Genomic DNA, 57,112 nt, shown 5'->3' with positions numbered 1-57,112 from the left:
CGAAAAGAAAAATCTAAGTGGCAGCCCGTAGGGGAATCGAACCCCTCTTTCCAGGTTGAAAACCTGGCGTCCTAACCGATAGACGAACGGGCCAGACTGCCTTCTGCGGCTCTATAGCGGCCCGCGCGGCGGGGTGCAATGCTTGGGGCGGAATTTTCTTTAGCCCGCTGGCACGCGGCCATCGCATCGCCCCACACCATGCCGTCAGGGCACTCGCAGGGTCCGGCTCGGTCATATCAGGGGAAAATGGCAGCCCGTAGGGGAATCGAACCCCTCTTTCCAGGTTGAAAACCTGGCGTCCTAACCGATAGACGAACGGGCCAGCCTGTCGGTGAGCGGGTTCTAGGCAACTGGAGCCTGGCTGACAAGCGCAATCTTGCACGGCCGGGCCAAAAAACGATACGCCCCCCGATCAGGCCGGCGCGGCGTCCTCAAGCATCAGCTGCGGCCGCGCGCGTCCGCCCCAGTGATTGATCTCGAGCCGCCCGGCCAGGTGGAAGCGCCGCCCGCCATGGCCCTCGAGCGCCGGCCCCAGCGGCCCATCGAAGGCGCCGAAGGCGATCGCGTCGAGACGCGGCCCCATACCGTCGGAGAAACTGACCTTGAGATGCGTTGCCCCGACCCGCCGCGCGGAATGCACGGCGCAGTCGGGAAAGGCGAAACGGGGGGCCTGCGCGCCCATCCCGAACGGGCCCGCTTCCTCGATCCGCTCGATCAGCTCGGGGGTTGCCGCCCCCGGCATCATGGCGGCATCGAGCGACAGGTCCGCCGGCCCGCCCTGCCCCGCGCCTTGCCGGGCAAGCAGCGCGCCGAGCCGCTCCATCGCCGGGGCGAGCTGCGCGCGTGTCAGGCTGAGCCCAGCCGCCATCTTGTGCCCGCCACCCTTGCCGATCAGTCCCTCGGCGGCCAGACGCTGCACCGCCGCACCGAGATCGATGCTGCCGACCGAACGCCCCGACCCCTTGCCGTCGTCACCATCGAAGCCGATGACCACCGCCGGGCGCCCCGTCGCCTCCTTGAGCCGGGCCGCCACGATCCCCACCACGCCGGGATGCCAGCCCTCGCCCGCCGCCCAAGCGAGCGGTCCGTCCACGCCCCGCTCCTGTGCCTGCTCGAGGGCCGCCGCACGAACCTGCCCCTCGAGCTCGCGACGCTCGGTGTTGAGCGCGTCGAGACGCTCGGCAATGGATGCCGCCTCCGCCGGATCGGTGCAGCACAGGAGCCGCGCGCCCAGATCGGCCTTGCCGATCCGCCCGCCCGCATTCACCCGCGGCCCGAGCAGGAACCCCAGGTGATGCGCCGTGGGCGCCGCCTCCATGCGCGCCACGTCTCCGAGGGCAACCAGGCCGGGACGCGCGCGGCGCGCCATGACCTTGAGGCCCTGACGCACGAGAGCCCTGTTGACGCCGATGAGCGGCGCGACATCCGCCACCGTCGCCAGTGCCACCAGGTCGAGCATCGCCATCAGGTCCGGCCCTCTGACACCATCGAGTCTCAGCCGGCGGTTGACCTCGACCAGCAGCAGGAACACGACCCCCGCAGCGCAGAGATGGGCAAGCGTGCCGTCCTCATCCTGGCGGTTGGGATTGACCACGGCGACGCAAGCCGGAAGCGTCTCGCCGCCAAGGTGATGGTCCAGGATGATGACATCGGCCCCCTCTGCCGCGGCGACCGGCGCATGGGACAGGGTGCCGCAATCGACGCAGATGATCAGGTCATGCCTGCGCGCAAGTTCCTCCATCGCCGGCACGTTCGGGCCGTAACCCTCGTCGATCCTGTCGGGAATGTAGAGCGTCGCATCATGGCCCATCGCCCTCAGCCAGCAGATCACCAGCGCGCTCGAGGCGCCGCCATCCACGTCGTAATCGCCGAAGACGGCGATCCTCTCGCGGTGCTTCAGGGCCGCGAGGAAGCGCTCCGCCGCCGGCCCCATGTCACGCAGGCTCATCGGATCGGGAAGAAGGTCGCGCAGCGCCGGGGCGAGGAAGGCATCGGCCTCGTCAGGGGCGACGCCGCGGCGCGCGAGCACCTGCGCCAGCGGGCGCGGCAGGCCGGTCCGCTGGGCCAGGGCCTCGGCCCGCCGGTCGACCTCCAGTCCCGGACCGACCCAGCGCCGGCCGCTCAGGGACGCCTCGACCCCCAGGAAGGCGGCAGGCTGCGTATCGCGGGGGGCATCTGGGGGCGTGTCGCGGGGCATGGAATCTCCGGGCGGCTGGGCTGCGCCGCCTGCTTATACCCCGCGATGCCCCGCGGCAAACCCGATGCGCTCAGCGCACGGGGTTGCGATAGGTCATCTTGCGCACGGACCCGGTCTTGGAGCGCATCAGGATCGTCTCCGCCGTGAGCGCCCCCGGCTCGCGCTTGATCCCCGCCAGGATCGAGCCGTCCGTCACCCCGGTCGCGGCGAAGATCACATCGGCGGTCACCATGTCGTCCAACGTGTAGACCCGCTCGAAATTGGTGATCCCCGCCTTGCGCGCGCGTCCCTTCTCGTCCTCGTCGCGGAACAGCAGCTTGCCGTAGATCTGCCCGCCCATGCATTTGAGTGCCGCAGCCGCGAGCACGCCCTCCGGCGCGCCGCCCGAACCCATGTACATGTCGATGCCGGTCCGCTCCGCCTCGGCGGTGTGGATGATGCCCGCCACATCGCCATCGGTGATCAGCCGGATCGCAGCACCGGTGGTGCGCAGCTCCTCGATCATCTCCTGGTGGCGCGGCCGCTCGAGCACGCAGACGGTGATGTCCTCGGTGCTCACCCCCTTCGCCGAGGCCAGCGCGCTGACCCGCTCGGCGGGGCTCATGTCGAGCGTGACGACGCCGCGGCGGAAGCCCGGCCCGATCGCCAGCTTTTCCATGTAGACGTCCGGCGCATGGAGCATGGAGCCGCGCGGCCCCATCGCGATGACGGTCAGGGCGTTCGGCATGTCCTTCGCCGTCAGCGTGGTGCCCTCGAGGGGATCAAGCGCGATATCCACCGCCGGCCCGTTGCCGGTGCCGACCTCCTCGCCGATGAAGAGCATCGGCGCCTCGTCGCGCTCGCCCTCGCCGATCACGACCACCCCGGCGATGTCGAGCATGTTGAGCTGTTCGCGCATCGCGTTGACCGCGGCCTGGTCGGCGGCCTTCTCGTCACCGCGACCGATCATCCGCGCGGAGGCGAGCGCCGCGGCCTCGGAGACACGGGCGAGCCCCAGAGACAACATGCGATCATGGAATTCGGCGACTTCGGACATGGAAGATTTCCTTGCGATGCTTTGGCTTTACGGCTGTTCAATGCGGTCTACCCCGACCGATCGCGCCAGCCAACCCTGTTACCGCCCACAAAGATCCGATGCCGTCACCCCGGAACGACGAAAGCCGCCCAGCGGGCGGCTCATCGAGGCTCTCGTCAGAGCCAGTTGGTGCGGTCGAGAAGACTCGAACTTCCACGGGTGTTACCCCACAGCGACCTCAACGCTGCGCGTCTACCAATTCCGCCACGACCGCACTGTCCTGACTTGGTGCGGGGCTTCTATCGTGGGGCGCGGGGGTTGTGAAGCGGTTTTTCCGCCCCGCGAGAGGTTTTTTCGCCCGCCCCCGCGGATGGCGGGTCCGCGGCATCGGAAGCCCCGCCGATTTTCGCGTTCCGTGTCCGGCGGCGCGCGGATATGCAGGGATCTTGCGGCAAGGCGGAGGACGGCACATGGTTGAATGGATCACGGCGGACGGTCTCGTGCCCTATGAGGAGGCGCTCGACTTCATGGAGCGGCGCGCCGGCGACATCCGCGAGGGGCGCGCACCCGAGACGATCTGGCTCCTCGAACATCCGCCGCTCTACACCGCGGGCACGAGCGCCGATCCCGCCGACCTGACCGACCCGGACCGCTTCCCCGTCCACGAGGTGCGCCGCGGCGGGCAATACACCTATCACGGCCCCGGACAGCGCGTCATCTACGTCATGCTCGATGTCGGCGCGCGGGGCCGCGACGTGCGCCGTTTCGTGCAGCAGCTGGAGAACTGGGTGATCCTGGCCCTGGCCGAGTTCAACCTGACCGGTCATATTCGCGAAGGCCGCGTGGGCGTGTGGATCGAGCGGCCGGACAAGCCTTCCCTGCCGGACGGACGGATGCGGGAGGACAAGATCGCCGCGATCGGGGTTCGCCTGCGCCGCTGGGTCTCGTTCCACGGGATCTCGATCAATGTAGAGCCCGACCTGTCGCATTTCAGCGGCATCGTGCCTTGCGGCATCCGCGGCCACGGGGTGACCTCGCTCGTCGACATGGGACTGCCGGTGACGATGTCCGATCTCGACACCGCGCTGCGCCGCAGCTTCGAGAAGGCCTTCGCCGGCGGCTGATGCGGGCCGCGCGGATGCCCCGCGGCGGCCGCACCCCGCCGCCATTCCGTCCCCGCCCCACCCGCGCGATGACCCGAGACGCAACTTCGGCACGGCGCGACATTTTTTCCCCCGCTGCGGCGCCTTGTGTCATTGCGGCAGGCCAAGGCGCGCTTTAAACCCTTGTGCAATCGTCCGGGCCCAAAGCTCGGGCCGGGATCGCAACGGGAACCAGGAGGCACAAGATGGCTGACGCAGCCGTTCACGGCCATGACGGACACGACGAGCGGGGCTTCTTCACCCGCTGGTTCATGTCCACGAACCATAAAGACATTGGTATTCTATACCTCTTCACCGCCGGCCTCGTCGGTTTCATCTCTGTGGCGTTCACCGTCTACATGCGCATGGAACTCATGAACCCCGGCGTTCAGTACATGTGCCTCGAAGGCGCCAGCCTGCTGCCCCAGGCGGCCGCGGACTGCACGCCCAACGGGCATCTGTGGAACGTGCTGATCACCGGCCACGGCATCCTGATGATGTTCTTCGTCGTGATCCCGGCGCTCTTCGGCGGCTTCGGCAACTACTTCATGCCGCTGCAGATCGGAGCGCCCGACATGGCGTTCCCGCGGATGAACAACCTCAGCTACTGGATGTTCGTCGCCGGCGTCTCGCTCGCGGTCCTGTCGGTCTTCAGCCCGGGCGGAAACGGCCAGAACGGCTCCGGCATCGGCTGGGTGCTCTATCCGCCGCTCTCCACCACGGAAGCCGGCTACTCCACCGACCTGGCGATCTTCGCCGTCCACCTGTCTGGCGCCAGCTCGATCCTGGGCGCGATCAACATGATCACCACCTTCCTCAACATGCGTGCCCCCGGCATGACCATGTTCAAGGTGCCGCTCTTCTCCTGGTCGATCTTCGTCACCGCATGGCTGATCCTTCTGTCGCTGCCCGTCCTGGCGGGCGCCATCACCATGCTGCTCACCGACCGCAACTTCGGGACCACCTTCTTCGATCCCGCCGGCGGCGGCGATCCGGTGCTCTACCAGCATATCCTGTGGTTCTTCGGCCATCCCGAAGTCTACATCGTGATCCTGCCCGGCTTCGGCATCATCAGCCACGTCATCGCCACCTTCAGCCGCAAGCCCATCTTCGGCTACCTGCCGATGGTCTGGGCGCTGATCGCGATCGGCGTGCTGGGCTTCGTCGTCTGGGCGCACCACATGTACACGGTCGGGATGTCCCTGACGCAGCAGTCCTACTTCATGCTGGCGACCATGGTGATCGCGGTGCCCACGGGCATCAAGATCTTCTCCTGGATCGCGACCATGTGGGGCGGCTCGGTGGAGATGAAGACCCCGATGCTCTGGGCCTTCGGCTTCCTGATCCTCTTCACCATGGGCGGCGTGACCGGCATCGTGCTGAGCCAGGCGGCGGTGGACCGCGCCTATCACGACACCTACTACGTCGTGGCGCATTTCCATTACGTGATGAGCCTTGGCGCCGTCTTCGCGATCTTCGCGGGCATCTATTTCTACTTCCCCAAGATGTCCGGCAAGATGTATCCCGAATGGGCCGGCAAGCTGCATTTCTGGGCGATGTTCATCGGTGCCAACCTGACCTTCTTCCCCCAGCACTTCCTGGGCCGTCAGGGCATGCCCCGCCGCTACATCGACTATCCCGACGCCTTCGCGCTGTGGAACCAGGTCTCGAGCTGGGGCGCCTTCCTGTCCTTTGCCTCCTTCCTGTTCTTCATCGGGATGACCTTCTGGGTGTTGGTCAAGGGCAAGAGCGTGAACCTCGCCAACCCCTGGAATGAGCATGCCGACACGCTCGAGTGGACCCTTCCCTCGCCGCCGCCCGAGCACACGTTCGAGATCCTGCCCAAGCAGTCCGAGTGGGACAAGGGCCCGGCACATTGACGCCATGCCCGTCGAATGGATGACATCACCGCAGAAGGCCCCGGCACCCGCCGGGGCCTTCTTGCCAAGCGGCGACACCCCGCCGCTGGCCGTGGCCCATCTGTGGCCCAACCGCTCCCTGCCCCGACGCGGTTTCGCCTGGGTGATCGGCTTCATGTTCACGATGATCCTGATCCCCGTCATCCCGCTGCTGGGAACGCCCGTGCTCTGGGGTCTCCTGCCTTTCGTCATGGGCGCGCTCTGGCTGCTCTGGGGGGCGATCATGCGCAACTACCGCGACGGCGAGGTGCGCGAAGTGCTCAGCCTCTGGCCGGATCGCCTCCTGCTCTCGCGGCGCGAGCCGCGCCGCGCCGAACCGCTCGAATGGGAGGCCAACCCCCATTGGGTCAAGGTCGTGATGCATGAGAAGGGCGGACCGGTCTCCCATTACGTCACCCTGCGCGGCAGCGGGCGCGAGGTGGAGATCGGTGCATTCCTCAGCCCCGACGAGCGCAAGGCGCTTTATGCGGAACTGACCTCCAGGCTTGGCGGCTGAAGGGCGATTGCAGCCCCGCCGGCGCCCCGGTAAGACTTGTTGACCAGCCCGAGGAGACGTCATGCCAGTGATCACCGAAATCGAGGACCTCAAGCGCATCTACAAGCGGCGCGTGCCCAAGATGTTCTACGATTATTGCGAGAGCGGAAGCTGGACCGAACAGACCTTCCGGGACAACTGCACCGATTTCGACCTGATCCGACTGCGCCAGAGGGTCGCCGTCGACATGCAGGGCCGCTCCACCGCCAGCACGATGATCGGCGAGGATGTTTCGATGCCCGTCGCCCTCGCCCCCGTCGGCATGACGGGAATGCAGCGCGCCGATGGCGAGATCCATGCCGCCCGCGCGGCCGAGAAATTCGGCGTCCCCTTCACCCTCTCGACCATGTCGATCTGCTCCATCGAGGATGTCGCCGCCCATACGAGCAAGCCCTTCTGGTTCCAGCTCTACGTCATGCGGGACGAAGATTTCGTGGACCGCATGCTCCAACGCGCCAAGGATGCGGGCTGCTCGGCGCTGGTGCTTACGCTCGATCTGCAGATCCTGGGCCAGCGTCACAAGGATCTCAAGAACGGCCTGTCGGCCCCCCCCAAGCTGACGCCCAGCGTGATGGCCGATCTTGCGACCAAGTGGGGCTGGGGCATGGACATGCTGCGCACCAAGCGACGCGATTTCGGCAATATCGTCGGCCATGCCAAGGGGGTGAGCAACGTCAACTCGCTGATGGCCTGGACCGCGCAGCAGTTCGACCCGCAGCTCGACTGGGAAAAGGTGCGGCGCATCAAGGAAAAATGGGGCGGCAAGCTGATCCTGAAGGGCATACTCGACGCCGAGGATGCGCGCATGGCGCTCGATGTCGGTGCCGATGCGATCATCGTGTCGAACCATGGCGGGCGGCAGCTCGACGGCGCGCTCAGCTCGATCAGGATGCTGCCGCAGATCGTCTCGGCCGTCGGCGACGATGTCGAGATCCATGTCGATGGCGGCATCCGCTCGGGCCAGGACGTGCTGAAAGCGCTCGCGATGGGGGCGCAAGGAACCTATATCGGCCGCGCTTTCATCTACGGTCTCGGCGCGATGGGCGAGGCGGGCGTGACCCGCGCACTCGAGGTGATCCACCGCGAGCTCGACCTGTCGATGGCACTGTGCGGGCGCAAGTCGGTCGAAGGGCTCGACCGCGACGTGCTGCTGGTCGACGAGGCCTTCCACCGCTGGGCCTCGCGCGCCTGACCGAAGGCCGCGGGCGCCGGCCTTCCGGCCGCGGCGGCCATGGATCGGGGGGCGGCCGCGACATGGTATGGGCGCTCGCGGGCCTTCGCGATTCGCCTTTGCAAACCCGCGATTTTGCCCTATACGCACGCGCTCATGGACGGACACCCTTGGAGGCCGTCCTTTATCGCAGTTTTCAGGAGAATAACCATGGCTGGCCAAACACCAGACATCGAGGCGCTGGCACGGACGGGGACAGGCAAGGGGGCCGCCCGTCAAGCTCGCCGCGACGGGCTCGTGCCCGGCGTCGTCTACGGAGGCGGCGAAGAGCCCGTCTCGATCAACCTGCCCTATAACGAGCTGGTCAAGAAACTGAAGGCCGGGCGCTTCCTCAGCACCCTCTTCAACCTCAAGGTCGAAGGCCAGGAAGACGTCCGCGTCATCTGCCGCAGCGTCCAGCGCGATGTGGTCAAGGACTTGCCGACCCATGTCGACTTCATGCGCCTGCGCCGCACCAGCCGCGTCAGCCTCTTCATCCCCGTCGAGATCGAGGGCGAGGAAGAAGCCCCCGGCATCAAGAAGGGCGGCGTTCTGACCATGGTGCGTCCCGAGGTCGAGCTGCGCTGCACCGCCGGCGACATCCCCGAGAAGATCACCGCCTCGGTGGCCGATCTCGAGATCGGCGACACGCTGACGATCTCCATGGTGGACCTGCCCAAGGGCACCCGCGCCACGATCGACCGCGACTTCGTGATCGCGAACATCTCCGCGCCCTCCGGTCTGGTTGCCGCCGCCGATGAGGACGAAGTCGATGCCGACGAGGTTCCGGCGATCGAGGTCGACGGCGACGACGCCTGATCGGCGCGCCGTTCCGCAATCCGCGGAACGGACGTCACGCTTCGAGACGGCGCGCCGCTTTGGCTGGCGCGCCGTTTGCATGTCCGGCGATGGGGCCGCGCCGCGGACTTGGACACGGCACTTTCGGGGGCTATACTTCGCCGGGTCGACACTCCCCGCTCCCCCCCTTAAGGGCCGATCCGCGCATCCGAAGGGCCGCGCAGCCCGCCGCCCAAATCCGGTGATCTCCTGGGCCTTGCGCGCCCTCCCCGATTCCGGCCGTCAACAGAAGAGAGTTCCGCCATGCGCCTATTCGTCGGACTGGGAAACCCGGGTGCGAAATATGCCGGCAACCGGCACAATATCGGCTTCATGGCGGTCGAACGGATCGCCGAGGATCACGGGTTCTCCGCCTGGCGTTCCAAGTTCCAGGGGCTGATCAGCGAAGGACAGCTCGGCGGCGAGAAGGTGCTTCTGCTCAAGCCGGGCAGCTTCATGAACCTGTCTGGGCAACCTGCGGGCGAGGCCGCCCGTTTTCACAAGCTCACTGCCGCCGACATAAGTGTCTTCCACGACGAGCTGGACCTCGCACCGGGCAAGCTCAAGCTCAAGGCGGGTGGAGGCCATGCCGGGCACAATGGTCTGCGCTCGCTGCACCAGCATATCGGTCCGGACTACCAACGTATCAGGATGGGCATCGGCCATCCGGGTCACAAGGACGCGGTTTCGGGCTACGTGCTGCGCGATTTCGCGAAAGCCGAGCAGGACTGGCTCGAGCGGATGCTCGCGGGCCTCTCCGACGGTGCGCCCGTCCTTGCCGCCGGCGACGGTCCCGGCTTCCTGAATGCCGTCGCGAAGCACCTCTCGCCCCCGCGCTCGGGCGGCGGGACCTTGGGGCCGAAGGGCAGCAAGACCGCGCGTCCCGCGGCCGCGGCGCCCGCCACCGCCCCGCCCCCGCGCGATGAGCATCCCCCCGCCGATGACACGCGGAGCCCTATGCAAAAGCTCGTCGATCGGTTCAAGTAACCGCGAAACATGAACGAAGGGGACGCATCCGATGAAACGCGATGATCCGGTCAACGTTCTCGGGGGACCGCTCGCGCCCTGTTCGCATGAGCCATTGACCGGCTTCTTCCGAGACGGCTCGTGCAATACCTGCGCAGAGGATGCGGGAAGCCATACCGTCTGTGCCGTGATGACCGACGAGTTTCTCGCCTACTCGAAATATCTGGGCAACGACCTGAGCACGCCGCGACCGGAATTCGGCTTCTCGGGGCTGAAGGCGGGTGATCGCTGGTGCCTGTGCGCGGCGCGGTTCATGCAAGCGCATGACGAGGGCGTATCGCCCCGGATCATGCTCGAGGCCTGCCATGTCAATGCCCTGCGCGTCGTCCCCCTTGCCCTGCTCAAGGCGCGTTCCGTGCCGAAGGGCGGCTGCTGATCGCGGATCGGGATCGCCGTGCAGTCACCCTTTGCCGCAATGTAGAAAAGGGTGCCCGGCCAAGCCGGACACCCCCCCCTTTGGGCCCGCCCCTAACGGGGGCGGGACGCTCGATCGCGCTTACTTGTTGGTGAAGCTCAGAACGACCGGCTGACCGTCGGCCATGGCCGGGACGTCGACATCGGTCATGCCTTCGCCGAACTCATACATGTCGTTGCCATTCGTTTCGGTATGCAGCATCGCGACGTAGCTCGTGCCCTTCTCGAAGGGTGCATCGATCGTCACGGTGACATCTTCGGAGATGCCGGCATCGACCGAGGTATGGCCAAGCGCACCGGGGACCACGGGCTCACCGTTCTCGACGGCATGCACCACGAGATAGCCGTTCTGGCTGGCATGGACCTGCGAGAAGGTCGCCTTGTTGCCGGAGATGCGGATCTGCTCGGACGTGACCGAGGGCATCATCATCGAGTGATCGACGCCATCGGCATCGACGGACATGTTGGTGTCCATGTCCATGTCGCCGTCCTTGGACATACCGTCATGGTCCTTCATCTGCCCGTCGTCGGAGGATTCGTTCTCGGACATGCCGTTGTCGAGACCCTGGGCAACGTCATCGGCATCGCGGTCCGCTTCGTTGTTGTTCTGATCGGCAGCGGAGCCCGAAAGCATGGCCTTGCTGACGATGAACTCTCGCGTGACGGCGTTGTCGCCCGACATGGTCGGGGTATCGACATCGGTGGAGCCTTCGCCGAAGTCATAGCTGTCATTGCCGTTGGTTTCGTCGTGCATCATGGCGACATAGGTCGTGTCGGCTTCGAATTCCTCGCCGATGTCGATCCGGACCTCGTCATTCGTTCCGGCTTCGAGCATCGCATGGCCCAGCGAGCCCGGAACAACGGCTTCGCCGTTTTCGGTCGCATGGATCACCAGGTAGCCCTTGTTCGGGGCTTCGATGTTCTGGAACCGGACGGTGGAACCCTTGAAGCTTGCACCATCGGTGTTGATCATCGTCTGCGCCGAGGCGGCGCTGGCGGTCAGGGCGGCAAGGATTGCGGTCGCGGTTGTGAAACGGGTCATTATATGAACCTCCAAGTGTCAGTTGACACCACAACACGGATCGCGCCGTCCGGTTGCATGCAGCAGATCATGCTTGCGTGATATTGCCGATACCCGTGCCATCGGAACCGGCGCGGGCATCGGTATGGGCGGACCTACGCCACCAGACTACATCTCGCCCGCCTCCCCGCCTTAGGCGCCCTCGTCGGGCGCCCTCGTCGGGCGCCTGCCCCTCGATACACAGGCTTTCGGCGGTCAGCCGTTCATGTCGATTCCAAGCGCCTTCGCAACCGTGAAGATGTCCTTGTCCCCGCGCCCGCACATGTTCATGCAAATGATGTGATCGCGCGGCAGCTCGGGGGCGATCTTGGTCACATGGGCAAGTGCGTGGCTGGGCTCGAGCGCCGGGATGATCCCCTCCATGGCGCAGCATAGCTGGAACGCCTCGAGTGCCTCGGCATCGGTGATCGCCACGTATTCGGCCCGGCCGATATCGTGGAGCCACGAATGCTCCGGTCCGATCCCCGGATAGTCGAGCCCCGCCGAGATCGAGAAGCCCTCGAGGATCTGCCCGTCATCGTCCTGCAGCAGGTAGGTCCTGTTGCCATGCAGCACGCCGGGCCGCCCGCCGGTCAGCGAGGCGCAATGCTGCATCTCGACATCGACCCCCTTGCCGCCCGCCTCGACGCCGATGATCTGCACATCCTTGTCATCGAGGAAGGGATAGAAGAGCCCCATCGCGTTCGAGCCGCCACCGATGGCCGCCACCAGCGTATCGGGCAGGCGCCCCTCGGCGGCCTGCATCTGCTCCTTGGCCTCCTTGCCGATGATCGCCTGGAAGTCGCGGACCATCGCAGGATAGGGATGCGGCCCGGCCACCGTGCCGATGCAGTAGAACGTGTCGCGCACATTCGTCACCCAGTCGCGCAGCGCGTCGTTCATCGCGTCCTTGAGCGTGCCGCGCCCCGAGGTCACCGGGACCACCTCGGCCCCCAGAAGGCGCATGCGGAAGACGTTGGGTGCCTGCCGTTCGACATCGTGTGCGCCCATGTAGACGACGCATTGCAGGCCGAACTTGGCGCAGACCGTCGCCGTCGCCACGCCGTGCTGCCCTGCTCCCGTCTCGGCGATAATGCGCTTCTTGCCCATCCGCCGCGCGAGGATGATCTGTCCCAGCACGTTGTTGATCTTGTGCGCGCCGGTATGGTTCAGCTCATCGCGCTTGAGATAGACCTTCGCGCCGCCCAGATGCTCCGTGAGGCGCTCGGCAAAATAGAGCGGGCTGGGCCGGCCGACGTAATGGGTCCACAGATCCTGCATCTCGTCCCAGAAGGACTGGTCGGTCTTGGCATGCTCGTATTGCCGCTCCAGCTCGAGGATCAGCGGCATCAGGGTCTCGCTGACGAAGCGCCCCCCGAAATCGCCGAACCGTCCGTTCTCGTCCGGACCGGTCATGAAGCTGTTGAACAATTCATCCGGCATGGGGCCTGTCTCCTCGGGATGCGGGCATCTGGGGTCGCCTTGCTGATCTATCCTCAGCGGCAGGTCCGGTAAAGGGCCGCTCAGCCCTCAAGGGTCCTGCTGGCCGCGCTTGGCTCGCCACCAGCGCAGCAGAGCCCGCTGCCGCCGCCGACCATAAATCAGCGATGCGTTTACCGCGGGACGCAGCGCCGGCAGGTCGATCGCCAGCAGGAGGAAGCCGAGTGGGAACATCCACAGCCCGAAGACCGGAAGGATCGCCGCGAAGCTGCCCAGGACCAGAAGGCCGGCCAGCGGAATGCGCAGCCAACGCGCCCGGTCACGCAGGACCGGCTCGATGATCCGGCGCAGGCGCGGATCGCTGGAGCTGAACGCGTCGATCTGCCGGCGCAGGCGGGCCTTCTCGCGGTCCGCGGGAGAGCGCCGCGCGAAGCGTCCGCCGATGCCGCGCCCGCCCGGTCCCTGCCCCGGCGCGGCCTTCGGCGGGTGATCGGCGGTCACGACCGTGCCGCCGTGCAGAAGGCCGCCATTTTCGACGCATCCTTAAGGCCGGGCGAGGCTTCGACACCCGAGGAGACATCCACCTGCGCCGCGCCGGTCAGGCGAATTGCCTGGGCGACATTTTGCGCCGTGAGCCCACCGGCCAGCATCCACGGTACCGGCCAGCGGCGGCCGGCGATCAGGCGCCAGTCGAAAGCCAGCCCGTTGCCGCCGGGAAGCGCGGAGGAGACCGGGGGTTTCGCATCGATCAGAAGCTGGTCGGCCACGCGGCCGTAATCGGCGATCGCGAGCAGATCCGCCTCATCCGCGATACCCACGGCCTTCATCATCGGCAAGCCGACCCTGTCGCGGATCTCGGCGACACGCTCCGGGCTTTCCTTGCCGTGAAGTTGCAGCATGTCGAGCGGGACATCCGCCATGATCGCATCGAGTGCCGCGTCATCCGGATCGACCACGAGGCCGACCTTGCACACCCCCGGCGGCACGGAGGCGGCGAGGAAGGCGGCATCCCCGATCGCGAGGTTGCGCGGCGAGCGCTCGAAGAACACGAAACCGAGATAGCCCGCCCCCGCCAGAAGCGCGGCGGGGATGTCGGCACTTTCGGTCAGGCCACAGATCTTGATACGGATGTCATTCATCCCGCCGATCTAATGCGGGGTGCGGCCATCCTCAAGGAGCGCCAGCACATCATCGCCGCCATTATGGCGCCTGGGCGTTCCGCGGGCAACATTGCGCTCCAGCTCGCGGCGCTTCTTGGCCTCGTGGCGGGCGGTGCTGCGATGTTTGTGCTCACGCAGCCACTCCCAGACGAACCCGATCAGCAGGCCCAGCGTGAGACCGGCGAGGATCACCATGAAGAGCGGAAGGGTGATCTGCCAGGACCAGCCGAGGAAGCCGGCCATGCTTTCGGGCAGCACCCGCAGCGTCACCGGGGAGCGGTTGGCGAAAGCCACCGTGACAAGAAGGATGGCGAGGATCGCCACGACGGCAAGACGGAGATAGCGCATGTTCGGTTTATTCCTCGTTCAGGCGGTCGCGCAGAAGCTTGCCGGTCTTGAAGAACGGCACGTGCTTTTCCTCGACCTGAACCGATTCGCCGGTCCTTGGGTTCCGGCCCACACGTGCATCACGCTTCTTGACCGAGAATGCCCCGAACCCGCGCAACTCGACCCGGTCACCCCGGGCCATTGTATTGATGATTTCCTCGAAGATGGTGTTCACGATCCGCTCGACATCCCGCTGGTAGAGATGCGGATTCTCATCCGCGATTTTCTGGATCAGTTCGGACCGGATCATCAGCCAGCTCCCCTTGATCTGTGTTATTTTTACGACGACTTCGCGTTTCGTTTGGCTTGAGCAAACTATAGGGCGAAATTGCGCGATGGGAAACAGAAGCCGCAGCACTTCATGCGAAATCCTCCTCCTAATGTTCTGAAATAAGGCAAGGTTTCGCGCGGTTGCCGCGAGGGCGGCAACAGCCCCTGCCCTTCGCGGGCGACATTGGCCGCGCCGCGTGCGGCCCGTCCCGGCGCCCGGGCCACCTTCCGCGCCGCGCAAGCCGTCCGGCCTCATCGCGGACAGCCCGCGCGCGAACGAAAGCGCCCCGCATCCTTCGATGCGGGGCGCTGTCTTGCCGTCATCCTTGCTGGTGCCGACCGCGCCGCGCGGACGGCACCGTTGCAAGGGTATCAGTCGTCGCCCTTGAGCGCGGCGCCGAGGATGTCGCCAAGCGACGCACCCGAATCGGAGGAGCCATACTGCTCGACCGCTTCCTTCTCTTCGGCGATCTCGCGTGCCTTGATCGACAGGCCGAGACGACGGGACTTCTGATCGACATTGGTGACCCGCACGTCGATCTTGTCGCCGACCGTGAAGCGCTCGGGGCGCTGCTCGGAGCGGTCACGGCTGAGGTCGGAGCGGCGGATGAAGGACTTGGCGCCCTCGTATTCCACCTCGATCCCGCCATCCTCGATCGCCGTCACCTCGACGGTGATGATCGAGCCGCGCTTCACGCCCTCGGTTGCACCGGTGAAGCTGTCGTCGAGCGCCTTGATGCTCAGCGAGATACGCTCCTTGTCGACATCGGTCTCGGTGACCACGGCCTGGACGGTATCGCCCTTCTGATAGGACTGGATCGCCTCTTCGCCGCGCTGGTCCCAGCTGAGATCGGAGAGGTGGACCATGCCGTCGATATCGCCCTCGAGGCCGACGAACAGACCGAATTCGGTGATGTTCTTGACCTCGCCCTCGACCTGCGTGCCCTCGGGATGGGTCTCGGCGAAGACTTCCCACGGGTTGCGCATGGTCTGCTTGAGGCCAAGCGAGACGCGGCGCTTCTGGGTGTCGATCTCCAGCACCATGACCTCGACCTCCTGGGAGGTGGAGACGATCTTGCCGGGATGGACGTTCTTCTTGGTCCAGGACATCTCGGAGACGTGCACGAGGCCCTCGACGCCGGGCTCCAGCTCGACGAACGCACCGTAATCGGTGATGTTCGTGACACGGCCCTTGTGGACCGAATCCAGCGGGAACTTCGACTCGACCGTATCCCACGGATCGTCCTGCAGCTGCTTCATGCCGAGGCTGATACGGTGGGTGTCCTTGTTGATCTTGATGACCTGCACCTTCACCGTCTCGCCGATCGCGAGGATCTCGGAGGGGTGGTTGACGCGGCGCCATGCCATGTCGGTCACGTGCAGCAGACCATCGACACCGCCCAGATCGACGAAGGCGCCGTATTCGGTGATGTTCTTGACCACGCCGTCGACGGCCATGCCCTCATGCAGCTTGCCGATGACCTCGGCGCGCTGCTCGGCGCGGCTTTCCTCGAGGATCGCGCGGCGCGAGACGACGATGTTGCCGCGGCGGCGGTCCATCTTGAGGATCTGGAACGGCTGCTTGAGGCCCATGAGCGGGCCGGCATCGCGCACCGGGCGCACATCGACCTGGGAGCCGGGCAGGAAGGCCACGGCGCCGCCGAGATCGACGGTGAAGCCGCCCTTGACGCGGCCGAAGATCGCGCCTTCGACGCGGTTCTCGTCGGCATAGGCCTTCTCGAGGCGGTCCCAGGCCGCTTCGCGGCGGGCCATCTCGCGGGAGATCACGGCTTCGCCGCGGGCGTTCTCGACCTGGCGGAGATAGACTTCGACCTCGTCGCCGACCTCGATCTCGGGAGCTTCGCCCGGATTGGCGAATTCCTTCAGGTCGACACGGCCTTCCATCTTGTAGCCCACGTCGATGATGGCCTGGCCGGCCTCGACCGCGATGACGCGGCCCTTGACGACGGAGCCCTCGTCGGGCGTATCGATTTCGAAGCTTTCGTTCAGGAGGGCTTCGAATTCCTCCATGGATGTATTAGCGCTCATAAGCGTAGGATTTCCTTCGGTTTTCGCTTTTCACTGGCCAAGCGGTTGTCTCCGCCGGTCTTGGGTTTGGTCAGTGGCGGATGACGGGCAAATGGCACAAGGCAAAAGGGCCGGATCGCGTCCAGCCCTGCCCCGCACCTCTGCCGCGCCGCTTTGTCCCGCCGCGTCGACAGCGTCCGTATAGGCCGCACAAGTGCATATGGCAAGGTGCGCCCGGTGCACGCGGCGCACCGAAACGGCGCCTCTTTCGCGAGGCGCGCGGCGGCGCACGCGCCGAATCGCGGCAATCGTGCTAGGCTCGAACACGCAGCCGGCCCGCGATGTCCCCCGGGCCCTGCCCGTTCAAGGAACCTGACGCGGGGACGATGCCCGCATCGCGGCGGCGCCCAGCGCGGCGCGCGGCGGCGGCGGGCGCCGGAGGGATGCTCGCCATGGATCACGGGAACTTTCGCCGCATTGCCGCCTTTGCCGCGCTGAGCGCCGCGCTCTGGACACCGGGCGCCGCGCATTCCGCCCCCTTTGACGCGGTGCAGAGCCGCTTTTGCCATGATCTGGTGAATGCGCAACTTCCGCCCGGCGTGCCGGGTCCGCGCTTCCTTCCGCGCGTCGACTACCCCGCGCCCTCCGCCGGCACCGCATCCGAGCCGCGTCCCTGGGAGCAGATCGACTTCGTCGTGGAGCCCGATCGCTTTCTCCTTTCGCTCTTGGATCATGTGCTCGAGGGCATGGACCGGACCCGCTGGAATTTGCGGGAGAACACCCATCGCGACTGGTATCACGCGCCCTGGATGTGCGTGGGAGAGTACGGCCGAGAGCCTCTGAACGGCCTGACGCGCGAGCGCAGCTCGCGCGCCTTCGAGCTTGGCCCGTTGCAGCATGAGGAGGTGCAGAACTGGGCCGTGAGCTTCTTCAACCGGCCCGGCGCCACGACCCTGGCCCGCGTCTGGGGCGATGGCAGCCAAGCACCCGATGTGACGGTCATCGATTTCCCGGTCGGCACGGTGATCGCCAAACCGCTCTACAGCGAGGCCACCGCACAAGAGGCCCCTTTTCTCGAAGGGGCTCCGACGATCCGTGCCATGATCCATGACGACATGACACTTTCCGGCAAGCCGGTCTCCGCGGCACGGACCTTTGCCGGGCATGACAAGACGCTCGCGCTGCGCCTTGCCGTGCTCAACCTGCTGCAATTCGACATCGCCGTGCGCCTGCCCGCCGCGCTGATCACGGCCCGCACCGGGATGCAGACCTCGAGCGGCTGGATCTACGGCACCCTCGTCATGGATGCCTCCGCCGGGCATGCTCCGGGCTGGGACAGCCTGCGGCCCCTCGGCCTCACCTGGGGCAACGAGATCGAGCAGAGCGTCTTCGCCGCCGGGAGCCTGATGCTCGAGGACAAGAGCGGCGATCCTCGCCCTTACGGTTACGAGGGACGGATGAACGGGCCTGTCGACAATCCCGACAGCTCCTGCCTGTCCTGTCATGGCAACGCGCAGTTCGACAGGATCACCCCCGACCGAAGCATTCCCTGGCCGCAAAAAGGGCTCTCGGCGGAGCAGACGGCCTGCTATTTCCGCAACCTCGCACCGGGCACGCCCTTCGGCACGCCGCCCGGTTCGGACGTTCCGTGCGGCACCCGCAGCCCGCGCCACGTCGCCACCGGCACCTCCCTGCAGGTGGCGATGGGGCTGATCAGCTATTGCACGCAAACGCGCGATCCCGGTTATACCGCGCGCAACGGCCTGCTCGACCCCGAGGGTCATGCCGCCCTTTGCGCCCCGGAGCTGCTGCGCCGCCCGGATTGGCCCGGCGGCCTGGAGGCGGAGTTCGGGCGCCTCGGTCCGCCGGTGGTCGCCGGGATTCCTTCCGGGCTCGAATTGCCGGCATCGCCCGAGGAGGTGTCGCAGCTGCAGGGCTACCTGCGGCGCAAGTTCGTTCCCCTGACACGCGAGGGCCCCGTGCCTGAAGAGCGCACGCCTGAAGAGAACACGCCTGAGCAACCCGCGCTTGGGGAGCCCGTGCGTTAGGCTTCTCGCGGATGGTCCGGCGGCAGCGGCCCTTCGCGCCCTGCCGCCGGACCCTTGGCATCACGCTGCCCGTATGGCCTCGGCAAAGGCATCCGTCACCGCTTCGATATCGCTCTCACCGGTATTCCATTGCAATTGCAGGCAGAAAGAATTCGCAGCGTAATCCTCGGCGCCCGGGCAACAGACCGTGCGGTAGTCGTAGGCGACCGACGCACCGTATTGTCCGCGGCGTTCAAGCTCTTGCGCGGCAAGCTCGGCCGGCCAGAGCGGCATGGCATCGCCGGGGGCCGTGTCCGCGTTGAAGAAGGCCTTCCGCATGAAGACCCCGCTGCGATAGATGAGATCGCTATAGGTCCCGCCGAGCCGGAGCCGCGCCCCCTCGCCCAGCGCCCCCCGCACATGCGACAGGATATCCCTCTTGCGCTCCGCCTCGACCGCCTCCAGGCGGAACATCACCATGAAATAGGTCGCGAAGGCACCGGCCAGATGCGGCTGTGGCGTCACCCCTTCGATCTGCGCCAGCCGCGCATCGGCAAGCTGACCGATGGCGTTGCGCGCCTGCGCGATCCTGTCCAGCTCCTGAAGCTGTGCCGACAGCATCGCACCATCGATCAGGCTCGCCCGGTAGTTCAGCCCCGATCCCTGGTAGGAACTCTCGGGCTGGCCCAGCCTGTCGCGATGCTTGTCGGCAAAGAGCATGCAAGGCGCGCGGTGATCGGCATCGCGCAGCACCACGAAACCGCCCTCCCCGCAGGTCAGATGCTTCCAGGTGTTCAGGCTGAAGCATCCCGCGTCGCCGAAACTGCCCAAGGGGCGGCCATTCAGTGTCGCGCCCAGCGCCTGGGCGCAATCCTCGATGACGCGGATCGGATGGCCGTGGCGGGCCTGGGCCGCGCGGCAGACCTCGATGATGCCCTCGATATCGACGGGCGTGCCGGACAGATGCACGGCGATTACCGCGCGGGTGCGTTCGGTGATCGCATCGGCGACGGTCTGCGGCGTGAGGAGCCCCCTTCGCGGATCGAGATCGGCGAAGACGGGGATGGCGTTCTGGAAGATCACCGGCATGATGCTGCCCATGTCGGTGATCGGCGGCACGATGACCTCCGCCCCAGCGGGGATGCCCAGCCCGCCAAGCGCGACATGGATACTGGCCGTCCCGGATGAGGTGGGCACCACGCAGCGCGGGCTTTCGCCCTCCTGCGCGAAATCGGTGCCGATCTGTTCCAGGGCGCCGCGCAGCGGATCGGCCCAGATCGTTCCAAAGGCGTAGGGCCACAGCGAATCGCCGCGGAGCACCTCACCGAGGGCCGCGATTTCCGAATTGTCGAATCTTGGCATGAAAATCTCCCGTAGAAGGGATTGGTGGCACGGCGCGTGACCTGCGTGCCGTCAAATATCCTGCGTCCTGAATGCGGCAATGGTCCGCCCTGACGCTTCTCATGTCAAATGCGGTCTTTTCGAAACGCGGCGCGGGCGCTTCCGGCGAGGACCGCGCGAACGGCCTGGCGGGGCCCGGCGCCTGATGCTCCGGGTCCCGCCGGGAAAGCATGTCAGTCATCGGAGGGCGTGTCGGCCTTGGCCGGTTCGGCAATCAGCATGATCTGGGAGACCGTGAGGGTGCCGCATTGCTCCTCGGTGACGCCGGCGCTGCGCTCGAGCTGGGTGCAATCGCGCACCACGGGCGTCGTCATGGAGATGACGGGACGCGGGTAGAGCGACTGGGCGCTCACCGCGGTGCCGGTGGCCAGGATCGCGATGATGGCGGTGGTGATGATGCGTGTGGTCATTGTTCCATCTTCCTGTTGGGGCATCGGTCCTCTCCCGCCTGTCCGATGCCGTGACGCTCGTTGCGGGATGCCACCACCATGCGCCCCCGCAGCGAATGGCGCGTGAGTGGCGCGTGAATCTCCGATGAAAATTGCGCGAAATATTCGATGAAATGGCGTTCCATGCGTGAAACCTTGCTTATTTGGCAAGCATGACCAATAATCGGCACGGGCGCTCTATAAGTCCCACAAGCATTTCATCGGCGGGGTGACGGCATGTTGACCCTCTATGGTATTGGCAATTTCGAACTTCTCGATCGAGACGGGCAAGGGCGCGCGCCCAGAGGCATGAAGGCGCGGGGCCTGATCGTTCTGCTTGCCACCGCACCGGGCCACAGCCGCACGCGCGCGTGGCTGCAATCGCGGCTCTGGAGCGACCGCGCGCCGCGGCAGGCGGCGGCCAGCCTGCGCCAGGCGCTCAGCGATATCAGGCGCGAGCTCGGCCCGGCCCGCGCAGCCCTGCGCGCGGACCGCGAGAGCGTCGCGCTCGATCCTCGCCTGCTCAGCCTCAGGCTGGAGCCGCCACCGGGCCGCTCGACCGGCCTGCAGGATCGCGAGGCCTTCGAGGATATCGACATTCCCGATCCCGTATTCGAGGACACGATACGCGACATCCGCGCACGTATCGCCGCGATGCCGGCCGAAACGGCAGAGCGACCGGACCGAAGGGGGCTGATGGAACGCCCGGAGCCCGCGCCGCATGGCCGGGACGCGCCCCCTTGGGCCATCGCGCCCGGGCGTGCACGCCCCGGTGCCTCTCCATCACGGTCCCATGTCGCGCGGGTTCCCGCGACACGCGCGCCCCTGCCCCGCCCCCTGCTTCTCGTCACGGAACGGGCGGGAAGCGATCCGCATTCGATCGCGGCCCTGTGGACGCTGCGCGAGGTCGTGCTGACGGCGCTGCGCGAGCATGGCGCGATCGATATCGTCTCTGGCGGGTCGCTGGACGATGTCGCCGGGCGCGGCGGGGCGGCCGGGATACTGACGCTGAACCTGCGGGCGATCCTCGACAATTCCGAGATCTGCCTGCGCGCCGATATCGAGGAGCTGCGGGGGCACAAGATGGTCTGGTCGGGGCAGACGCTGCTCGCGCCGGAGGACGGCCATGACCGCGCCGCGCCGCCTCTCGACATTCTGGCGCGGCGAATCATCGAAGAGCTTCTGGGGGGCTTCGGCGCGGCCGCCGGGGCCACGGCGCAGGAGATTGCCGCCGTGCTGTCGCACCGTGCCGTCACTGCATTCTTCAGGCTCGACCGCGAGGAGATGCGCCATGCCGATCGCCTTCTGAGCCGGGGCTTCGAGCTGGAGCCGTGCGGTCAGTATCTTGCCCTGCGGGCCCTATTGCGCAACCTCGCGTCCTTTCAGCACCGAAGCACGGACTTCCTGCATGATCGGATCACCGCCAACCGCCTTCTGCATCAGGCCCTGCGTCACAGCCCGGCCAATTCCCTGGTGCAGGCCGTCGCCTCGCAGCTCGAATATATCGACGGGCTGCACGGTGCGCTGCCGGAGCGGCTCGCACGCAGCAGCGTCGAGACCGATCCCTCGAACCCCTTCTGCTGGGCTTTCCTGTCGAACGCCCTCGCCCCCACGCATTCGCAAGAAGGCTATGCCGCGGCGGTGCGGGCGGTCTCGATCGCGCGGGCCGCACCCCACCGCTACTTCTTCGAGCATTTCGCCTGCATGTCGGCGGCCGCAATCGGGGCCTATGGCACGGCGAGGCAGCATGCCGGAATGGCCCTGCGCATCAAGCCCGATTTCGTATCGACCCGCCGCTACGAGGTCGCACTGGCCCTGCATTCGGGCGACGAGGGCGGCGCGGCCATGGCGATCGCCGCGCTGCGCCGGGAGGAGCCCGACTTCACCCCGTCCCTGCTGCGCGATCCTTCCTACCCGGTGGTCACGATGCAGAAGCTGCCGCTGATCGACGCCATCGGCTGAGCCGGGCTCAGGCGGCGGTGACGCGCCAGATCACGTCGCCCACGTCATCGGCCATCAGGAGCGAGCGTCCATCGGCTCCGACCGCCACCCCGACGGGGCGGCCATAGGACACCTTCTCGTCCTCCGACAGGAAGCCCCACAGGATGTCGCGTGGCGGGCCGGAGGGCTTGCCCCCCTCGAAAGGCACGAAGATCAGCTTGTAGCCGCTGAGCGTCGAGCGGTTCCACGAGCCGTGCTGACCGATGACCATGCCGGCGCCGAAACCCGGCAGCGTGCCCTCCGGCATCCAGCACAGCCCCAGCGATGCGGTGTGCCCGCCAAGCGCGTAATCGGGCGTGATCGCGCGGGCGACAAGCTGCGGATCCTGGGGCACCCGGTCATCGACGATCTGCCCCCAGTAGCAATAGGGCCAGCCGTAGAAGCCGCCCTCCTCGACATGGGTGAGGTAGTCGGGCGGGGTCTCGTCGCCGAGCCCGTCGCGCTCGTTGACCACGGTCCAGAGCGCGCCCGTCTGCGGCTCCCAGGCGGTGCCGACCGGGTTGCGCAGACCGGAGGCGAAGATGCCCGCCTCCCCTGTCTGAAGATCGAGCCGCCAGATCGCCGCGCGCCCCTCCTCGGCCTCCATTCCCTCGTCGCCGATATTGCTCAGCGATCCGACACCGGCATAGAGGTAGCGTCCGTCCGGCGAGGCGATGAGGCTGCGCGTCCAATGGCCGCCGGGCTTGAAATCGACCAGCTTGCGGCCCGGCCCCTCGAGCCGGTCGGCCCCTTCGGCACAATCGAAGGCCACGATCCCGTCGGTATTGCCCACATAGAATGTGCCGTTCACGAGGGCCATGCCGAAGGGCTGCCGCTGGTCCTCCACGAAAACCTTGCGCGTCTCCGCCACGCCGTCGCCATCCGCGTCGCGCCAGAGCGTGATCCGGTTGGCGCTCTTGCCGATCGCGCGGGCGCGCCGCATCGTCGCCTGCACCGCGCGATCCATCAGGCTCTTGGGCGGGCCGGCCTGCTGCAGCGCTTCGGCCACGAGGACATCGCCATTGGGCAGCACCTCGATCCAGCGCGGATGCAGAAGATCGGTCGCGAAGGCGTTGACCTTGAGGCCGGCTGCCGCCTTGGGAACTTGCCCGGGCGCCCAGCCCTGAGCGGTGGGCATCTTGAGCGTCATGATCCCCTGCGCACGGGCCTGCGGGATCTGCGGCGCGCCGCCGACCGCCTGGTCGCGGGGGGCGGCCGCGCGCCGTGCCAAGACCATCGCCGCGCCTACAAGGGCCGTTGCCCGTGCCATGAATTCCATGCCGTCATCTCCTGTCGCACCGCCGCCTGCATTGCGCGCAGACTAGCGGAGGGATCGCCCGCCGCAAGGGGCGCCCGTCCGGGGGCGCGCAGGCGGCCGGGCCGCGGAGCCTTCGGGGTATGCGAACCCGCCACGCCCTTGGCATGAAAGCGCGGACGTCTATCTTTATCACTGGAAAGCGCGCGCCACGGGTCAGGCGCGGCGCGACAAGGGGAGGATCCGCCATGGCGGGAGGATGGTCACGCGACGGGGCGGTCGGGGAGCAGATCGAGGCGTCCCTCAACGACGAGCTGACGCGTCTGCGCGCGCGGCGCGGTCCCGTCGGGGAAAGCCTGAGCCATTGCGCCGAATGCGACGAGCCGATCCCGGAGGCGCGGCGCCGGGCCATGGCGGGGGTCAAGCTCTGCATCGCCTGCCAGAGCGAGCGCGACGGGCGCGGCGCCCAACGCGGCGGGATCAACCGTCGCGGCTCGAAGGACAGCCAGCTGAAATGACGCCCCGAGGCCGCTAGCGCCCGCCGGTGCCCGGCGTCTTGTCGAGATGCGCGGCCACGAGGGCCACGGCCCTGGCGACCGCGTCCTCGATGCTCAGCTCGGTCGTGTCGAGCTGGACCGCGTCCTCGGCCGGCCGCAGCGGCGCCGAGGCGCGGCCACGGTCGCGCGCGTCGCGCTCCGCCAGGTCCCTTTGCACATCCTCGAGCGCGATCTGCGCCCCGCCCGCCGTCAGCTCGGCATGGCGACGGCGCGCCCGCACCCCCTCCGACGCGGTGACGTAGATCTTCACCTCGGCGCCGGGACAGATCACCGTCCCGATATCGCGCCCGTCGAGAACGGCGCCGCCCGCGCGATGGGCGAAAGCGCGCTGGAAATCGAGCAGCGCGGCCCGGACATCGCCATCGGCGGCCACCCGGCTCGCGGCGCGGCCTGCCTCGGCGCTGCGCAGGTCAGGGCGTTCGAGATCGGCCGCGCTCAGCTTTCGCGCCGCCTCGATGGGCGCGAGCCCGTCCAGCATCTTCATCCCGGCCGCGCGGTAGAGTAGCCCCGTATCGAGATAGGCGAGCCCGAAATGTGTCGCGACCTTGCGCGCCAATGTGCCCTTGCCGCTCGCCGCCGGCCCGTCGATCGCGACCGTTATGCTCATGCCCGGTCGCCCAGGTCGATCTCGTCATCGTCGGATTTGGGCAGATTGTCGTCGATCTCGTAATAGTCGCCCTTGTCCTTGACGAAGACATGGCCCGCGAGCTGCGTGCCGCTCGGCGCATCGAGCGTGCCGACCATGATGTGCAGGGGCCCGCCCCCCCGCTGCCAGAACAGGCTGCTGCCGCATTCGGGGCAGAAACCGCGGCGCACGTCCGAGCTCGAGGCATACCAGCGCACCTCGCCCTCGATCTCGACGGAGGCCGGATCGGCGGAGGCGGCAACGAGGTGATGGCCGCCCCAGCTGCGGCATTGCCCGCAATGGCATGCGAGGGCCGGGCTCAGCGCGCCGCGCACGCGGTAGCTGACCTCGTTGCACAGGCAGCCGCCAATGGGATTGAGCTCGTTCATGCTGTTGCTCCTTCGGTCATCTTGTCGAACCGGGCACCAAGCCCGGTCATCAGCTCCTGGAAGATCGGGAAGGACGTCGCGATGGGGCCCGCATCGTCGATCCCGACCGGCGCGCGCGCCGCCATGCCAAGGCACAGGAAGGACATCGCGATGCGGTGATCGAGCCGCGTCTCGCAGGATGCGCCGCCGGCCACGCCCCCGGCGCCGCATCCCTCGATTGCCCACCAATCCTCGCCCTCCTCGACCGCCACCCCGCAGGCACGCAACCCGCGTGCCATCGCGTCGATCCGGTCGCTCTCCTTGACCCGGAGTTCCTTGACGCCGCGCATCTCGGTGCGCCCCGCCGCGTTCGCCGCCACCACCGACAGGATCGGGTATTCGTCGATCATGCTCGCCGCGCGCGACGGCGGCACGTCGATGCCCTTCATATCCGGCGAATAGCGGGCGCGCAGATCGGCGACCGGCTCGCCGCCCTCCTCGCGCGGGTTCTCGTAGCTCAGATCGGCCCCCATCTCGCGCAGCGTCTCGAAAAGTCCGTTGCGCGTCGGATTGAGACCGATCCCGGGCACCAGCACGTCCGATCCCGGCACGATAAGGGCGGCGCAGACCGGGAAGGCGGCGCTCGACGGATCGCGCGGCACGGCGATGTCCTGCGGCCTGAGCTCGGGACGGCCCGTCAAGGTGATGACGTGCCCCTCCTCGCCATGCTCGGTGCGGATCGACGCGCCGAACCCCGCCAGCATCCGCTCGGTGTGGTCGCGTGTCGGCTCGCGCTCGATCACGACTGTCTCGCCGGGCGCGTTCAACCCCGCCAGAAGGATCGCCGACTTGACCTGCGCCGAGGGCACCGGCGTGACATAGCGCACCGGAACCGGCTCCGCCGCGCCGATCACGGTCATCGGAAGCCGCCCCCCCTCGCGTCCCTCCGCACGGGTGCCGAAGCCCGACAGGGGATCGGTGACGCGCCCCATCGGCCGCCCGCTCAATGATGCATCGCCGGTGAAGGTCACGCGCATGTCATGCGTCGCGACCGCCCCCATCAAAAGACGCACCCCGGTTCCCGAATTGCCGCAATCGATCACGCCCTCGGGCTCGCGAAAGCCGCCAACGCCCACGCCATGCACGGACCATGCGCCGGGCCCGTGATGTTCGAGCGTCGCGCCGAGCGCGCTCATCGCGCGTCCCGTATCAAGAACGTCGCCGCCCTCGAGCAACCCGGTGATCCGCGTCTCGCCCACCGCCATGGCCCCGAGGATGAGCGCCCTGTGGCTGATCGACTTGTCGCCCGGAACGCGCGCCTCGCCCTTCAGCGGGCCGGCGGCCGAGGACCGCATCGGAACAGCTTCACCATGACCGGACATCGCGTCCCCTTCCACCAGCAGGATTTCGAAGCCGGAGACTACACCTGCCCGGCCTGCGTGCAAGCCGGTTTCGGCCGGCCTCACGGCCCGCCGCCACAGGCCCCCTGGGGCCCGGCGTCCGCCTCAAGGCGGATCGCGGCGCTCGAAGGTGAGGTAATGCGGCTGCCGCCCCTCGCGGAGCGCCTTGCTCTCGTAGCGGGTTTCGATCCAGTCCTCCCAGGGGCGATGCAGATCATCCGCCCCGTCCCGGACCCGCGTGAAGCCGGCCTGCGGCACCTCCTCGAGCGCCTGGCGAACGTAATCGGGAATGTCCGTGGCGATCCGGAACACCGCCCCCGGCGCCATCACCCGGGCCAGCGGAAAGAGATGCTCGCGGGTGACGAAACGCCGGCGGTGATGACGCGCCTTCGGCCAGGGATCGGGATAGAGGAGAAAGGCCCGCGCGATCGAGGCATCGGGCAGGACGTCGAAGAGATCGCGCGCATCGCCGGGATGGATGGCGAGGTTGTCCGCCCCCGCCTTGCGGATCTTCCCGAGCAGCATCGCCACGCCGTTGATATAGGGCTCGGCACCGATGATCCCGACCTGCGGGTTCGTGACCGCTTGGTGCACGAGGTGTTCGCCCCCCCCGAACCCGATCTCCAGCCAGACGGGACGCCCCGCGAAAAGCGCCCCCGGATCGATCGGATGGCGCTCGGGATTCTCGTCCCACTCGACAGGGCCGGGCGACAAAGCCGCCAGGTCCTCCTCGAGATATTCCTTCTGGCTGTCGCGCAGGGTCTTGCCCTTGCGCCGGCCGTAGAAGTTGCGCCAGGGCGCGCCGTCCTGCGTCTCGCTCATGACCGCATTCCTTTTCGCGCTGCCGCCCCGCGCCGTTCTGAGCCGGGTGCCGGGCGGCGGCTGTCCTTCAGCTTCGTGCAAACACCTCGGGGGCGCGGGGGCAGCGCCCCCGCATTCTCGATGCCGCCGGGGACGCGCCGCATCCGGTCCCGCCTCAGATGGCCGCTTTCAACGCATCCGTCAGGTCGACGCGTTCCCACGAGAAACCGCCATCCTCCTCCGGAGCCCGGCCGAAATGGCCATAGGCCGCCGTGCGCTCGTAGATGGGACGGTTCAGGCCCAGATGCTCGCGGATGCCGCGCGGCGTCAGGTCCATCACCCGGGCCACGGCCTCCTCGATGCGCTCCGAGGGCACCTCCCCCGTGCCATGCGTGTCGACATAGATCGACAGCGGCCGCGACACCCCGATCGCATAGCTCAGCTGCAGCGTGCAGCGTTCGGCCAGCCCCGCCGCCACGACGTTCTTGGCAAGGTAGCGCGCCGCGTAGGCGGCCGAGCGATCGACCTTGGTCGGATCCTTCCCCGAGAACGCCCCGCCCCCATGCGGCGCCGCGCCGCCATAGGTATCGACGATGATCTTGCGGCCCGTCAGGCCGGCATCGCCGTCTGGGCCGCCGATCACGAAGACGCCCGTGGGGTTCACCCACCATTCGGTCTGCGCATCGAGCCACCCATCCGGCAGCACGTCCCTGATATAGGGCTCGACGATCTCGCGGATGTCGGCGCTGCTCTGGCTTTCATCGGCATGCTGCGTGCTCAGGACGATCTGACTGACGCCGACGGGCATTCCGTTCTCGTAGCGCAGCGAGAGCTGCGATTTGGCATCCGGACGCAGGCTCGGCTCGGCGCCGGACTTGCGCGCCTCGGCGAGCCGCTTGAGGATGCGGTGCGCGTAATGGATCGGCGCCGGCATCAGTTCGGGCGTCTCGCGGCAGGCATAGCCGAACATGATCCCCTGATCGCCCGCGCCCTCCTCCTTGTCACCGGATGCATCGACCCCTTGGGCGATATGCGCCGATTGCGCATGCAGCAGGTTCGTCACCTCGCAGGTCGCATGGTGGAAGGCATCCTGCTCGTAGCCGATATCCTTGATGCAATCGCGTGCGATCCGCTCCACCCGGCCGAGATAGTCATCGAGCTTGCTCTTGTCCGAAAGCCCGACCTCGCCACCGATGACCACCCTGTTGGTGGTCGCGAAGGTCTCGCAGGCGACCCGCGCCTCGGGCTCTTCGGAGAGAAAGGTGTCGAGGACCGCGTCCGAGATCCGGTCACACACCTTGTCGGGGTGCCCCTCGGACACCGATTCCGAGGTGAAGATATAGGTCTTGCGGCTCATGAGAAGTGCTCCATTGGGGATGCCCCTCACGCCAGGAAGCCGTTGTGAGGAGTTCAAGATTGCTCGCCTACAGGGGCGCGGGGCAAGGTTCAATCGGTTTCTGCATGTCTGCCGCGTTGCCGCCGCCGCAGCCATGCGCGGCCCCTTCGGCCCGCCCGGGCCGCGCCGAGCGCCAGAAGCAGCATCGCGCCGAGTGCCGGCCAGTCACCGCTCCGCGCATAGAGCGTCGGGGGCAATGGCGGCGGCAGGCGCTGGTCGAGATACCCCGCCGCGTTCAGCTCGATCATGCCAAGCACCCGCCCCGCGGCGTCGATCACCGCCGAGATCCCGGTATTGGCAACGCGCACCATCGGCAATCCCGTCTCGATGGCCCGCATCCGCGCCTGCGCCAGGTGCTGATAGGGACCCGAGAAGGTTCCGAACCAGGCATCATTGGTGATCTGCACCATCCAGTCCGCGCGGCCGGGCGCCCCGAGCACGTTGCGCGGAAAGATCGCCTCGTAGCAGATCAGCGGCACGGCGCGGCCCAGATCCCGCACCGCACCGCCCGGCGGCAGAGCCGCGAGATCGAGCTGCCCCGGACCCGGCCCCGGCGAGAAGCCGTAGCCGTCGCGTGCTGCGAAACTGCGAAGCCCCACGAGCCGCGTCAGACCGCCAAGGGGCATGTATTCGCCGAACGGCACCAGGTGATGCTTGTCGTAGAGTGCGTCGATCCGCCCCTCGGGGCCGATCACGGCGAGGGCGTTGTAGGCGCGCGCCCCCTCCACCCGGTTCGCGCCGATGATGACGGGCCGCCCCTGCGCCGCGGCGGCGATACGGCGCAGGGCCGGATGATTCTCCTCGAGCAGCCAGGGGATCGCGGTCTCCGGCCAGATCGTCAGGTCCGGCGCGCCGGGGGCCGCTGTGTATTCCAGTTGCCGGGTGAAAAAGAGATCGATCTTGGCCGGGTCCCATTTCTCCGCCTGCGGCGCGTTGGGTTGCACGAGACGCAGAAGCGGCGCGTCCGGCCCGGCCGCTTGCGGCGGGGGCGTGATCAACCACCCCAGGGCGATCGGCAGAAGCCAGGCAACCGCGAGCACCGCGGCCCCGCCAAGAGCGCCGCGCCGCGCGGCAAGGGCGATGGGCACACCCAGCAGGATCGTCACGAGGGTCAGCCCGTAGGACCCGGTCCATGCCGCGATCTGCGCGGCGGGGCTCTCGGTCCAGATATAGCCGACCAGCCCCCAGGAAAATCCGGTCAGCACCGTGCTGCGCAGCCATTCGGCCGCGGCCCAGAGCGCCGCGAGCGCGATCACGCGGGCCGTTCCCGGCCGGGGCACGAGCCGCGCCGCGCCCCACGCGGCCAACCCCCAGAAAAGCGCAAAGCCCACCGCGCTGAACAGCAGGGCGAAAGGCGCCATCCAGCCATGGCGCGCCACGTCGACAAGGAAGGGCTCCACGATCCAGTGCAGCGAGACCGCGAAATAGCCCGTGCCCGCGAGCCAGCCGCGAAGGAAGGCCCGGCCCGGACCCGGCGCGGCCCCCGTTGAGGCAAGGACAAGCGCCAGCCCGGCCAGCGCGAAGGGCAGAAGCGAGAACGGCACCTGCCCCAGCCCGATCAGCGCACCGCCGCCGAAGCTCAGCCAGAGCGGACGGCGGGCGCCCCCGAACGCGGCGCCAAGCGTTCGTCGCCAGCGTGACGAGCCGCCGGCGAGATGATCAGCCATGCGCCTCTTCCGGCTCCGCAAGGCGCACGCGAAGGCGCTTGATGCGCCGCGGATCGGCATCGACGATCTCGAATTGCAGGCCCTCGGGATGCGGCACGACCTCGCCGCGCGCCGGCACCCGCCCGGTGAGGAGCACCACGACGCCGCCGAGCGTGTCGATCTCCTCGTCCTCGTCGTCATCGACCAGGCGCATCCCGATCTCCTCCTCGAACTCCTCGAGGGGGGTCTTGGCGAAGGCGAGGTAGACGCCGGGTTTCTCCAGCGTCCAGAGCTGGTCCTCCTCGGTGTCGTGCTCGTCCTCGATCTGGCCGATCACCTGCTCGATCAGGTCCTCGATCGTCACCAGGCCGTCCACGCCCCCGTATTCGTCGATCACCAGCGCCATGTGCATCCGGTCGCTCTGCATCTTCTGCAGCAGGACGCCGATCGGCATGGAGGGCGGGGCGTAGATCAGCGGCCGCAGCATCGCGCTGGCATCGAATTCACCGTTGCCATCGCCGTTGAAGCCGTATTGCAGGGCGAAATCCTTGAGGTGGATCATCCCGACGGGCTGATCGAGCGTGCCCTTGTAGACCGGAAGACGTGTCAGCCCGCTTTCGCGGAAAACCGCCACGAGGCCGTCCTTGGTGATGTCCGACGGTATGGAGACGATCTCGACCGCGGGGATCGCCACGTCCTCGACGCGCATCCGCCGCAGGTTGAGAAGACCGGGCGATTGCCGGGCCGCGCCACCCTGCGCGCCGTCCTCCTCGTCCTCCTCGCCCTCGACGGTGCCATCCGCATTGAACGCATCGAAGATGCGACCGAAGAAACCACGCTCCGCAGGACCCGCTTCGCCGGCCTCCGCATCGCTTTCCGCGCCCCTGGCCGCGCCTTGCGCGGGTCTCGAGGCTGCCTCGTCTGCGTCTTCCATCCGTCCTTTCCAGCTTTCTGGCTCGGGTCAGCCCATCAAGTCGCCCGCAACGCGCGCCGCGTAGGGATCGGCGATCCCGTGCCGCGCGAGGATTTCCGTCTCCAGCCGCTCCATCAGCGCGGCATCGGCATCTCGGATATGATCATAGCCCAGAAGGTGCAAGCTTCCATGCACCAGCAGATGCGCGGCATGCTCGCGCAGCGGGATTCCGCCATGCGCGGCCTCGGCGGCGCAGGTGTCATAGGCGATGGCGATGTCGCCAAGCTCGGCATCGAAACCTTCGCGCGGAGGCTCGGGACGGGCGCCATCCATGCTTGCCCCGCGCTCCTCGGATGGCCAGCTCAGCACGTTCGTGGGCGCGGGCTTGCCGCGGAAATCGGCGTTGAGCGCCGCAATGCGTGCATCATCGCAGCCCAGAAGCGAGATCTCCCACGCCGCCGGGTCGAGCCCCGCCCCGCTCAGGGCAGCGCCGCAGAACCGCTCGGCCAACGTCTCCAGCCCCAGCTCCTCCCAGCGCGGATCCTCGATCGCGCAATCGACGGTCACAGCGGCCGCCCCGCGCGATCAGACATCGCGCTCGTAGGCCTCGATGATCTTGGCCACGAGCGGATGCCGGACCACGTCGGCGGAAGTGAAATAGTTGAAGGAGATCGAGGGGATGTTCGACAGAAGGCGCTCCGCATCGGCAAGCCCGCTCGTCTGCCCGCGCGGCAGGTCGACCTGGGTGCGGTCGCCGGTGATCACCATCCGGCTGCCCTCGCCCAGCCGGGTGAGGAACATCTTCATTTGCATCGCCGTGGCGTTCTGCGCCTCGTCGAGCACCACGAAGGCGTTCGACAGGGTCCGCCCGCGCATGAAGGCCAGCGGCGCGATCTCGATACGCTTCTCCTCCATCAGCTTGGCGGCCTGCTTTCCGGGCAGGAAATCGTTCAGCGCGTCGTAGAGGGGCTGCATGTAGGGATCGACCTTCTCCTTCATGTCGCCGGGAAGGTAGCCGAGCTTTTCGCCTGCCTCGACCGCCGGACGGCTCAGCACGATGCGGTCCACCTCTCCCGAGATAAACATCGACACGCCGGCCGCAACCGCGAGGTAGGTCTTGCCCGTGCCGGCGGGACCGATGCCGAAGGCGAGCTCGTTCTCGAAGAGCGAGCGGACATAGGCCTTCTGCGCCTCGGTGCGCGGCTCGATCAGCTTCTTGCGGGTCTTGATCTCGACCTTGCCGCCCTGGAAAAGCTCCATCTGCTCGGCCGCGGCGCCGAGCGCGGCGGGAAGCGGGCCGCTGCCGCCCATGCGGATCTCGCCGTCGATGATGCCGGGCTCGACGTCGCGCCCGTCCTCGAGCCGCGCATAGAGCTGTCCCAGCACCTCGATCGCACGGGTGCGCGCGAGGCGCTCACCCATCACCGTGAGGCGGTTGCCACGGCGCACGATCTGCACTTCGAGCTGCTGCTCGATCTGCGCGAGGTTCCGGTCATATTCGCCGCACAGATCGATCAGCAGGCGGTTGTCGGAGAATTCAACAAAGCTTTCGGTGCCACTGGCGGCATCCTTGTCGGCAAGTTCAGCGGGGGGCAGCGCGCCGTTGGCCAAATAACGCTCCGTTCTGAGGGGTCCGGGGATCGGGTGAAGAGGGCCGGGCATCCGGCCCGTTCCTCTTATGGTGGCGTCTCGCCGGGCGATCCGCAAGACCCGCGCGGACCGATGGGCGCATTTTCGTCCCCTGCCCCGGCGCAGCTTCGCTGCCCGTCACGCCGCTCAGACGGGATCGGGAATGGGCGTGCCCTTGTTGTAGGGACCGATCACCGTCTTGGGCGGCGCGGCCCCGGAGCAGACCGGCTTGCCGTAGCGATCGAGGCGCTGCGACAGGTATCCCTCGATGCCGTCATCGATGATCCAGTGATCGCAGCCTGTCGGGTCGATCCAGATGCCCGCCTTGAGCGCGCTGAGATCCTTGACATCGACGAAGCGGTCGACGCCTAGATCGCGCTTTTCACACGCCGCGAGGGTTGCGGCGCCGATGGCGAGGAGAAGGGGAAGTTTGCGGAACATGCCTGTGCCCTCTCAGCGGATGCAGATGATTTCGACGCGGCGATTTGCCTGCATCCCGGCGGCGGTGCTGTTGCTGGCCTTGGGCAGACGCTCACCATAGCCGCGAACATCGGCGATCCGCGCGCCAACCCCCTTGGCCACCGCGGCCACCGAATTGGCCCGGTTCAGCGACAGCCGGATGTTGTAGGCGTCCGATGCGCGGCTGTCGGTATGGCCGGCGATGATGTAGCTCGTGGCCCCTGCCTGCGAGAAGAACTGCGCGAGCTTGCCACGGCCCGCGGCGCTGATGCGGTAGCTGTCGGTGGCAAAGAGCTGGTCGCTGTTCATCACGGCGCAGGTGTTGCCGCGCCGGCAGACGGGAATGCCCTGGCGGGTGACATGCGGGGTCATGTATCCCTCCCAGCCGTCATCCATCACCCAATGCTCGCACCCGTCCGGATCGACCCAGATCGAAGGCGCGTATTCGACCCGCTCCTGCTCCTGGGCCTGGGCCGTGCCGATCAGCGGCATGGCGACCATGGCAAGTCCGGCGAGCGCGGCCCCGAGGGCCCGGAAGCGGTTGAGGGTGGACACCGGTTCGTTCTCCTTGCTGGCTGGCACGATGCCAGATCGCCCCGGTCGAGCCGGAACTGCCAGAACATTAACCCCTTGGCAGGCCATGTGAAGACGCTTTCGTCACCGCGGGGCGGCCGTTGTGACATAAGCGGCGCACCGAAGGCGGCCGCCGTTGCCCGTTCGCGGCGCCCATGCGGCCCCGAGGCGCCGCGCTAGAGCAGCGTTCCGGCCAGCGAATTGGTCCCGCTCGCGGTGATCCTGACCCGGCGCAGATCGCCGCGCGCGATGCCCTCGCCCGCCACATGCACCGAATGGAGGTGATCCGACTTGCCGACCATCTGCCCGGGCTCGCGCCCCGAACGCTCGAAAAGCACCGAGACATCGCGCCCCACCATCTCGTCCTGCAGGGCGCGCTGCTGCTGGGTGAGAAGCGCCTGCAGCCGCTGCAGCCGGTTGTCCTTCTCGGCTTCCCCGACCTGCGCGCGCTCGGCGGCCGGCGTGCCGGGACGGGTGGAATACTTGAAACTGTAGCACTGCCCGTAGCGCACGCTTCGGACCAGGGCCATCGTCGCCTCGAAATCCTCCTCGGTCTCGCCCGGGAAGCCGACGATGAAATCACCGGACAGGAGGATATCGGGCCGCGCCGCGCGGATCCGCTCGATCAGGCGCAGGTAGCCTTCGGCCGTGTGCTTGCGGTTCATCGCCTTGAGCACCCGGTCGCTGCCGGACTGCACCGGCAGGTGCAGGTAGGGCATGAGCTTGGCCTCCTCGCCATGGGCCGCGATCAGGGCATCATCCATGTCGTTGGGATGTGACGTGGTGTAGCGCAGACGCTCCAGCCCGTCGATCCGCGCCAGGGCGCCGATGAGCCCGGCAAGCCCGCCCTCATGACCGTGATAGGCGTTGACGTTCTGGCCCAGGAGCGTGATCTCGCGCACCCCGCGCTCGACCAGCTCGCGCGCCTCGGCGATGATCCGGGCGGCGGGGCGGCTGACCTCGGCGCCGCGCGTGTAGGGCACCACGCAGAAGGCGCAGAACTTGTCGCAGCCCTCCTGGACGGTCAGGAAGGCCGTCGGCCCCCGCGCCGCCTTCGGCCGCTTGCCCAGATGCGCGAACTTGTCCTCTTCGGGGAAATCGGTGTCGAGCGCCCGCTCGCCGGCACGCAAGCGCGCCTCCATCTGCGGCAACCGGTGGTAGCTTTGCGGCCCGACCACCAGATCGACCAGAGGCTGCCGGCGCATGATCTCCTCGCCCTCGGCCTGCGCGACGCATCCCGCCACGCCGATCTTGAGATCGGGACGCGCCTCCTTCAGGCCCCGCATCCGGCCCAGTTCGGAATAGACCTTCTCGGCGGCCTTCTCGCGGATGTGGCAGGTGTTGAGCAGGATCATGTCCGCCTCTTCGGGGCGGTCGGTGGGAACGTAGCCCTCGCCGCCGAGCGCCTCGGACATGCGTTCGCTGTCATAGACGTTCATCTGGCAGCCATAGGTCTTGATGAAGAGCTTTTTCGGCAGGCTCATGATCGGGCTCCGCAATGGAAGTTGAAGGACGGCGATATCGGCGCCGGCACGGGCGCCGGACAGAAGGACCGGTCCGCGGCCGGACCGTGAGGAAGGCTCGGCCTGCCGGACATGACGGACAGGCCTGGCGGTCGGGCGGCATGGATGACGCGGGCGGCGCCGTGTCCGAGCGCGTTCCTAGCGCAAGCGCCAGCGGCTCGCAACGCTTGCAATCGGTGAGGATTTCGTCATTTTTGCCTCTCGTCGCGCCAGCCGCTTCCGGTGCAGATTGGCGCGGGCGCCCATCACCCGCCGGATCGCGGCGGCACCTGGATGCGGGGCGGCGCCAACCGGTCCGCGCCGATGATGCGCAGCGGACCATGCGGGGCCGCACGCGAGGGTCGAGGAGCGCGCATGAAACGCCATTCAAGCCTGCGGGCCTTCGGCCGTCCCGGACGCCGCATTGGCGGGCACGGCCCGGCAGCGATCATCCTCGCCGAGGATGAGAGCGAGCTCGGGAGCACAGTGGCGCATCATCGCGCGGCGGGGTTCGGCACGATCATCGTGATCGCCGATCCGCATCTGCCGGACGGCGCGGCGGGGGCGGCGCTCGAGGCCGGGGCCGATCACTGGATCATGCACGCGCTGCCCGACCGCGCGGCGGCGGCGGAGGCGATCAACCGGGCCTGCCAGTATCTGCGGGGACGCTGGGTCTATTATTGCTACAACGCTGAGTATCTCTTCTATCCCTTCAGCGAGACGCGGCGCGTGGGGGAGATGCTCGATTTCCACACCGAGGAAAAGCGGGACGCGATGCTGGCCTATGTCGTGGACCTCTACCCCGAGCGGCTCGCCGATCATCCCGGCGGCGTGTCGCGGGAGACGGCGATGCTCGACCGGATGGGCTACTACGCGCTGGCACGACCCGATCCGGCCGCGCGCGGCCGGCTCAAGGAGCGGCAGCTCGACTTTCACGGCGGTCTGCGCTGGCGATTCGAGGAGCATATCCCCCCATCCGCCCGGCGCATCGACCGGATCGCCCTTTTCCGCGCGCGTCCCGAGCTTGTCCTGCGCGCCGATTTCACTTTCGACGACGAGGAATACAACACTTATGCCTGTCCCTGGCACCACAATCTGACGGCGGCGATCTGCTCGTTCCGGACCGCCAAGGCGCTGTGCCGCAATCCCGGCTCTCGCGAGGCGATCCGCGATTTCTCCTGGCATGGCTCCGACCGCTTCACCTGGCGCGCGCGTCAATTGCTCGATCTGGGCCTGATCGAGCCGGGACAGTGGTTCTGAACGGGGCATCGGCGTGCCGCGATGCCTGTCCGCCACCCTTCAGAGGCGGATCGCCGGCGCCCGGCACCGGCGCGGTGCTCAGCGGCGGCGCAGACGGATCACGACATCCACGGAAGTGATCTCGGCCCCTTCGGGCGCGCTGGGCAGGCGGGTGATCTCGAGCTGATGCGCCGGCGCATCGGTCAGCGTATGGCTGTCTTCCCAGAAGAAATGCGGGTGATCGTCCATGCGCGTGTCGAAATAGCTCTTGGAGCCGTCGACCGTCACCTCCTGCATGAGGCCAGCCTCGCAGAAGGCCCGGAGCGTGTTGTAGACGGTCGCAAGGGAGACGGCCTCGCCCGCGCCCTGCGCGCCGGCGTGGAGCCCCTCGGCGGTGACATGACGATGCTCGCCATCGCCGATCAGCAGAGCGGCGAGCGCAAGGCGCTGACGCGTCGGCCGCAGGTTGGCGCTCGCGAGCCATTGCGCGCCACAGCGGAGCGTCTCTTCGGTGGTGACTTGGGCGATCTTGCTCATGGAATACATATAGAGCGCCACCCCCCTTCCTTTCAATCGCAAACTCGCGGCGCGCCGGCGCCTGCCCTTGCGTCCCGTTCGACCGCGGTGGTAGAGGTCGCTTCCAGAAAAAACAGTCTTCCGGAGGCCAGATACATGAGCGATTTCCCATCGCAGTTCGACAAGGAAGCCCTGCTGGCCTGCGCACGCGGAGAGCTCTTCGGGCCCGGCAATCCCCAACTTCCGCTGCCGCCGATGCTGATGATGGACCGCATCACCGACATCTCCGGCGATGGCGGCGCCCATGGCAAGGGCCACGTGGTCGCCGAGTTCGACATCACGCCCGACCTGTGGTTCTTCGAATGCCACTTTCCCGGCAACCCGATCATGCCCGGCTGCCTCGGCCTCGATGGCTTGTGGCAGCTGACCGGCTTCAACCTGGGCTGGCGCGGCTGGCAGGGGCGCGGCTACGCGCTCGGCGTCGGCGAGGTAAAGCTCACCGGAATGGTGCGCCCCGAGCGCAAGATGCTGACCTATTACGTCGATTTCACCAAGGCGGTGCAGACCCGGCGCCTGACCATGGGCGTCGCCGATGGCCGCGTCGAGGCGGATGGCGAGACCATCTACCAGGTCAAGGACATGAAGGTCGCCCTGTCGCAAAGCTGACATCAGCAAGGAGAGCGCCATGCGCCGTGTCGTCATCACCGGGCTGGGCATCGTCTCGCCCATCGGAAACTCTGCAACAGAGGTCGCCGAGGCCCTGAAGGCCGGCCGCTCGGGCATCGAGGCGAGCGCCGAAATGGCCGAGCATGGCTTTCGCAGCCAGATCGCCGGCACCCTCAAGATCGACGTGGCCGACCATGTCGACAAGCGCACCCTGCGCTTCATGGGACCCGGTTCGGCCTATGCCCATATCGCGATGGCTCAGGCGATCGCCGATGCCGGCCTCGATGTGGAGACGGTCTCGCATCCCGATACGGGGCTCATCGCGGGATCTGGCGGCCCCTCCACCAGCGCCATGTTCGCTGCCCACCAGACGGTCCTCAAGACCGGTGGCACCAAGCGGATCGGCCCCTTTGCGGTTCCCAAATGCATGTCCTCCACGGTGTCCGCCAATCTCGCGACCGCCTACAAGATCAAGGGCATGAACTTCTCGATCACCTCGGCCTGCTCGACCTCGCTGCATTGCATCGGGATGGCCGCGCAGCAGGTCGCCCTCGGCCAGCAGGAGGTGATGTTCGCCGGCGGCGGCGAGGAGCTTGACTGGACGCTCTCCTGCCTCTTCGACGCGATGGGCGCGATGAGCTCCAAGTTCAACGACAGTCCCCGGAAGGCGAGCCGCGCCTTCGACGCCGACCGCGACGGTTTCGTGATCGCCGGCGGCGGGGCGATGGTAGTGATCGAGAGCCTCGAGCGGGCTCAGGCGCGCGGCGCGAAGATCTATGCCGAGATCACCGGCTTCGGCGCGACCTCCGACGGGCATGACATGGTCGCTCCGTCGGGCGAGGGCGGCGAGCGGGCGATGCGCATCGCGCTCAAGACCCTGCCCGAGGGGCGCCGCGTCAGCTACATCAACGCCCACGGCACCTCGACCCCGGTTGGCGATGTCGGCGAGGTCGAAGCGGTGCGCCGCGTCTTCGGGCGGGGCGAAACCCCGCCGATCAGCTCGACCAAGTCGATGACCGGGCACAGCCAGGGCGCCACCGGCGCGCAGGAGGCGATCTATTGCCTGCTGATGCTGCAGGATGATTTCATCACCCCCTCGATCAATGTCGAAACCCTCGACCCGGCGATCGACGAGGGCGAGATCGCGACACAGATGCGCGAGAATGCGGGGCTCGACACCGTGATGACCAACAGCTTCGGCTTTGGCGGCACCAACGGCTCGATGCTGCTCAGCAAGTTCAAGGAGTGACCCCATGGCTGACCTGATGCGCGGCAAACGCGGCCTGATCATGGGCGTCGCCAATGACCGCTCGATCGCCTGGGGCATCGCGCGGACCATGGCTGCCGAGGGCGCCGAGCTCGCCTTCACCTACCAGGGCGAGGCGTTCGGCAAGCGCGTCGAGCCGCTCGCCGCCTCGGTGGGCAGCGACATCCTCGTCGATTGCGACGTGACCGACGATGCCTCGCTCGACCGGGCCTTCGACACGCTCAAGGAGCGCTGGGGAACGATCGATTTCGTGGTCCATGCGATCGCCTATTCGGACAAGTCGGAACTGGCGGGCCGCTTCGTCGATACCAGCCGCGAGAACTTCCGCAACTCGCTCTCGATCAGCTGTTACTCGCTGATCGACGTGGCGCGCCGCGCCCGCCCCCTGATGCCCGAGGGCGGTACGATCCTGACCCTGACCTACCAGGGCAGCAATCGCGTGACGCCCTTCTACAACGTGATGGGCGTGGCCAAGGCGGCGCTGGAATCCGCGGTACGCTATCTTGCCAACGATCTCGGCCCCGACGGCATCCGCGTCAACGCGCTCTCGCCCGGCCCGATGAAGACGCTGGCCGGCGCGGCAATCGGCGGCGCGCGCAAGACGTTCAAGCATACCGACCAGAACGCCCCCTTGGGCCATAACGCGACGCTCGAGGCGGTCGGCGGCACGGCAGCATGGCTCGCCTCCGATTACGGCGCCTGCACGACCGGCGAGATCGTCATGGTCGATGGAGGCTATCATGTTCTGGGAATGCCGCAGGCCGGCAATATCGGCTGATCGCGGGACACGTGCGGCCGCCAAATCGGCCGCGCCTCCGGCTCATATGCCTTGCCCCGGTCGCCGGGCCGCCCCCCGGCGGACCAAACGGCGGGCTGCCACACGAGAATGGCCCGCCGGGTCAATCGGCGGGCCATTCTCGGTGCAAATGGTATTAGCGCACGCCCCTGCCCGGCCCGTTCAGCCGCGGGACGCGCACCGGGATCACTTGATCTCGACGAGCTCGACCTCGAAGGTCAGGGCCTGGCCGGCGAGCGGGTGGTTCGCATCCAGCGTCACCTCCTCCTCGCTGGCCTCGGCCACGATCACCGGAACGGTCTGCCCCTCGGGGGTCTGAACCTGAAGCTGAGTGCCCGGATCGGTCGGGATGTGATCGGGGATCTGGCTGCGGGCCACGGTCTGGACACGGGCCGGGTCACGGTCGCCATAAGCCTCTTCCGGCTCGACGGTCACGGTCTTGCTCTCGCCCGCTTCCATGCCTGTCACCGCCTGGTCGAGGCCGGGGATGATCTGGCCGGTGCCAAGGGTGAATTCGAGCGGATCGCGACCTTTCGAGCTGTCGAAGGTGCTGCCATCGGCAAGGGTGCCGTTGTAATGCATGAGGACGGTATCTCCGGACTTTGCCTGAGCCATGGGTACTCCTGATCTATAGAGGAAATTGGATTGCGAGGGCCGCCAGTCTCGGCGGGTGCATCGGCGAAGGACCAAAGGTGGGGAGTGGAGGCGCGTTTGTAAACCCGGGATACGGGGAAAATCCCGCCCCGTCCGGCGCCATCCTGCCCGGCGCCGTCCCGCTTTCGCCTTGCCCCTGCCTTGGCGTGACGGGGGGCCTTCCCCCTCGAACGGCCCTATGGCACGCTCGCCGCGAGCATGGCCGGCCTCGCCTCCCGCGGCGCCGGAGCCTGTCGTTCCCGGGGAGGGCCCGATGCCGATCACCACCTGCGTTTTCGATGCCTGCGGAACGCTGTCCGGCATGAACGTGGCCGCGTGCCGATCACCGGGAGGAGCTGGCGGCCGGCTGGCGTGCCACGCAGGGCGGGCGCGATTGTGCGGTGGAGGCCGCCGGGTTGCGCGAGGCCGCGGACCTGCGCCAGAAACCGCTCGATCTCTGCTGGGAGCTGGAGCCGTTCGCGGAGGCTGCCGAAATGCTTCGGGTGCTCAAGGATGCCGGATACAACACGGCGACATCCTCGAACGGCTCTGCGGAAATGCTGCCGGGGACGGTGCGCTCCTCCGGGATCGAGCATCGGCTCGGGAGCTATCGGTGAAGAGCATCGGTATCTTCAAGCCCGCCCCGCAGGACCACGATTTCGTCGGAGTGCGGTTCGGCTGCGCCCCGGCGCAGGTGCCCATCGTCTCCTTGGACGGCTGGGAGGCGGCGGCGGGTCACGGCTCCCGCGCCGCATGGGTCAACCGCGCCGGGGCGCCGGTCGACCGCCCTTCCGCCACCCCCGATCATTGTCTCACCCCCTTGCCGCAAATACCGGAGCTTGTCGCCTGATGCCCAATTTCTCAGCACCCGACGGTGCCAACCTGCATTACCTCGACGAGGGCGAGGGCCTGCCGCTGCTGTGCCTGTCCGGCCTGACCCGCAACAGCAGCGATTTCGACTACGTGGCGCCGTATCTGGACGGGGTGCGGCTGATCCGGCCGGATTACCGTGGACGCGGGCGCTCCGAGTGGACGGGCGCGCCGAGCTACACCGTGCCCACCGAGGCCGGCGACGTCCTTGCGCTGCTCGATCATCTCGGGCTCGAGCGCGCGGCGCTCCTCGGCACCTCGCGTGGCGGCATGATCGCGATGCTGCTCGCCGCGACCGCCAAGGAGCGCCTGGCTGGGGTCTGCCTCAACGATATCGGTCCCGAACTCGATACCGCGGGCCTCGGGGCGATCATGGGTTATGTCGGGCGCAACCCCGCCCAGAAAACCCATGCCGAGGCGGCCATGGCGCGGTCCTCCCTGATGGCGGGGTTCGAGGCCGTGCCGCAGTCGCGCTGGGACGAGGAGGTGCGCAAGCATTACGACGCGGTGGATGGCGGGTTGCGCATCAACTACGATCCCGCCCTTGCCGATGCGCTTGCCGCAGCCGGCGCGCAGCCCGCGCCCGATCTATGGCCGCTCTTCGACGCGATGGAGGGCCTGCCCCTTGCGCTGATCCGGGGGGCCAATTCCGACCTGCTCTCCGCCGAAACCGCCGCGCGGATGCGCGCGAAGCGGCCCGACATGATCTTCGCCGAGGTGCCCGGCCGCGGCCATATCCCCTTCCTCGACGAGCCGGAGGCACTGGCCGCGCTGCGTGCATGGCTGGCGCGGATCACGCAATGACGGGCACGCAGGAGGCGGTGGATGCCGCGATGATCGAAGCCGCGGAGGCGCGCCTGTCGGGCCATGTCAGGCGCACCCCCCTGCTCGGCTCGCCCTTCCTCGACGAGATCGCGGGCAAGCGCGTGCTGATCAAGGCCGAGGCGCTGCAACATACCGGAAGCTTCAAGTTCCGCGGCGCCTGGTCGGCGCTCTCGGCCCTCCCGCCCGAGCAGCGCGCCAGGGGCGTCATCGCCTTCAGCTCCGGTAATCACGCGCAGGGCGTGGCGCGGGCGGCATCGCTGTGGGGTTGTCCTTGCGTCATCATCATGCCGCGCGACGCGCCGGCCCTGAAGATCGCCAACACGCGGGCCTTCGGCGCCGAGGTCGTCCTCTACGACCGCCTGAGCGAGGACCGCGACGCACTTGGTGACGAGATGGCCCGTGCGCGCGGACTGACCCTGGTCAAGCCCTTCGACGATCCGCAGGTGATCGCCGGGCAGGCCACGGCGGGGCTCGAGATCGCGGCGCAGGCGCAGGAGTTCGGCATCGGCGGCGGCGGCACGGATGTGCTGGTCTGTTGCGGCGGCGGCGGGCTGACCGCGGGCATCGCCCTCGCGCTCGAGGCGCGGCGCAGCGGATTGCGGGTGCGCCCGGTCGAGCCGGAGGGCTTCGACGACACGGCGCGCTCGCTCGAACGCGGCAGTCATGTCGACAACGCGGCCGCGGCGGGAAGCATCTGCGACGCCATCGTCACGCCACGGCCCGGCATGCTGACCTTCCCGATCCTCAAGCGGCTCTGCGGCCCCGGCCTCGCGGTCACGGACCTGCAGGCGATGCAGGCCATGCGGGAGGCGTTCCTGCGCCTCAAGCTGGTACTCGAGCCCGGCGGCGCGGTCGCCCTTGCCGCCGCGCTCTACAAGGCGCGCGACTGCCCCGGCGACACGGTGATCGCGGTGGCGACCGGCGGCAATGTCGACCCCGTTCTCTTCACGCGGGCGCTCGCCATACTCGACACGGGCATGGACGGAGCAGGCACAGAATGAGCATCATGCGTCTCGACGATGTCGATCTGCATTACCGCGATACCGGGCCGAGGGAGGCGCCAGCGCTGGTTTTCGCCAACTCGCTGGGAACCGATCTGCGGCTTTGGGACGATCTTCTGGAGCATCTTCCGGCGGGGCTGAGGATCATCCGCTACGACATGCGCGGGCACGGGCTGAGCGGATGTCCCCCGGCGCCCTACAAGATGGGGACCCTGGTGCGCGATGCCGAGCGTCTCCTCGATCACCTGCGGGTGCGCGACTGCGTCTTTGTCGGCCTCTCGATCGGCGGGATGGTCGCGCAGGGTCTCGCGGTCAAGCGGCTCGATCTTCTGCGCGGCGTGGTCCTGGCGAGCACGGCGAGCAAGATCGGAACCGCGCAGATGTGGCATGACCGGATCGAGGCGGTGGCGCGCGGCGGCATGTCCGCCCTATCGCCGGGCGTGCTCGAGCGCTGGTTCTCGCCGGCCTTTCGCGGGTTGCCGGAGTTTGCGCAATGGCGTGCCATGCTCGAGCGGCAGCCGCCCGAGGGCTATGCGGGCTGCGCGGCGGCGATCGCCGGCTGCGACCTGCTGGCCGCCACGGCCACGCTGCGCCTGCCGGCCCTGGTGATCGCCGGCGACGAGGACGGAGCCACCCCGCCTGATCTCGTGCGCGAAACCGCGCAGCTCATTCCGGGCGCCGAATTCGCGCTGATCCGCGGCGCGGGCCATCTGCCCAATGTCGAGCGGCCGGACGCGTTCGCCGCGCGGCTCAACGCCTTTCTCGCGCGCATCGCGCATCCACGCTGACCGCCCATCCCAAACGCCCCTGCCCCAGCGCCCCGCGCCACGGCGCGCACGGATCCCGGCGGCGAGGGCCCTTTCCGAAAGGTTGACGAACATGACCGATTTCCTCCTCGTTCACGGCTCCTGCCATGGCGCGTGGTGCTGGCGCGACGTGATCCCCGAGCTTGTCGCCCTCGGACACCGCGCCCGCGCCATCGACCTGCCATCGCATGGCGCCGATCCCACCGATCCGGCCGAGGCCACGCTCGAGAGCTACGCGCAGGCGATCCTCGATGCGCTCGAGGGGCCGACCGTCCTCGTGGGACATTCGATGGGCGGCTACCCGATCACCCAGGCCGCCGAGAACGACCCCTCGCATATCTCGCGCCTCGTCTACCTGTGCGCCTATGTCCCGCGCGGCGATGAATCGCTTGCGGACATGCGCCGCAGTGCCGCGCGCCAGCCCCTCGCCCCGGCGATCCGCATCGCGCCGGACCGCATCACCATGGGGTTCGATCCCGACATGGTCGGCGCACTCTTCTACCACGATTGCCCCGAGGGCACGCTCGACTATGCCCGCGCGCATCTGTGCCCGCAGCCGATGCGCCCCCAGGCCACGCCGCTGCGCCGGACCGGGCGCGGGGCGGGCATCGCGCGCAGCTACATCCGGTGTGACGACGACCGTGCCATACCGCCCGAGTTCCAGGCGGAGATGACACGCGACTGGCCCCCTGAGGACGTTCATGCGCTGCCGGTTTCCCACTCCCCCTTCTTTGCGAGCCCCAAACGGCTCGCCGCCCTTCTGAGCGAGATCGCCTCGTGAGCGGCGCGCCCTTCGCAAGCGCCCTCTACCAGGGGTTCTGGCACGACCCGCGGACCGGAACGCTCTTCACCGACAGCGCCGAGATCAGGGCCATGCTCCTTGTCTGGGGCGCCCTCGCCGAGGTTCAGTCCGAGGAAGGGCTGATCCCCGATCTCGCTGGCCCCGCGATCCGGCGCGCCGCGATGGAGGCGGCGATCGACCCGGGCGCGCTGAGCGCGCAGACCGCCCGCAACGGTGTCGTGGTGCCTGGCCTGCTGGAGGCTTTCCGCGCGGCGATCCCCGGCCCCGAGCACCGTCCTTTCGTGCATTGGGGCGCGACCAGCCAGGACATCATGGAGACGGGGCTCGTCCTGCGCCTGCGCCGGGCGCTCGATTTGTGGGAGGAACGGCTCGCGGCGATTCTCGAAACGCTGGGCGCGCTGGCCCGCGATCATGCCGAGACGCCGATGGCGGGGCGCACCTATGGCCAGCTCGCCGCTCCGACGAGCTTCGGCGCGGTCGCCGCCGAATGGGGCCGCCCGCTCCTGCGGCATCTGGACCGGCTGGAGGAGATGCGGCCGCGCCTGCTGGTGGTGTCCCTTTCGGGGGCGGCGGGCACGCTGTCGATGATGGGCGCGCAGGGGCCCCGGGTCCGGGCGGGCCTTGCCGCGCGGCTCGGCCTCGGGGATCCGGAGGCCAGCTGGCACGCCGAGCGCGACCGGATCGCCGAACTGGCCACATGGATCGCCGCCGTTGCGGGGAGCCTTGGCAAGATCGGCGAGGATGCCGGCCTGCTTTGCCAGAGCGGGATCGAGGAGCTGTCCGGCGGCGCGGCCGGGGCCTCCTCGACCATGCCGCAGAAACGCAACCCGGTCCTGCCAGCGCAGCTCGCCGCTCTGGCACGCCACGCGGCCGGGCTGTCGGGTCTGCTGCAGGAGGGGCTCGTGCACCGGCAGCAGCGCGACGGTGCGGCCTGGTTCGGCGAATGGCTCGCATTGCCGCCCCTGTGCATGGCGCTCGGCCGTGCCACGCAGATCGCCGAGGAGCTCTGCGCGGGGCTCGCGCCCGATATCACCGCGATGCGCGCGCCCCTGGAGACGCCGCCGGGCCTCATCCATGCCGAGGCGCTCTCCTTCGCGCTTGCCGCGCGCCTTCCAAGGCCGGAGGCGCAACAGGAGATCAAGCGGCTCTGCGCGGAGGCCGCCGCGCAGGGCACGCCCCTTGCCGACCTGCTCGAACGCGACCATCCGGGCGGCGACTGGACTGCCCTTACCCGGCCGGAAACGCAGCTGGGTGACGCCCCCAGGCAGGCACGCGCCTTCGCCGACCATGCCGCGCAGCGGGCGGCGGCACGCGGATGAGGCGCCGCCCCTTCCCCGGCGGCGCAATGCGTTCTTTACCAATTGTTAGGCAAAGGGCGCGTTAATGGCTTGATCCGGCGCTGGTGCGCGGCAACTGGGGGAGACGACGTGATGACCGTATGGACCGCCGAGCAGGATCGGGCACTCATGCGCTGGCACCGGGTGGGACTTGGCAATACCCGCGCGGGCGATCCACCCCGCAGCCGCGACGAGATCGCCGCGCGGCTCGATGTCCTGACCCGCTCCGGCGCCAGGCTCGCGCATGCCAGGGCGCAGGTCGCGACCGGACGCGCGGAGCTGAGCTCGGGACGCGCAAGCGGGTTCGAATGGGAAATCGTCACAGACGAGATCGCCTATTGGCGCGCCGAGGTCGAGGCCTGCGCGCCGCCGCGGCGCTGGCCCCGGATCACGCTCCCGTCATCACTCTTCAGGCGCTTGACCTTTTCCACCATGCGCTAGTTATCGAGCGGCAACGTACTTTCGGGCGGGGGCATCACTGCAAACCCCGCCCTTTTTTTGTGCATCCCCGCCGCGCCACGTGGGCCGTGGACATGCCGGGACATCCCCCCTGCTCCAAGGCGGAGCCGCCCGCCGGGATGATCGCACCGCTGCCTCGATCTTACTCCCCCGGCGGCTTCGAACTCCCCACCTGAATACAGGTTGTTCGCAGCATGCTTGTCCCACTGCCTTAAGGGGGGCCGGCCGCAGGCCGCCTCGGGATGGATTTACCACTTCAAGCCCCGTTGGTCCAACAGCCTGCTTGTGGTTTTATCTTGGAAGGCAATCAACCGCGCCGCGTATCCCGGCCCCTCAACAGCGTCCTCAAACCGCTTTTAAGCTTTCGAATGAGCAGTTTTGGCGCCCCTTGGGGCCCCTGCGCGATTGTGGCGCAATTGTGGCCTGTTCATGTCTCTACTTGGCTCATTACAAGGAAACTTCACGAGTGATGTATCATTCTTAAAACATATTAACCGGAGTTCATGAATAACGCCGGGTCACACTTGTTTGCCGGAATACTTCTAACAGTATTTACATAGTTTCGCATCGAATGCTGCGGAGCTGCCGCGGGACCTGTCCTCGCACACCAACTCTACAGGCCATGTGCCGACCAGACCGATTCGACCTGACCGCCACATCCCAAGGATACGGACCGCCATGCGACACCTCCCGCCCAGAAAGGAAGACCTGCCGCCACTGTGATCGCCCGCGCGGCCGCAACCCTTCACCCAATCCGACCCTGCCACCACGGCGCTTCGGCGCTGCTGGAGAGATATTGCCATGTTGAAATCGCCCAAATCCGCCCGCCTTTCCCCGACATCCCTCACCGTGTCGACGCTTGCCCTGGGAGCCATACTTGGGGCCGCGCCCGCCTATGCGGCGCCGGAGCTGATCCTCTCGACGCCCACCGCCATCGAGACGCAAGGCACCTTCCAGGGCAAACGAGCCGTGTGGCGCAATGTCGGCAGTGTCGGCGGCGTCACCATCGATCTCGTCGCGACGCTGATCTCGACGACGCTGGACCATCAGTTCGACACGGTCGCCGGTGCGCCCGCTGTTGTCTCGGCGGGCCTGGATCCGCATGAGGTGCGCTGGCAGATTTTCCAGGCAGGCACCTTCGATCTCAACACTCCCGGCTCCGGCACCCCGGTGACCGCCGACGTGCATGTGCAGATCAACGATGTTGACGGGCCGAACAACGAGCAGGTCTTCTTGCCGGTCTGCGACGGGACGGTCGACTACCTGCGCATCGATTCCAACGCGACAACGAACCGCCTCTTCGACAACGCGAGCGGCGTCTTCACGCTGGCGGGCGACAAGGGCTATAACAACGAGGCCGTATCCGGCCTCGAGATCAATTATACCGACACGAACACCTTCGAGTTCGGCCGGACGGCCAAAACCAATTTCCTGATCCGCGTCGCCAACCCGACCTATCTCGAGGCCGACACGCTCGATCTGCAATGTGGCGATTTCCGGCCGATCCAGCTCGATCCAGACCAGAAGGTCTTCGACCGGGCGCCCAGCGCGGCGGTGGAATTCGATCCCCTTCTCAACGACAGCGTGGCCGAGTTGAACACATCCGGCCTGCCCTCCGAATATGCCCTGCAGGCCCTTTCGCTGCGCAGCCCCGCGCAGATGGACCCCGCCAGCACCGCAACCGTGAGCGGCATCGTCACGGACGGCAAGGGCGACGTGACCGGCTTCACCGTCACCAGCCAGGGTCAGGTCGAGGGCAGCTGGTCCTACGACGACGCGACCGGCAAGCTCACCTTCACACCCCAGGCCGGCTTCGCGCGGCAACCCAGCCAGATCGGCTACCGCATCCGCCGCGCAGCCACCAGCGGGGACACCTACAGCGCGGCCACCACGGTCACCATCATCAGTCCCGCCATGGGCGGCAAGCTCGACGCGAACTTCTCCGACGAGAACGGCGATGGCCGGCTCCAGCCCGGCGAGACGATCGCCGTGAGCTGGGAGTTGCGCAATATCGGCGGGCTCGCGGTTACCGGGCTCGACCTCGCCTGGGAAACCTTCAACGGTGCCGGCGCCGCGCCCTTGATGACGCTCGACAGCGTTACTCCCGACGCCGATCCCGGCACCTTCGTTCCGGGCGAACGGCTCGTCTATACCGGCACCTACACGGTGAGCGAGGCCGATGCGGGACGCGATCTGTCGCTGCGGTTCAGGGCATCGGGCCTGCGCAACGGCGAAGCGGTCAGCGACCTGTCGGATTCGGTGATCGCGAATGCCGGGGTCGGCACCCGCAGCGAGTTCGGGCCCGGCGCCCCGGGCGACGATCCCCACCCCCTCTCCCTCCCGGCGCTTCCCGTCGTCACCGCGGCGAATGACAGCGCGACGCGCGGCGGCCGCACCGGCGCGGCGGACATCGTCGACCTTCTGGCGAATGACGACCTGTCGGGCGTGGCCGCGACCCCGGCGAACACCACCCTCACCCGCGACGACCCCGCCACGGGCCCCCTCACCCTCTCTTCGGACGGCAGCGTCGATCTCGCGGCCGCGACACCCGCCGGCACCTACACGCTCGACTACACGATCTGCGAGGCGGCGAACCTGTCCAACTGCGACAGCGCGCGGCTGAGCGTCACGGTGACCGCCGCGCCGCTGCTTGCCGCGACGGACCGCGCCGGGCCGCATGTCGGACGCCGCACCGGGGCGATCGGCGGCGCCCCCCTCGCCTTGTCCAACGACACGATCGAGGGCGATCCCGCACAGCTTTCGGAGGTGAGCGTAACCGCCGGGAGCATCAACGGCATCAGCCTCGGCGCCGACGGCCAGATCGGCCTCGATGCGCCCAAGGCGGCCGGACTTTACACCCGTCCCTACCAGATCTGCGAGGATCTGAACCCCGGCAACTGCGTGATGGGACAGATCGAGGTCGATGTGACGGCCGCGCCGATCACCGCGCAAGCCGACGATGCCGGACGGGTTCCGGGCCGCAGCGGCATCGCCGGAACCGGCGCCGTGCTGTCGAACGACCTGCTGGACGGCGCACAGCTCGCCGCGCAGGAGGTCGCCCTGAGCGTGAGCGCGGCCGATCCGCAGGGCCGCCTGACGATGGACGGGGATGGCCGCCTGAGCCTCGCGCCGGCCTCGCCGGCCGGGATCTATGCACTCGACTACGAGATCTGCGAGAACCTCAATCCGGGCAATTGCGCCATCGCGACCGCCAGTATCGAGGCGCTCGCCGCGACCCTTTCGCCCGCCGCCGATCTCATCACGGCCGTGAACCGTCCCGCCGGCCATGACGCGCTGGGCAATGTCCTGTCCAATGACCTGATCGACGGCGCGGCCATCGGTGCGGGCGATGTCACGCTGGCCGTGACGCTTCCGGCCGCAAGCCCCTTGTCTGTCGCGCCCGATGGCACCGTCTCGAGCGCGGGCGGGGCGCCCAACGGCCGTCACGAGGGCAGCTACGAGATCTGCGAGGTCCTTAACCCGGCCAATTGCACCGGCCCCGTTGCCTTCGCGGTAGAGCTGACGGACCGGACGCTGCGGGTGGTCGAGATCGAGGAGGGACGCCGCGCGATCGACAGCTTCACGCCGGATCCCGCCGTCAGCTATACCCTCTATGACGCCGATGCCGGCCTCTTCGAGCTGGACGCGCAGGGTGCGCTCAGCTTCGTGACCGCGCCCGACTTCGAACAGCCCGCCGACGCGGATGGCGACAATGTCTACGCGGTCACCGTCACCGCCACGGACGCGGCCGGCGCCCAGACCGACCAGGGGCTGCTGATCCGCGTGGTCGATCTCGACGAGATCGCGCCCGTGCCGTCCGGCCCGTCGGGCCAGACCGGCCCGGCCGCCGCGATCAGCATCGGCGAGAACAAGACCGTCATCGCCTCCTACGGAGCCGACGAGGCGGTGTCCTGGAGCCTGTCCGGCGTGGATGCCGCGCGCTTTGCCATCGATACGGATGGCAACCTGACCTTCGTGACCCCGCCCGATTTCGAGCAGCCCGCCGACGTGGATGGCGACAATGTCTACGAGCTTGTCGTCACCGCCACGGATGCGCGGGGCAACGCCACCCCGCAGACGCTCCGCGTCACCATCATCGATACCGGCGAGATCGTCGCGGCCGATGATACCACCCCCACCCCCGTGGCGGGCCAGGCGGGCACCAAGAACGCGATCGACATCCTGGCCAACGATCTGGCCAATGGCGCCCGTCCGACATCCGCCGATGTCACACTGCGCCTGCTGCCCGGCGGGGAGCTGGCCGATGGGCGGATCACCCTGACGGCCGGCGGCGCGCTCTCGGTGGCGGCCGGAACGCCCGCCGGGCGCTACCGTATCGCCTACGATATCTGCCGCAAGGACGCGCCGAGCATCTGCGCCCAGGCCGATGCCGTGATCGACGTCGCGGCGGCGCTCCTGACGCTTGCCCCCGATGATTTCCTCGCCGCGCCTATTCCGGGGCGCGAAGGGGGGCTTGCGGGCAACCTTCTGCAGAACGATCTCTTCGACGGCATCGCGGTGCCGGCGGACAAGGTTACCGCAACCCTGCTGAGCAGCACCGCGCCGGGCCTTCGGATCGACGCGAACGGGGCATTGCTGATCGCCCCGGACACCCCCGAAGGCGACTACACCGCCACTTACAGGGTCTGCGAGCGGCTCAACCCAAGCAATTGCGCGCGCTCCACCGCCACCTTCGGCGTGGGCCAATCGGTGATCGAAATCTCCGATGACGATCTTACCGAGCAGCCGATCTACGGCGTCTCGGGCGGCAAGACGGTGCCCGTGACCGCCAATGACCAGCTCGGCGGCGCGGCGGTCGTGCCCGGCGAGGCGATCCTGTCGATCCTCGACGATGGCGGCCTCGACGGTGTCGGCATCGACGCCGAGGGACGCATCACCGTGCCGACCTTCACCGAGCCCGGCCTCTACGATGTCGGCTACGGCCTGTGCGAGGCGCTCAACCCGGCGAACTGCCTTGCCGGGACCGCCACGCTTTCGGTGGTGCCGATCGCCGCCGTCGCCGGCACGATCTTCGACGATACCGATCGTGATGGCCGCTACGATCCGACGGTCGACCGCGGCGTAGGCGCGGGTTACCGCGTCATGGTGATCGACGCGCAAGGCCGCACGCAGCCCATCTTCGATGCGGCAGGCGCACCGGTCGAGTTCGTCACGACCCGCGCCGACGGCACCTACGATCTCTATGTCGATGCCGGGGCCGGCTACCGCGTGGTAATGTACACGCCGAGCGGCGATGCGCTTGGCGGCTTCGGGATCGGCGATCTGAAACCGGGCGAGCGGCTGGAGGATCAGAATCTGCCGATCGACCCCTCCGGCGTGATCTACGATTCGATCACCCGCAGGCCGATCGCCGGGGTCCGCGTGACGCTCACCGACGCGGCCGGCGCGGCCCTGCCCGCGCGCTGCCTCGCCGATCCCGCGCAGCAGAATCAGCTGACCGGCGCGGATGGCTACTACCGCTTCGACGTGGCCCCGGCGGCGGCACCGCAATGCCCCGCGGTGCAGACCGAGTACCGCATCGCCATGGACCTGCCCTCGGGCTTCGTCGCCGGCACATCGGCACGCCTGCCCCTCACCTCGTCCGCCCCCTATGACGCGACCACCTGCGAGGGCGATCCGGTTCCCGGAGGCAATTGCGAGATCAGCGCATCGGCCAATCCGCCTCGGATCGGCGAGACGGCCCGCTACTTCCTGAGCTTCCTGCTCGAGCCGGGCGATCCGAACGTGATCAACAACCACATCGCGGTGGACCCGATCCTCGCCGAACCCGTCCTGTCGATCACCGCCCTGCGCGAGACGGTGCGGCGCGGCGTGCCGGTGCCCTTCCGCATCACCGCCAGCGATGTCGAATACGAGCGCGTCGACATCACCGACTATCTGCCGGAGGGCTTCGTCTTCGCACCGGGCTCGGCCACGGTGAACGGCGCCGCCGCGGAGCCGGCCGTGTCGGGGCGCAGCGTGACCTTCGCCGGTTTGCGAGCCGGCGCCGACAGGAAGATCGAGATCGAGATCGAGATCGTCGCGGCCGGAGAGATCGCGCTTGGAAGCCATGTCTCGCTGGCCACGCTGCGCGATCCCGATGACGGGCGCGTCCTTGCCCGGGCGCAGGCCGCGATCACGCTGGAACTGGAGCGGGTCTTCGACTGCGCCGATCTCGTCGGGCGGGTCTTCGAGGATCGCGACGGCGATGGCCATGCCGATGCCCGCGAGCCCGGCATCGCGGGCGCGGTCCTCATGACCCCGCGCGGCGAGATCGTCACCGCCGATGCCCATGGCCGCTTCTCCGTGCCCTGCGCCATCCTGCCGCGCGAGGGGATCGGCTCGAATATGCAGCTCAAGCTCGACACCCGCAGCCTGCCGCCCGGGAGCATCGTCACGAGCACGAACCCGCAGGTGATCCGCATGACACGCGGCAAGATGAGCCGTCTCGATTTCGGGGTCCTGCCCGGCCGCAAGGCCACGCTGCAGATCACCGATGCCGCCTTCGGGCCGGACGGCCAGCTGCAGGCCAAGTGGCAGGAAGGCATGGCCGGAATGATGGCCGCGCTGCGCGCCGGACCAACCCGTCTGTCGCTCGTCTATCTCGATCCGTCCGACAGGCGCGTCGCGAAGGCCAGGCTTGCCGCGATCTCGACCGCCATCACGCAAACCCACGAACGCGACGGCACGGCCCCCGCGCTCGACATCGAAACCCTGATCCGTGGAGATGCCCGGTGATCCGTCCTACCCTCTTCACCGCCACCGCCCTTACCCTCATCCTGACCGCCGGCAGCAGGCCGACCGGTGCGGCGCCCGCGCAAGCGATCTTCCCGGTCGCCGGCCTGCCCGGCGCCCCCGGTGTCCCGGATGCGGCGGGAGCCCCCGATGCCTTCGCCTTCGAGATCCTCGGGCCGGAGACGTCTTCCGGCCCGCAGGCGCCCGTCATCGGCACCGCGCCGCCCGCGGCCCTGCCGCCGCAGCCGGCCGGCCCCCTTGGAACGGAGCCGCCCCTTCCCGCGCTCGGGCCCCATGCCACCGGCGGCGGGAGCCTGCCCGGCGCGCCGGCCCGGCCACACCGCCCCTCCCACGCGGCCGCAAGCACGCCGCAACCGATCGTCTCCTTCGGCAAGCTGTCCGGCCGGGCGCGCGATGCACGCCCGCTCTGGACCGCAACCGGCATCGCCGATGTCACGCTCGGCCGGGATCTCGGCGAGGGCGATGGCTGGAGCGAGGGACGTGCGGCCTTTTTCGCCGAAGGGCCGCTGCGCGGCGGCTGGACCCTGACCCTCTCGGCCGATACCGGCGCGCGCCCGCTTGACGAGCTTTTCGACGGGCTGGGCGGCACCGCGCCGCGCGACGCGCTCGAACGGCTGCGCGCCGATCCCGGCATCGTCACCTTCGGGGACGAATCCATCCTTCTGGGAACGGGCGGACGCGACGGGCGCCCCTATGCGCGGCTCGCCCGGAACGACAGCCACCTGACCTTCGGGCAGAGCCGGATCAGTCTCGCGGAAGGTGACCTGATCCGGGCCGACCGCAGCATCTATGGCCTGAGCGGACGTCACAGCACGGGCGGCACCCGTATCGAGGGATTCGTCTCCTCCGAGGAAAGCATTGCACAGACCGACGAATTCTCCGCGACCGGCGGCGCTTCCTACAGGCTTTCCTCGCGCGATGTGCTCCCCGGCAGCGTGCAGCTCAGCGTCGAGCGGCGCGACGAGAACGGACGCCTGCTCGAGCGTCGCCGCCTCGTCGAAGGGGTCGATTATCGCATCAATCACATCCAGGGCCATGTCCTGCTCGACCGTCCCCTGGTCGTGGCGCCCACCGGCGCGCTCTTTGCCGATGAGGCCGACATGCTGGTGCTGCGCGCCGATTACGCCCGCCCCGCGCAAGGCGCCGATGACAGCCTGGCCGGGCTGCGCGCCGAACAGGCGCTCGGCGGCGGGCTGCGCGTCGGGGTGACGGCCCTGCGCGATGGCGGCACGGAGGATGGCGGCGATGTCGCCGGGCTCGACCTGCATCACGATGGCGGGCGCGGCTTTGCCGTGACGGCCGAGATCGCGCGTTCGCAAGGGCGCGGACGCCCGATCCGTCTTTCGCGCGATGGCGGGCTGAGCTTCGAGCGGCGCGGCAACACGGTCGCCGATCCCGAGGCGGGCGCCTGGCGCATCGAGGCGACGGCCGACCTGGAGCGGGCCTTCGGCCTCGAAGGACACGCGGTGGCCTGGGCCGAGCGGCGCGAGGCGGGCTTCGCCGGCGACGGCGCGGCCCTCAATGAGGCGATCGAGCGCAGCGGTATCGAGCTGGAGACGGTGCTGGCCGGACGCACCGGGCTCGGTCTTGCCGCCGAGCGGCTCGAGCGGGGCGACGAGGAGAGCCGCGAGCTGCGCGCCACGCTCACCCATCCGCTCGGCGCGCGCAGCCGGTTGACCGTCGGGGTCGAGCACGAGGAGGAACGCGGAGCGCAGGGACGCGGCACGCGCACCGATCTGGCCGCGCGTCTCGGCTACGCGCTCGGCGCGCGGGCCGATGCCTATGTCTTCGCCGAAGGGTCGATCGAGGCGAGCGGCACGCTCGAAAGCTACGAGCGCTACGGGCTGGGCCTGTCGGGGGCGCTGGGCGCCCATGTCCATGCCGAGGTGGAGCTTGGCTTCGGCAGCGCCGGCGCCGGGCTCGAAGGCGCCGTGAGCTACGTGCAGGGCGACAGCGAGGTCTATCTGCGCCAGCAGATCGCCGGCAGCGCGACCGACCGGATCACCGGGCATGACCTGGTGCTCGGCGCACGGCGCACGATGTCCGACGACTGGTCGATCTTCACCGAGCAGGATGTTCTCATCGGCTCCTCGGAGCGCAAGCGCGGACAGGCCTACGGCCTCGAATGGACACCGACGGCCAATCTCGTCCTCGATTTCGGCGCGCGCATCGACGACTCGGATGAGGCCGACCGGCGCCGCACCCTGAGCTTCGGCGCCGAGCGCAGCGGCATCGACATGTCCGGCCGCATGCGGCTGGAGCTGCATGACACAGAGATCGACGGCGGCGCGGACAGCCGCGGCCTGCTGTTGGCCGCCTCGGGGCGGAAGGTCACGGCAGACGGGGGCGGCACGCTGAGCGGACGGCTCGAATACGCGCACGAATCGCGCAGCGGCGCGCCCGACGGGGCCTATGCGGAGGGCGGGATCTCCTATGCCCTGCGCCCGGTGGTCGATGACGCGCTGGTGGCGGTGCTCTCCTACGATCTGCGCGTCGATCTGGAGCGGGGCGCGGTCGGCGCATCCGATGCCGATGCTCCCCTCCAGCGCAGCCATGTGCTCTCCGTCGACCTCGACTACCGTCTGTCGCCGAGCCTGACGATCGGGGCGAAATACGGCATGCGGCTCGGCGAGGTCGCCTTCGACCGTGGCAATCCTGTCTGGACCGACAGCCCGGCGCATCTTGCCGTGCTGCGCGCCGATTGGCGCGTGTCGGGCAACTGGGGCCTCCTCGCTGAGGCCAGGGCCCTGTGGCAGCCCGAGCAAGGCAGCCGTGACTTGGGCTTCCTGATCGCGCCGACCTATCAGCTCAACGAGAACGTGAAGATCGGTGCGGGCTACGATTTCGGGAACTTCTCGAGCGATCTGACCGATTACGACGATGACAGCCACGGCATCTTCGTCAACGCGGTCTACAGCTTCTGAAACCGGACCCGCGCGCGCCCTGCCCTTCGCGGGGCGCGCGCGGCGACCGCAGATCGGCCTTCCCGCGCCGCGCATCCACCCGGGCGTGCCGCCCGCGCAGGCGCCTTGCGCATATGGGGAAAGGTGGTGCCGGCGGAGGGCACCGCAAGGCGCTGATCGGCTTTGATAAATCGGAGGATTGCGTAAATTGTGCGGAGGGGCGCGAGAATTTCCCCCTTGGGGGGGGGGCGTGGTGCCCTTCTTTTTCAGACTGGTTAAGGATCGGCCCCGTTGAAATCCCGTGTGCCGTTTTAAAGGATGGCAGGCGAGTTTTGTCCGGCCACGGCATTGCGAGTGTCTTGGGCGGGCGTAGCGGAGCGGCCAAGAGACTGAAAACCGAGGCCGAAAAGGACGGGGCCCATCTGCCCGTCTTTTTGGCGTCAAAGAGCCTTTTACCGTATATTTCCAATGACTTAATGGACGGGCCCCTGAAGCCCATCACTTACAAGTCTGGAGACACCGAGGCCGAAGGATATCCTGCTGAGGCGCTGCCCGAAATCTGCGACATTTGGCTTCAAGCAAGACAAGACGGAGCCCTCAATCCCCAGCAGGCAGACAGGGCTCAGGCGGCCGAGA

General features: G+C 68.0%; 51 protein-coding genes, 3 tRNA genes, 1 pseudogene and 1 riboswitch. Of the genes and pseudogenes, 25 read left to right on the top strand and 30 right to left on the bottom strand.

Features of this window, described 5'->3' with window-relative positions; all coding sequences use genetic code 11:
* Positions 1-18: 18 nt before the first annotated feature.
* The 5 genes from PMES_RS07100 to PMES_RS07080 form a co-directional block, all read right to left on the bottom strand.
* Positions 19-93: transfer RNA gene (locus PMES_RS07100), tRNA-Glu, on the bottom strand.
* A gap of 154 nt (positions 94-247) precedes the next feature.
* Positions 248-322 (bottom strand) — tRNA-Glu (locus PMES_RS07095).
* 90 nt (positions 323-412) lie between these two features.
* Positions 413-2,197 (bottom strand): single-stranded-DNA-specific exonuclease RecJ, encoded by a 1,785-nt coding sequence (gene recJ, locus PMES_RS07090; protein ID WP_159964881.1) that lies wholly within the window; start codon positions 2,195-2,197, stop codon positions 413-415.
* 70 nt (positions 2,198-2,267) lie between these two features.
* The gene (glpX, locus tag PMES_RS07085) at positions 2,268-3,233 is read right to left on the bottom strand and encodes a class II fructose-bisphosphatase (protein ID WP_159964880.1); all 966 of its coding nucleotides are present in this window, start codon (positions 3,231-3,233) and stop codon (positions 2,268-2,270) included.
* A 166-nt stretch (positions 3,234-3,399) separates the two neighbouring features.
* A tRNA-Leu gene (locus PMES_RS07080) sits at positions 3,400-3,486 on the bottom strand.
* 196 nt (positions 3,487-3,682) lie between these two features.
* Here PMES_RS07080 and lipB point away from each other — a divergent pair.
* The 7 genes from lipB (at position 3,683) to PMES_RS07045 (ending at position 10,257) form a co-directional block, all read left to right on the top strand.
* On the top strand, positions 3,683-4,336 hold the full coding sequence (gene lipB / locus PMES_RS07075; protein ID WP_159964879.1) for a lipoyl(octanoyl) transferase LipB: 654 nt from the start codon (positions 3,683-3,685) through the stop codon (positions 4,334-4,336).
* A 224-nt stretch (positions 4,337-4,560) separates the two neighbouring features.
* The gene (gene ctaD / locus PMES_RS07070) at positions 4,561-6,234 is read left to right on the top strand and encodes a cytochrome c oxidase subunit I (protein WP_159964877.1); all 1,674 of its coding nucleotides are present in this window, start codon (positions 4,561-4,563) and stop codon (positions 6,232-6,234) included.
* A gap of 4 nt (positions 6,235-6,238) precedes the next feature.
* Positions 6,239-6,769 (top strand): DUF2244 domain-containing protein, encoded by a 531-nt coding sequence (locus tag PMES_RS07065; protein WP_159964875.1) that lies wholly within the window; start codon positions 6,239-6,241, stop codon positions 6,767-6,769.
* Positions 6,770-6,830: 61 nt separating this feature from the next.
* Entirely contained in the window at positions 6,831-8,000 is a 1,170-nt protein-coding gene (locus PMES_RS07060; protein ID WP_159964874.1) for an alpha-hydroxy acid oxidase, read from the top strand.
* Positions 8,001-8,189: 189 nt separating this feature from the next.
* Complete coding sequence (locus PMES_RS07055; protein ID WP_159964873.1) at positions 8,190-8,837, top strand: 50S ribosomal protein L25/general stress protein Ctc; 648 nt, start codon at positions 8,190-8,192, stop codon at positions 8,835-8,837.
* Positions 8,838-9,119: 282 nt separating this feature from the next.
* Complete coding sequence (pth, locus tag PMES_RS07050) at positions 9,120-9,842, top strand: aminoacyl-tRNA hydrolase (protein ID WP_159964871.1); 723 nt, start codon at positions 9,120-9,122, stop codon at positions 9,840-9,842.
* Positions 9,843-9,873: 31 nt separating this feature from the next.
* Positions 9,874-10,257 carry a DUF2237 family protein gene (locus PMES_RS07045; RefSeq protein ID WP_159964870.1) on the top strand — a complete coding sequence of 128 codons (384 nt, stop codon included), beginning with the start codon at positions 9,874-9,876 and terminating at the stop codon, positions 10,255-10,257.
* Between the two features lie 120 nt (positions 10,258-10,377).
* Here the strand turns inward: PMES_RS07045 and PMES_RS07040 are convergent, their stop codons facing one another.
* The 7 genes from PMES_RS07040 to rpsA form a co-directional block, all read right to left on the bottom strand.
* Positions 10,378-11,337 carry a DUF7282 domain-containing protein gene (locus PMES_RS07040; RefSeq protein ID WP_159964868.1) on the bottom strand — a complete coding sequence of 320 codons (960 nt, stop codon included), beginning with the start codon at positions 11,335-11,337 and terminating at the stop codon, positions 10,378-10,380.
* 234 nt (positions 11,338-11,571) lie between these two features.
* Positions 11,572-12,798 (bottom strand): tryptophan synthase subunit beta, encoded by a 1,227-nt coding sequence (gene trpB / locus PMES_RS07035; RefSeq protein WP_159964867.1) that lies wholly within the window; start codon positions 12,796-12,798, stop codon positions 11,572-11,574.
* Between the two features lie 87 nt (positions 12,799-12,885).
* A complete protein-coding gene (locus PMES_RS07030) occupies positions 12,886-13,296 on the bottom strand; it encodes a tryptophan synthase subunit beta (RefSeq protein WP_236549726.1) in 411 nt (136 codons plus the stop codon).
* A complete protein-coding gene (locus PMES_RS07025; RefSeq protein WP_159964865.1) occupies positions 13,293-13,934 on the bottom strand; it encodes a phosphoribosylanthranilate isomerase in 642 nt (213 codons plus the stop codon). The genes PMES_RS07030 and PMES_RS07025 overlap by 4 nt, the downstream gene beginning before the upstream one ends.
* Before the next feature lie 9 nt (positions 13,935-13,943).
* Positions 13,944-14,303, bottom strand: coding sequence for a LapA family protein (locus PMES_RS07020; RefSeq protein ID WP_159964863.1), 360 nt, complete (start codon positions 14,301-14,303; stop codon positions 13,944-13,946).
* A gap of 7 nt (positions 14,304-14,310) precedes the next feature.
* Positions 14,311-14,592, bottom strand: a complete 282-nt coding sequence (ihfB, locus tag PMES_RS07015; RefSeq protein WP_159964862.1) for an integration host factor subunit beta — start codon at positions 14,590-14,592, stop codon at positions 14,311-14,313.
* A gap of 392 nt (positions 14,593-14,984) precedes the next feature.
* Positions 14,985-16,661, bottom strand: a complete 1,677-nt coding sequence (gene rpsA, locus PMES_RS07010; RefSeq protein ID WP_159964861.1) for a 30S ribosomal protein S1 — start codon at positions 16,659-16,661, stop codon at positions 14,985-14,987.
* Between the two features lie 431 nt (positions 16,662-17,092).
* Between rpsA and PMES_RS07005 the strand changes: the two genes are divergently transcribed.
* On the top strand, positions 17,093-18,688 hold the full coding sequence (locus PMES_RS07005; protein ID WP_159964859.1) for a hypothetical protein: 1,596 nt from the start codon (positions 17,093-17,095) through the stop codon (positions 18,686-18,688).
* A 60-nt stretch (positions 18,689-18,748) separates the two neighbouring features.
* Here PMES_RS07005 and PMES_RS07000 read toward each other — a convergent pair whose 3' ends face one another.
* The 3 genes from PMES_RS07000 to PMES_RS06990 form a co-directional block, all read right to left on the bottom strand.
* Complete coding sequence (locus tag PMES_RS07000; RefSeq protein WP_159964857.1) at positions 18,749-20,029, bottom strand: DegT/DnrJ/EryC1/StrS family aminotransferase; 1,281 nt, start codon at positions 20,027-20,029, stop codon at positions 18,749-18,751.
* A gap of 212 nt (positions 20,030-20,241) precedes the next feature.
* A complete protein-coding gene (locus PMES_RS06995; RefSeq protein ID WP_159964856.1) occupies positions 20,242-20,478 on the bottom strand; it encodes a hypothetical protein in 237 nt (78 codons plus the stop codon).
* Positions 20,475-20,642, bottom strand: a complete 168-nt coding sequence (locus tag PMES_RS06990; protein ID WP_159964855.1) for a hypothetical protein — start codon at positions 20,640-20,642, stop codon at positions 20,475-20,477. The genes PMES_RS06995 and PMES_RS06990 overlap by 4 nt, the downstream gene beginning before the upstream one ends.
* 91 nt (positions 20,643-20,733) lie before the next feature.
* Between PMES_RS06990 and PMES_RS06985 the strand changes: the two genes are divergently transcribed.
* Positions 20,734-22,458 carry an AfsR/SARP family transcriptional regulator gene (locus PMES_RS06985; protein ID WP_159964854.1) on the top strand — a complete coding sequence of 575 codons (1,725 nt, stop codon included), beginning with the start codon at positions 20,734-20,736 and terminating at the stop codon, positions 22,456-22,458.
* Between the two features lie 7 nt (positions 22,459-22,465).
* On the opposite strand, the gene PMES_RS06980 is transcribed toward PMES_RS06985, so the two are convergent.
* Entirely contained in the window at positions 22,466-23,755 is a 1,290-nt protein-coding gene (locus PMES_RS06980; protein ID WP_159964852.1) for a PQQ-dependent sugar dehydrogenase, read from the bottom strand.
* A 224-nt stretch (positions 23,756-23,979) separates the two neighbouring features.
* Here PMES_RS06980 and PMES_RS06975 point away from each other — a divergent pair, with 224 nt between their 5' ends.
* Positions 23,980-24,249 carry a DksA/TraR family C4-type zinc finger protein gene (locus PMES_RS06975; protein ID WP_159964851.1) on the top strand — a complete coding sequence of 90 codons (270 nt, stop codon included), beginning with the start codon at positions 23,980-23,982 and terminating at the stop codon, positions 24,247-24,249.
* A gap of 13 nt (positions 24,250-24,262) precedes the next feature.
* Here the strand turns inward: PMES_RS06975 and PMES_RS06970 are convergent, their stop codons facing one another.
* The 12 genes from PMES_RS06970 to miaB form a co-directional block, all read right to left on the bottom strand.
* Positions 24,263-24,895 (bottom strand): (d)CMP kinase, encoded by a 633-nt coding sequence (locus tag PMES_RS06970; protein ID WP_159964850.1) that lies wholly within the window; start codon positions 24,893-24,895, stop codon positions 24,263-24,265.
* Complete coding sequence (locus PMES_RS06965) at positions 24,892-25,302, bottom strand: GFA family protein (RefSeq protein WP_159964848.1); 411 nt, start codon at positions 25,300-25,302, stop codon at positions 24,892-24,894. Before PMES_RS06965 ends, PMES_RS06970 begins: the two co-directional genes overlap by 4 nt.
* Positions 25,299-26,663, bottom strand: coding sequence for a 3-phosphoshikimate 1-carboxyvinyltransferase (gene aroA, locus PMES_RS06960; RefSeq protein ID WP_159964846.1), 1,365 nt, complete (start codon positions 26,661-26,663; stop codon positions 25,299-25,301). The genes PMES_RS06965 and aroA overlap by 4 nt, the downstream gene beginning before the upstream one ends.
* A gap of 123 nt (positions 26,664-26,786) precedes the next feature.
* Positions 26,787-27,503 carry a tRNA (guanine(46)-N(7))-methyltransferase TrmB gene (gene trmB / locus PMES_RS06955; RefSeq protein ID WP_159964844.1) on the bottom strand — a complete coding sequence of 239 codons (717 nt, stop codon included), beginning with the start codon at positions 27,501-27,503 and terminating at the stop codon, positions 26,787-26,789.
* Between the two features lie 154 nt (positions 27,504-27,657).
* The gene (metK, locus tag PMES_RS06950) at positions 27,658-28,839 is read right to left on the bottom strand and encodes a methionine adenosyltransferase (RefSeq protein ID WP_159964843.1); all 1,182 of its coding nucleotides are present in this window, start codon (positions 28,837-28,839) and stop codon (positions 27,658-27,660) included.
* Positions 28,840-28,845: 6 nt separating this feature from the next.
* Positions 28,846-28,893, bottom strand: a riboswitch (SAM-SAH riboswitch).
* Between the two features lie 35 nt (positions 28,894-28,928).
* Positions 28,929-30,545, bottom strand: coding sequence for an apolipoprotein N-acyltransferase (gene lnt, locus PMES_RS06945; protein ID WP_159964842.1), 1,617 nt, complete (start codon positions 30,543-30,545; stop codon positions 28,929-28,931).
* Positions 30,538-31,458, bottom strand: a complete 921-nt coding sequence (locus tag PMES_RS06940) for a transporter associated domain-containing protein (protein ID WP_159964840.1) — start codon at positions 31,456-31,458, stop codon at positions 30,538-30,540. Before PMES_RS06940 ends, lnt begins: the two co-directional genes overlap by 8 nt.
* 27 nt (positions 31,459-31,485) lie before the next feature.
* Positions 31,486-32,004, bottom strand: coding sequence for an rRNA maturation RNase YbeY (gene ybeY, locus PMES_RS06935; protein WP_159964838.1), 519 nt, complete (start codon positions 32,002-32,004; stop codon positions 31,486-31,488).
* A gap of 18 nt (positions 32,005-32,022) precedes the next feature.
* Positions 32,023-33,048: a PhoH family protein gene (locus PMES_RS06930; protein ID WP_236549725.1), complete on the bottom strand. Its 1,026-nt coding sequence runs from the start codon at positions 33,046-33,048 to the stop codon at positions 32,023-32,025.
* A 165-nt stretch (positions 33,049-33,213) separates the two neighbouring features.
* On the bottom strand, positions 33,214-33,507 hold the full coding sequence (locus PMES_RS06925; protein ID WP_159964836.1) for a hypothetical protein: 294 nt from the start codon (positions 33,505-33,507) through the stop codon (positions 33,214-33,216).
* A gap of 12 nt (positions 33,508-33,519) precedes the next feature.
* Positions 33,520-34,026 (bottom strand): OmpA family protein, encoded by a 507-nt coding sequence (locus tag PMES_RS06920; protein ID WP_159964893.1) that lies wholly within the window; start codon positions 34,024-34,026, stop codon positions 33,520-33,522.
* A 248-nt stretch (positions 34,027-34,274) separates the two neighbouring features.
* Positions 34,275-35,582, bottom strand: coding sequence for a tRNA (N6-isopentenyl adenosine(37)-C2)-methylthiotransferase MiaB (gene miaB / locus PMES_RS06915; protein WP_159964834.1), 1,308 nt, complete (start codon positions 35,580-35,582; stop codon positions 34,275-34,277).
* A 393-nt stretch (positions 35,583-35,975) separates the two neighbouring features.
* On the opposite strand from miaB, the gene PMES_RS06910 reads away from it, so the two are divergent.
* Complete coding sequence (locus PMES_RS06910; protein ID WP_159964833.1) at positions 35,976-36,860, top strand: glycosyltransferase family protein; 885 nt, start codon at positions 35,976-35,978, stop codon at positions 36,858-36,860.
* A 78-nt stretch (positions 36,861-36,938) separates the two neighbouring features.
* On the opposite strand, the gene irrA is transcribed toward PMES_RS06910, so the two are convergent.
* Entirely contained in the window at positions 36,939-37,376 is a 438-nt protein-coding gene (gene irrA / locus PMES_RS06905) for an iron response transcriptional regulator IrrA (RefSeq protein WP_159964892.1), read from the bottom strand.
* Positions 37,377-37,511: 135 nt separating this feature from the next.
* Here irrA and fabA point away from each other — a divergent pair, with 135 nt between their 5' ends.
* From fabA to PMES_RS06890, 3 genes are read left to right on the top strand one after another with little or no spacing between them, the layout of a single operon-like run.
* On the top strand, positions 37,512-38,021 hold the full coding sequence (gene fabA / locus PMES_RS06900) for a bifunctional 3-hydroxydecanoyl-ACP dehydratase/trans-2-decenoyl-ACP isomerase (protein WP_159964831.1): 510 nt from the start codon (positions 37,512-37,514) through the stop codon (positions 38,019-38,021).
* Between the two features lie 19 nt (positions 38,022-38,040).
* Positions 38,041-39,270 carry a beta-ketoacyl-ACP synthase II gene (locus tag PMES_RS06895; RefSeq protein WP_159964829.1) on the top strand — a complete coding sequence of 410 codons (1,230 nt, stop codon included), beginning with the start codon at positions 38,041-38,043 and terminating at the stop codon, positions 39,268-39,270.
* 4 nt (positions 39,271-39,274) lie between these two features.
* A complete protein-coding gene (locus tag PMES_RS06890; protein WP_159964827.1) occupies positions 39,275-40,066 on the top strand; it encodes an enoyl-ACP reductase FabI in 792 nt (263 codons plus the stop codon).
* A 204-nt stretch (positions 40,067-40,270) separates the two neighbouring features.
* Here the strand turns inward: PMES_RS06890 and PMES_RS06885 are convergent, their stop codons facing one another.
* Positions 40,271-40,699, bottom strand: a complete 429-nt coding sequence (locus PMES_RS06885; protein ID WP_159964825.1) for an FKBP-type peptidyl-prolyl cis-trans isomerase — start codon at positions 40,697-40,699, stop codon at positions 40,271-40,273.
* A gap of 434 nt (positions 40,700-41,133) precedes the next feature.
* On the opposite strand from PMES_RS06885, the gene PMES_RS16920 reads away from it, so the two are divergent.
* From PMES_RS16920 to PMES_RS16670, 11 genes and pseudogenes are all read left to right on the top strand, one after another.
* Positions 41,134-41,334 (top strand): HAD family hydrolase, encoded by a 201-nt coding sequence (locus tag PMES_RS16920; protein ID WP_328809150.1) that lies wholly within the window; start codon positions 41,134-41,136, stop codon positions 41,332-41,334.
* On the top strand, positions 41,331-41,567 hold the full coding sequence (locus tag PMES_RS16915; RefSeq protein ID WP_328809149.1) for an HAD family hydrolase: 237 nt from the start codon (positions 41,331-41,333) through the stop codon (positions 41,565-41,567). Before PMES_RS16920 ends, PMES_RS16915 begins: the two co-directional genes overlap by 4 nt.
* Entirely contained in the window at positions 41,567-42,391 is an 825-nt protein-coding gene (locus PMES_RS06875) for an alpha/beta fold hydrolase (RefSeq protein WP_159964823.1), read from the top strand. Before PMES_RS16915 ends, PMES_RS06875 begins: the two co-directional genes overlap by 1 nt.
* Entirely contained in the window at positions 42,388-43,413 is a 1,026-nt protein-coding gene (locus PMES_RS06870) for a threonine ammonia-lyase (RefSeq protein WP_159964822.1), read from the top strand. The genes PMES_RS06875 and PMES_RS06870 overlap by 4 nt, the downstream gene beginning before the upstream one ends.
* Positions 43,410-44,201, top strand: a complete 792-nt coding sequence (gene pcaD / locus PMES_RS06865; RefSeq protein WP_159964821.1) for a 3-oxoadipate enol-lactonase — start codon at positions 43,410-43,412, stop codon at positions 44,199-44,201. The genes PMES_RS06870 and pcaD overlap by 4 nt, the downstream gene beginning before the upstream one ends.
* Before the next feature lie 91 nt (positions 44,202-44,292).
* Positions 44,293-45,000, top strand: coding sequence for an alpha/beta fold hydrolase (locus PMES_RS06860; RefSeq protein WP_159964819.1), 708 nt, complete (start codon positions 44,293-44,295; stop codon positions 44,998-45,000).
* Complete coding sequence (locus PMES_RS06855; protein ID WP_159964818.1) at positions 44,997-46,340, top strand: class-II fumarase/aspartase family protein; 1,344 nt, start codon at positions 44,997-44,999, stop codon at positions 46,338-46,340. Before PMES_RS06860 ends, PMES_RS06855 begins: the two co-directional genes overlap by 4 nt.
* A 111-nt stretch (positions 46,341-46,451) precedes the next feature.
* Positions 46,452-46,799, top strand: a complete 348-nt coding sequence (locus tag PMES_RS06850) for a hypothetical protein (protein WP_159964817.1) — start codon at positions 46,452-46,454, stop codon at positions 46,797-46,799.
* Positions 46,800-47,618: 819 nt separating this feature from the next.
* A complete protein-coding gene (locus tag PMES_RS06845) occupies positions 47,619-53,555 on the top strand; it encodes a hypothetical protein (protein WP_159964815.1) in 5,937 nt (1,978 codons plus the stop codon).
* Positions 53,552-56,497 (top strand): hypothetical protein, encoded by a 2,946-nt coding sequence (locus tag PMES_RS06840; RefSeq protein ID WP_159964813.1) that lies wholly within the window; start codon positions 53,552-53,554, stop codon positions 56,495-56,497. Before PMES_RS06845 ends, PMES_RS06840 begins: the two co-directional genes overlap by 4 nt.
* A gap of 113 nt (positions 56,498-56,610) precedes the next feature.
* A pseudogene (locus tag PMES_RS16670) lies at positions 56,611-57,112 on the top strand (hypothetical protein); the annotation flags it as partial.

This window comes from Profundibacterium mesophilum KAUST100406-0324, from assembly GCF_009835145.1.
GTDB classification, from domain to species: Bacteria; Pseudomonadota; Alphaproteobacteria; order Rhodobacterales; family Rhodobacteraceae; genus Profundibacterium; species Profundibacterium mesophilum.
The sequence above is the reverse complement of the archived record's forward strand: the minus strand, read 5'-3'. Positions and strand labels throughout refer to the sequence as shown.

Coding starts and splice junctions, on each gene's coding strand:
- ctaD (WP_159964877.1), top strand. CDS start 4,561: ATGGCTGACGCAGCCGTTCACGGCCATGACGGACACGACGAGCGGGGC.
- PMES_RS07005 (WP_159964859.1), top strand. CDS start 17,093: ATGGATCACGGGAACTTTCGCCGCATTGCCGCCTTTGCCGCGCTGAGC.
- PMES_RS06885 (WP_159964825.1), bottom strand. CDS start 40,699: ATGGCTCAGGCAAAGTCCGGAGATACCGTCCTCATGCATTACAACGGC.
- miaB (WP_159964834.1), bottom strand. CDS start 35,582: ATGAGCCTGCCGAAAAAGCTCTTCATCAAGACCTATGGCTGCCAGATG.
- PMES_RS06850 (WP_159964817.1), top strand. CDS start 46,452: ATGACCGTATGGACCGCCGAGCAGGATCGGGCACTCATGCGCTGGCAC.
- metK (WP_159964843.1), bottom strand. CDS start 28,839: ATGAGCCGCAAGACCTATATCTTCACCTCGGAATCGGTGTCCGAGGGG.
- PMES_RS06970 (WP_159964850.1), bottom strand. CDS start 24,895: ATGAGCATAACGGTCGCGATCGACGGGCCGGCGGCGAGCGGCAAGGGC.
- PMES_RS06875 (WP_159964823.1), top strand. CDS start 41,567: ATGCCCAATTTCTCAGCACCCGACGGTGCCAACCTGCATTACCTCGAC.
- PMES_RS06985 (WP_159964854.1), top strand. CDS start 20,734: ATGTTGACCCTCTATGGTATTGGCAATTTCGAACTTCTCGATCGAGAC.
- PMES_RS06895 (WP_159964829.1), top strand. CDS start 38,041: ATGCGCCGTGTCGTCATCACCGGGCTGGGCATCGTCTCGCCCATCGGA.
- glpX (WP_159964880.1), bottom strand. CDS start 3,233: ATGTCCGAAGTCGCCGAATTCCATGATCGCATGTTGTCTCTGGGGCTC.
- rpsA (WP_159964861.1), bottom strand. CDS start 16,661: ATGAGCGCTAATACATCCATGGAGGAATTCGAAGCCCTCCTGAACGAA.
- PMES_RS07025 (WP_159964865.1), bottom strand. CDS start 13,934: ATGAATGACATCCGTATCAAGATCTGTGGCCTGACCGAAAGTGCCGAC.
- trpB (WP_159964867.1), bottom strand. CDS start 12,798: ATGCCGGATGAATTGTTCAACAGCTTCATGACCGGTCCGGACGAGAAC.
- PMES_RS07000 (WP_159964857.1), bottom strand. CDS start 20,029: ATGCCAAGATTCGACAATTCGGAAATCGCGGCCCTCGGTGAGGTGCTC.
- PMES_RS06910 (WP_159964833.1), top strand. CDS start 35,976: ATGAAACGCCATTCAAGCCTGCGGGCCTTCGGCCGTCCCGGACGCCGC.
- PMES_RS07040 (WP_159964868.1), bottom strand. CDS start 11,337: ATGACCCGTTTCACAACCGCGACCGCAATCCTTGCCGCCCTGACCGCC.
- irrA (WP_159964892.1), bottom strand. CDS start 37,376: ATGAGCAAGATCGCCCAAGTCACCACCGAAGAGACGCTCCGCTGTGGC.
- PMES_RS06925 (WP_159964836.1), bottom strand. CDS start 33,507: ATGTTCCGCAAACTTCCCCTTCTCCTCGCCATCGGCGCCGCAACCCTC.
- ihfB (WP_159964862.1), bottom strand. CDS start 14,592: ATGATCCGGTCCGAACTGATCCAGAAAATCGCGGATGAGAATCCGCAT.
- aroA (WP_159964846.1), bottom strand. CDS start 26,663: ATGTCCGGTCATGGTGAAGCTGTTCCGATGCGGTCCTCGGCCGCCGGC.
- recJ (WP_159964881.1), bottom strand. CDS start 2,197: ATGCCCCGCGACACGCCCCCAGATGCCCCCCGCGATACGCAGCCTGCC.
- PMES_RS07045 (WP_159964870.1), top strand. CDS start 9,874: ATGAAACGCGATGATCCGGTCAACGTTCTCGGGGGACCGCTCGCGCCC.
- PMES_RS06920 (WP_159964893.1), bottom strand. CDS start 34,026: ATGGTCGCCATGCCGCTGATCGGCACGGCCCAGGCCCAGGAGCAGGAG.
- PMES_RS06980 (WP_159964852.1), bottom strand. CDS start 23,755: ATGGAATTCATGGCACGGGCAACGGCCCTTGTAGGCGCGGCGATGGTC.
- PMES_RS07055 (WP_159964873.1), top strand. CDS start 8,190: ATGGCTGGCCAAACACCAGACATCGAGGCGCTGGCACGGACGGGGACA.
- PMES_RS06965 (WP_159964848.1), bottom strand. CDS start 25,302: ATGAACGAGCTCAATCCCATTGGCGGCTGCCTGTGCAACGAGGTCAGC.
- PMES_RS06995 (WP_159964856.1), bottom strand. CDS start 20,478: ATGACCACACGCATCATCACCACCGCCATCATCGCGATCCTGGCCACC.
- PMES_RS06940 (WP_159964840.1), bottom strand. CDS start 31,458: ATGGAAGACGCAGACGAGGCAGCCTCGAGACCCGCGCAAGGCGCGGCC.
- PMES_RS06870 (WP_159964822.1), top strand. CDS start 42,388: ATGACGGGCACGCAGGAGGCGGTGGATGCCGCGATGATCGAAGCCGCG.
- pcaD (WP_159964821.1), top strand. CDS start 43,410: ATGAGCATCATGCGTCTCGACGATGTCGATCTGCATTACCGCGATACC.
- PMES_RS06845 (WP_159964815.1), top strand. CDS start 47,619: ATGTTGAAATCGCCCAAATCCGCCCGCCTTTCCCCGACATCCCTCACC.
- lnt (WP_159964842.1), bottom strand. CDS start 30,545: ATGGCTGATCATCTCGCCGGCGGCTCGTCACGCTGGCGACGAACGCTT.
- fabA (WP_159964831.1), top strand. CDS start 37,512: ATGAGCGATTTCCCATCGCAGTTCGACAAGGAAGCCCTGCTGGCCTGC.
- PMES_RS06890 (WP_159964827.1), top strand. CDS start 39,275: ATGGCTGACCTGATGCGCGGCAAACGCGGCCTGATCATGGGCGTCGCC.
- PMES_RS06975 (WP_159964851.1), top strand. CDS start 23,980: ATGGCGGGAGGATGGTCACGCGACGGGGCGGTCGGGGAGCAGATCGAG.
- trmB (WP_159964844.1), bottom strand. CDS start 27,503: ATGAGCGAGACGCAGGACGGCGCGCCCTGGCGCAACTTCTACGGCCGG.
- PMES_RS07065 (WP_159964875.1), top strand. CDS start 6,239: ATGCCCGTCGAATGGATGACATCACCGCAGAAGGCCCCGGCACCCGCC.
- pth (WP_159964871.1), top strand. CDS start 9,120: ATGCGCCTATTCGTCGGACTGGGAAACCCGGGTGCGAAATATGCCGGC.
- PMES_RS06860 (WP_159964819.1), top strand. CDS start 44,293: ATGACCGATTTCCTCCTCGTTCACGGCTCCTGCCATGGCGCGTGGTGC.
- PMES_RS07020 (WP_159964863.1), bottom strand. CDS start 14,303: ATGCGCTATCTCCGTCTTGCCGTCGTGGCGATCCTCGCCATCCTTCTT.
- lipB (WP_159964879.1), top strand. CDS start 3,683: ATGGTTGAATGGATCACGGCGGACGGTCTCGTGCCCTATGAGGAGGCG.
- PMES_RS07060 (WP_159964874.1), top strand. CDS start 6,831: ATGCCAGTGATCACCGAAATCGAGGACCTCAAGCGCATCTACAAGCGG.
- PMES_RS06990 (WP_159964855.1), bottom strand. CDS start 20,642: ATGGAACGCCATTTCATCGAATATTTCGCGCAATTTTCATCGGAGATT.